Source organism: Curtobacterium sp. NPDC090223, assembly GCF_044746585.1.
Lineage (GTDB): Bacteria > Actinomycetota > Actinomycetes > Actinomycetales > Microbacteriaceae > Curtobacterium.
The window spans coordinates 395,405-451,471 of the sequence record NZ_JBIVCN010000003.1; the positions used below are offsets into that span (position 1 = coordinate 395,405).

At 71.1% G+C, this 56,067-nt stretch carries 58 protein-coding genes (2 of these 58 only partly in view); 39 read left to right on the forward strand and 19 right to left on the reverse strand.

Features of this window, described 5'->3' with window-relative positions:
- Window positions 1-879, reverse strand: partial view of an FHA domain-containing protein gene (locus ACIPJY_RS09350; RefSeq protein ID WP_400467376.1) — the 5' portion only. 171 nt of this gene lie to the left of the window's left edge; only the first 879 of its 1,050 coding nucleotides appear in the window; its start codon is at window positions 877-879; its stop codon lies beyond the left edge, outside the window.
- A gap of 169 nt (window positions 880-1,048) precedes the next feature.
- Here ACIPJY_RS09350 and ACIPJY_RS09355 point away from each other — a divergent pair, with 169 nt between their 5' ends.
- The 6 genes from ACIPJY_RS09355 (at window position 1,049) to ACIPJY_RS09380 (ending at window position 5,536) form a co-directional block, all read left to right on the forward strand.
- Window positions 1,049-1,372: a WXG100 family type VII secretion target gene (locus ACIPJY_RS09355; protein WP_400467375.1), complete on the forward strand. Its 324-nt coding sequence runs from the start codon at window positions 1,049-1,051 to the stop codon at window positions 1,370-1,372.
- A gap of 20 nt (window positions 1,373-1,392) precedes the next feature.
- Entirely contained in the window at window positions 1,393-1,713 is a 321-nt protein-coding gene (locus tag ACIPJY_RS09360; RefSeq protein WP_400467374.1) for a pore-forming ESAT-6 family protein, read from the forward strand.
- Window positions 1,714-1,715: 2 nt separating this feature from the next.
- Window positions 1,716-2,099 (forward strand): DUF6507 family protein, encoded by a 384-nt coding sequence (locus ACIPJY_RS09365; RefSeq protein WP_400467373.1) that lies wholly within the window; start codon window positions 1,716-1,718, stop codon window positions 2,097-2,099.
- A 19-nt stretch (window positions 2,100-2,118) separates the two neighbouring features.
- Entirely contained in the window at window positions 2,119-4,335 is a 2,217-nt protein-coding gene (locus ACIPJY_RS09370) for a Tox-REase-5 domain-containing protein (RefSeq protein WP_400467372.1), read from the forward strand.
- Window positions 4,336-4,375: 40 nt separating this feature from the next.
- Window positions 4,376-5,068 (forward strand): hypothetical protein, encoded by a 693-nt coding sequence (locus ACIPJY_RS09375; RefSeq protein WP_400467371.1) that lies wholly within the window; start codon window positions 4,376-4,378, stop codon window positions 5,066-5,068.
- A 108-nt stretch (window positions 5,069-5,176) separates the two neighbouring features.
- Window positions 5,177-5,536: a glycohydrolase toxin TNT-related protein gene (locus ACIPJY_RS09380; protein WP_400467370.1), complete on the forward strand. Its 360-nt coding sequence runs from the start codon at window positions 5,177-5,179 to the stop codon at window positions 5,534-5,536.
- A gap of 600 nt (window positions 5,537-6,136) precedes the next feature.
- Here ACIPJY_RS09380 and ACIPJY_RS09385 read toward each other — a convergent pair.
- Entirely contained in the window at window positions 6,137-6,658 is a 522-nt protein-coding gene (locus ACIPJY_RS09385) for a TNT domain-containing protein (protein WP_400467368.1), read from the reverse strand.
- A gap of 540 nt (window positions 6,659-7,198) precedes the next feature.
- On the opposite strand from ACIPJY_RS09385, the gene ACIPJY_RS09390 reads away from it, so the two are divergent.
- The 9 genes from ACIPJY_RS09390 to ACIPJY_RS09430 all read left to right on the forward strand — a co-directional run bounded on the left by ACIPJY_RS09390 (window position 7,199) and on the right by ACIPJY_RS09430 (window position 12,046).
- Window positions 7,199-7,471 (forward strand): hypothetical protein, encoded by a 273-nt coding sequence (locus ACIPJY_RS09390; protein ID WP_400467365.1) that lies wholly within the window; start codon window positions 7,199-7,201, stop codon window positions 7,469-7,471.
- Between the two features lie 105 nt (window positions 7,472-7,576).
- Entirely contained in the window at window positions 7,577-7,843 is a 267-nt protein-coding gene (locus tag ACIPJY_RS09395) for a hypothetical protein (protein WP_400467362.1), read from the forward strand.
- A 40-nt stretch (window positions 7,844-7,883) separates the two neighbouring features.
- Window positions 7,884-8,456 carry a hypothetical protein gene (locus ACIPJY_RS09400; protein ID WP_400467359.1) on the forward strand — a complete coding sequence of 191 codons (573 nt, stop codon included), beginning with the start codon at window positions 7,884-7,886 and terminating at the stop codon, window positions 8,454-8,456.
- Window positions 8,453-8,704: a hypothetical protein gene (locus ACIPJY_RS09405; protein ID WP_400467357.1), complete on the forward strand. Its 252-nt coding sequence runs from the start codon at window positions 8,453-8,455 to the stop codon at window positions 8,702-8,704. Before ACIPJY_RS09400 ends, ACIPJY_RS09405 begins: the two co-directional genes overlap by 4 nt.
- Window positions 8,705-8,791: 87 nt before the next feature.
- The gene (locus ACIPJY_RS09410) at window positions 8,792-9,031 is read left to right on the forward strand and encodes a hypothetical protein (RefSeq protein WP_400467354.1); all 240 of its coding nucleotides are present in this window, start codon (window positions 8,792-8,794) and stop codon (window positions 9,029-9,031) included.
- 87 nt (window positions 9,032-9,118) lie between these two features.
- Window positions 9,119-10,051, forward strand: a complete 933-nt coding sequence (locus tag ACIPJY_RS09415) for an NADP-dependent oxidoreductase (protein WP_400467351.1) — start codon at window positions 9,119-9,121, stop codon at window positions 10,049-10,051.
- A gap of 45 nt (window positions 10,052-10,096) precedes the next feature.
- A complete protein-coding gene (locus ACIPJY_RS09420; protein WP_400467348.1) occupies window positions 10,097-10,777 on the forward strand; it encodes a DUF805 domain-containing protein in 681 nt (226 codons plus the stop codon).
- A 67-nt stretch (window positions 10,778-10,844) separates the two neighbouring features.
- A complete protein-coding gene (locus ACIPJY_RS09425) occupies window positions 10,845-11,405 on the forward strand; it encodes a DUF805 domain-containing protein (protein WP_400467345.1) in 561 nt (186 codons plus the stop codon).
- An 80-nt stretch (window positions 11,406-11,485) separates the two neighbouring features.
- Complete coding sequence (locus tag ACIPJY_RS09430) at window positions 11,486-12,046, forward strand: DUF805 domain-containing protein (RefSeq protein WP_400467342.1); 561 nt, start codon at window positions 11,486-11,488, stop codon at window positions 12,044-12,046.
- Window positions 12,047-12,162: 116 nt separating this feature from the next.
- Here the strand turns inward: ACIPJY_RS09430 and ACIPJY_RS09435 are convergent, their stop codons facing one another.
- From ACIPJY_RS09435 to ACIPJY_RS09460, 6 genes are all read right to left on the reverse strand, one after another.
- Window positions 12,163-12,807 carry a TNT domain-containing protein gene (locus ACIPJY_RS09435; RefSeq protein ID WP_400467340.1) on the reverse strand — a complete coding sequence of 215 codons (645 nt, stop codon included), beginning with the start codon at window positions 12,805-12,807 and terminating at the stop codon, window positions 12,163-12,165.
- A 51-nt stretch (window positions 12,808-12,858) separates the two neighbouring features.
- Window positions 12,859-13,629, reverse strand: a complete 771-nt coding sequence (locus ACIPJY_RS09440; RefSeq protein ID WP_400467338.1) for a succinate dehydrogenase iron-sulfur subunit — start codon at window positions 13,627-13,629, stop codon at window positions 12,859-12,861.
- Window positions 13,629-15,422, reverse strand: coding sequence for a succinate dehydrogenase flavoprotein subunit (gene sdhA / locus ACIPJY_RS09445; protein WP_400467335.1), 1,794 nt, complete (start codon window positions 15,420-15,422; stop codon window positions 13,629-13,631). The genes ACIPJY_RS09440 and sdhA overlap by 1 nt, the downstream gene beginning before the upstream one ends.
- A gap of 49 nt (window positions 15,423-15,471) precedes the next feature.
- The gene (gene sdhD, locus ACIPJY_RS09450) at window positions 15,472-15,918 is read right to left on the reverse strand and encodes a succinate dehydrogenase, hydrophobic membrane anchor protein (protein WP_123656106.1); all 447 of its coding nucleotides are present in this window, start codon (window positions 15,916-15,918) and stop codon (window positions 15,472-15,474) included.
- A 14-nt stretch (window positions 15,919-15,932) separates the two neighbouring features.
- A complete protein-coding gene (sdhC, locus tag ACIPJY_RS09455; protein WP_400467332.1) occupies window positions 15,933-16,382 on the reverse strand; it encodes a succinate dehydrogenase, cytochrome b556 subunit in 450 nt (149 codons plus the stop codon).
- A 75-nt stretch (window positions 16,383-16,457) separates the two neighbouring features.
- On the reverse strand, window positions 16,458-17,693 hold the full coding sequence (locus ACIPJY_RS09460) for a glycosyltransferase family 4 protein (protein WP_400467330.1): 1,236 nt from the start codon (window positions 17,691-17,693) through the stop codon (window positions 16,458-16,460).
- A gap of 158 nt (window positions 17,694-17,851) precedes the next feature.
- Between ACIPJY_RS09460 and ACIPJY_RS09465 the strand changes: the two genes are divergently transcribed.
- From ACIPJY_RS09465 to ACIPJY_RS09525, 13 genes are all read left to right on the forward strand, one after another.
- Window positions 17,852-18,967 carry a mannose-1-phosphate guanylyltransferase gene (locus ACIPJY_RS09465; protein ID WP_123656109.1) on the forward strand — a complete coding sequence of 372 codons (1,116 nt, stop codon included), beginning with the start codon at window positions 17,852-17,854 and terminating at the stop codon, window positions 18,965-18,967.
- 197 nt (window positions 18,968-19,164) lie between these two features.
- On the forward strand, window positions 19,165-20,238 hold the full coding sequence (locus ACIPJY_RS09470) for a BMP family protein (protein ID WP_400467327.1): 1,074 nt from the start codon (window positions 19,165-19,167) through the stop codon (window positions 20,236-20,238).
- Window positions 20,239-20,321: 83 nt separating this feature from the next.
- Window positions 20,322-21,842: an ABC transporter ATP-binding protein gene (locus tag ACIPJY_RS09475; protein ID WP_400467324.1), complete on the forward strand. Its 1,521-nt coding sequence runs from the start codon at window positions 20,322-20,324 to the stop codon at window positions 21,840-21,842.
- Entirely contained in the window at window positions 21,839-23,170 is a 1,332-nt protein-coding gene (locus ACIPJY_RS09480; protein ID WP_400467321.1) for an ABC transporter permease, read from the forward strand. Before ACIPJY_RS09475 ends, ACIPJY_RS09480 begins: the two co-directional genes overlap by 4 nt.
- The gene (locus tag ACIPJY_RS09485) at window positions 23,167-24,453 is read left to right on the forward strand and encodes an ABC transporter permease (protein ID WP_400467318.1); all 1,287 of its coding nucleotides are present in this window, start codon (window positions 23,167-23,169) and stop codon (window positions 24,451-24,453) included. Before ACIPJY_RS09480 ends, ACIPJY_RS09485 begins: the two co-directional genes overlap by 4 nt.
- 16 nt (window positions 24,454-24,469) lie before the next feature.
- Complete coding sequence (locus tag ACIPJY_RS09490) at window positions 24,470-24,949, forward strand: cytidine deaminase (RefSeq protein ID WP_400467315.1); 480 nt, start codon at window positions 24,470-24,472, stop codon at window positions 24,947-24,949.
- 5 nt (window positions 24,950-24,954) lie between these two features.
- On the forward strand, window positions 24,955-26,241 hold the full coding sequence (locus ACIPJY_RS09495) for a thymidine phosphorylase (protein ID WP_400467312.1): 1,287 nt from the start codon (window positions 24,955-24,957) through the stop codon (window positions 26,239-26,241).
- Window positions 26,242-26,339: 98 nt separating this feature from the next.
- Window positions 26,340-27,455: an adenosine deaminase gene (locus ACIPJY_RS09500; protein WP_400467309.1), complete on the forward strand. Its 1,116-nt coding sequence runs from the start codon at window positions 26,340-26,342 to the stop codon at window positions 27,453-27,455.
- A 4-nt stretch (window positions 27,456-27,459) separates the two neighbouring features.
- Window positions 27,460-27,906, forward strand: a complete 447-nt coding sequence (locus ACIPJY_RS09505) for a PTS sugar transporter subunit IIA (protein ID WP_400467306.1) — start codon at window positions 27,460-27,462, stop codon at window positions 27,904-27,906.
- On the forward strand, window positions 27,903-28,190 hold the full coding sequence (locus tag ACIPJY_RS09510; protein ID WP_400467303.1) for a PTS sugar transporter subunit IIB: 288 nt from the start codon (window positions 27,903-27,905) through the stop codon (window positions 28,188-28,190). The genes ACIPJY_RS09505 and ACIPJY_RS09510 overlap by 4 nt, the downstream gene beginning before the upstream one ends.
- A 111-nt stretch (window positions 28,191-28,301) precedes the next feature.
- Window positions 28,302-29,141, forward strand: a complete 840-nt coding sequence (locus ACIPJY_RS09515; RefSeq protein WP_400467300.1) for a purine-nucleoside phosphorylase — start codon at window positions 28,302-28,304, stop codon at window positions 29,139-29,141.
- A complete protein-coding gene (locus tag ACIPJY_RS09520) occupies window positions 29,138-30,784 on the forward strand; it encodes a phospho-sugar mutase (RefSeq protein ID WP_400467297.1) in 1,647 nt (548 codons plus the stop codon). Before ACIPJY_RS09515 ends, ACIPJY_RS09520 begins: the two co-directional genes overlap by 4 nt.
- Window positions 30,785-30,986: 202 nt before the next feature.
- The gene (locus ACIPJY_RS09525; protein ID WP_400467295.1) at window positions 30,987-31,940 is read left to right on the forward strand and encodes a hypothetical protein; all 954 of its coding nucleotides are present in this window, start codon (window positions 30,987-30,989) and stop codon (window positions 31,938-31,940) included.
- Window positions 31,941-32,057: 117 nt separating this feature from the next.
- On the opposite strand, the gene ACIPJY_RS09530 is transcribed toward ACIPJY_RS09525, so the two are convergent.
- Together ACIPJY_RS09530 and ACIPJY_RS09535 are read right to left on the reverse strand one after the other, a co-directional pair.
- Window positions 32,058-33,839 carry an acetyl/propionyl/methylcrotonyl-CoA carboxylase subunit alpha gene (locus ACIPJY_RS09530; RefSeq protein ID WP_400467292.1) on the reverse strand — a complete coding sequence of 594 codons (1,782 nt, stop codon included), beginning with the start codon at window positions 33,837-33,839 and terminating at the stop codon, window positions 32,058-32,060.
- A 79-nt stretch (window positions 33,840-33,918) separates the two neighbouring features.
- Entirely contained in the window at window positions 33,919-34,698 is a 780-nt protein-coding gene (locus tag ACIPJY_RS09535) for a Maf family protein (protein ID WP_400467289.1), read from the reverse strand.
- Between the two features lie 14 nt (window positions 34,699-34,712).
- Between ACIPJY_RS09535 and ACIPJY_RS09540 the strand changes: the two genes are divergently transcribed.
- The 4 genes from ACIPJY_RS09540 (at window position 34,713) to ACIPJY_RS09555 (ending at window position 39,104) form a co-directional block, all read left to right on the forward strand.
- Entirely contained in the window at window positions 34,713-35,972 is a 1,260-nt protein-coding gene (locus ACIPJY_RS09540; protein WP_400467286.1) for a class I SAM-dependent RNA methyltransferase, read from the forward strand.
- Window positions 35,973-36,077: 105 nt separating this feature from the next.
- Window positions 36,078-36,794 carry a response regulator gene (locus ACIPJY_RS09545; RefSeq protein ID WP_400467283.1) on the forward strand — a complete coding sequence of 239 codons (717 nt, stop codon included), beginning with the start codon at window positions 36,078-36,080 and terminating at the stop codon, window positions 36,792-36,794.
- 7 nt (window positions 36,795-36,801) lie between these two features.
- The gene (locus ACIPJY_RS09550) at window positions 36,802-38,043 is read left to right on the forward strand and encodes a sensor histidine kinase (protein ID WP_400467279.1); all 1,242 of its coding nucleotides are present in this window, start codon (window positions 36,802-36,804) and stop codon (window positions 38,041-38,043) included.
- Complete coding sequence (locus ACIPJY_RS09555; protein WP_400467276.1) at window positions 38,040-39,104, forward strand: hypothetical protein; 1,065 nt, start codon at window positions 38,040-38,042, stop codon at window positions 39,102-39,104. Before ACIPJY_RS09550 ends, ACIPJY_RS09555 begins: the two co-directional genes overlap by 4 nt.
- A gap of 730 nt (window positions 39,105-39,834) precedes the next feature.
- Here the strand turns inward: ACIPJY_RS09555 and ACIPJY_RS09560 are convergent.
- Together ACIPJY_RS09560 and ACIPJY_RS09565 are read right to left on the reverse strand one after the other, a co-directional pair.
- Window positions 39,835-40,092: an acyl-CoA carboxylase subunit epsilon gene (locus ACIPJY_RS09560; protein ID WP_400467273.1), complete on the reverse strand. Its 258-nt coding sequence runs from the start codon at window positions 40,090-40,092 to the stop codon at window positions 39,835-39,837.
- The gene (locus ACIPJY_RS09565; protein WP_400467270.1) at window positions 40,089-41,684 is read right to left on the reverse strand and encodes an acyl-CoA carboxylase subunit beta; all 1,596 of its coding nucleotides are present in this window, start codon (window positions 41,682-41,684) and stop codon (window positions 40,089-40,091) included. Before ACIPJY_RS09565 ends, ACIPJY_RS09560 begins: the two co-directional genes overlap by 4 nt.
- A gap of 74 nt (window positions 41,685-41,758) precedes the next feature.
- Here ACIPJY_RS09565 and ACIPJY_RS09570 point away from each other — a divergent pair, with 74 nt between their 5' ends.
- From ACIPJY_RS09570 to ACIPJY_RS09580, 3 genes are read left to right on the forward strand one after another with little or no spacing between them, the layout of a single operon-like run.
- Window positions 41,759-42,589 carry a biotin--[acetyl-CoA-carboxylase] ligase gene (locus ACIPJY_RS09570; RefSeq protein WP_400467267.1) on the forward strand — a complete coding sequence of 277 codons (831 nt, stop codon included), beginning with the start codon at window positions 41,759-41,761 and terminating at the stop codon, window positions 42,587-42,589.
- Window positions 42,590-42,593: 4 nt separating this feature from the next.
- Window positions 42,594-43,142, forward strand: coding sequence for a PH domain-containing protein (locus ACIPJY_RS09575; RefSeq protein WP_400467264.1), 549 nt, complete (start codon window positions 42,594-42,596; stop codon window positions 43,140-43,142).
- 20 nt (window positions 43,143-43,162) lie between these two features.
- Window positions 43,163-44,488 (forward strand): UDP-glucose dehydrogenase family protein, encoded by a 1,326-nt coding sequence (locus ACIPJY_RS09580; protein WP_400467261.1) that lies wholly within the window; start codon window positions 43,163-43,165, stop codon window positions 44,486-44,488.
- On the opposite strand, the gene ACIPJY_RS09585 is transcribed toward ACIPJY_RS09580, so the two are convergent.
- Window positions 44,485-44,976 (reverse strand): GtrA family protein, encoded by a 492-nt coding sequence (locus ACIPJY_RS09585; RefSeq protein WP_400467258.1) that lies wholly within the window; start codon window positions 44,974-44,976, stop codon window positions 44,485-44,487. The genes ACIPJY_RS09580 and ACIPJY_RS09585 overlap by 4 nt on opposite strands.
- A gap of 132 nt (window positions 44,977-45,108) precedes the next feature.
- On the opposite strand from ACIPJY_RS09585, the gene ACIPJY_RS09590 reads away from it, so the two are divergent.
- The 3 genes from ACIPJY_RS09590 to purE all read left to right on the forward strand — a co-directional run bounded on the left by ACIPJY_RS09590 (window position 45,109) and on the right by purE (window position 48,589).
- Complete coding sequence (locus tag ACIPJY_RS09590) at window positions 45,109-46,245, forward strand: 5-(carboxyamino)imidazole ribonucleotide synthase (protein WP_400467255.1); 1,137 nt, start codon at window positions 45,109-45,111, stop codon at window positions 46,243-46,245.
- A 141-nt stretch (window positions 46,246-46,386) separates the two neighbouring features.
- Complete coding sequence (locus tag ACIPJY_RS09595) at window positions 46,387-48,048, forward strand: glycoside hydrolase family 6 protein (RefSeq protein WP_400467252.1); 1,662 nt, start codon at window positions 46,387-46,389, stop codon at window positions 48,046-48,048.
- A 73-nt stretch (window positions 48,049-48,121) separates the two neighbouring features.
- On the forward strand, window positions 48,122-48,589 hold the full coding sequence (gene purE, locus ACIPJY_RS09600; protein ID WP_400467409.1) for a 5-(carboxyamino)imidazole ribonucleotide mutase: 468 nt from the start codon (window positions 48,122-48,124) through the stop codon (window positions 48,587-48,589).
- A 60-nt stretch (window positions 48,590-48,649) separates the two neighbouring features.
- Here purE and ACIPJY_RS09605 read toward each other — a convergent pair whose 3' ends face one another.
- The 3 genes from ACIPJY_RS09605 to ACIPJY_RS09615 all read right to left on the reverse strand — a co-directional run bounded on the left by ACIPJY_RS09605 (window position 48,650) and on the right by ACIPJY_RS09615 (window position 51,597).
- On the reverse strand, window positions 48,650-49,330 hold the full coding sequence (locus tag ACIPJY_RS09605) for a hypothetical protein (protein ID WP_400467249.1): 681 nt from the start codon (window positions 49,328-49,330) through the stop codon (window positions 48,650-48,652).
- 97 nt (window positions 49,331-49,427) lie between these two features.
- Window positions 49,428-50,570: a glycosyltransferase family 4 protein gene (locus ACIPJY_RS09610; protein WP_400467246.1), complete on the reverse strand. Its 1,143-nt coding sequence runs from the start codon at window positions 50,568-50,570 to the stop codon at window positions 49,428-49,430.
- 67 nt (window positions 50,571-50,637) lie between these two features.
- A complete protein-coding gene (locus ACIPJY_RS09615; RefSeq protein WP_400467243.1) occupies window positions 50,638-51,597 on the reverse strand; it encodes a lysylphosphatidylglycerol synthase domain-containing protein in 960 nt (319 codons plus the stop codon).
- A 119-nt stretch (window positions 51,598-51,716) separates the two neighbouring features.
- On the opposite strand from ACIPJY_RS09615, the gene ACIPJY_RS09620 reads away from it, so the two are divergent.
- On the forward strand, window positions 51,717-52,781 hold the full coding sequence (locus tag ACIPJY_RS09620; RefSeq protein ID WP_400467240.1) for a glycosyltransferase: 1,065 nt from the start codon (window positions 51,717-51,719) through the stop codon (window positions 52,779-52,781).
- Window positions 52,782-53,003: 222 nt separating this feature from the next.
- Here ACIPJY_RS09620 and rfbD read toward each other — a convergent pair whose 3' ends face one another.
- The 3 genes in view from rfbD to ACIPJY_RS09635 are tightly spaced (at most 11 nt apart) and all read right to left on the reverse strand, a layout consistent with a single transcriptional unit that may run on beyond the window.
- Entirely contained in the window at window positions 53,004-53,855 is an 852-nt protein-coding gene (rfbD, locus tag ACIPJY_RS09625; RefSeq protein WP_400467237.1) for a dTDP-4-dehydrorhamnose reductase, read from the reverse strand.
- The gene (gene rfbB, locus ACIPJY_RS09630) at window positions 53,852-54,838 is read right to left on the reverse strand and encodes a dTDP-glucose 4,6-dehydratase (RefSeq protein ID WP_400467234.1); all 987 of its coding nucleotides are present in this window, start codon (window positions 54,836-54,838) and stop codon (window positions 53,852-53,854) included. The genes rfbD and rfbB overlap by 4 nt, the downstream gene beginning before the upstream one ends.
- 11 nt (window positions 54,839-54,849) lie before the next feature.
- Window positions 54,850-56,067: the 3' portion of a hypothetical protein gene (locus ACIPJY_RS09635; protein ID WP_400467231.1), read on the reverse strand. The gene runs 387 nt beyond the window's last position; only the last 1,218 of its 1,605 coding nucleotides appear in the window; its start codon lies off the right edge, out of view; the stop codon is at window positions 54,850-54,852.

Here is a 56,067-nt window from a genome sequence, read left to right on the forward strand (position 1 = left end):
TGCCTCCTGCACGAGGGCGGTGTGCGTCTTCGAGAGGGTGCGGGACAGGTCGGGTACCGCGATCGTCGTCACGCCCGCCTCAGCCTCGGGGTTGCGGCCGACGACGCACGTGGTGCGGAACCAGTGCACGGCACCGGTGTCGAAGGTGAGCACGGTCGCGTCCGACGGGACGGGGTCGGTGTCCGCGCCGGAGGCGGGGACGGTCGGCACCGGACCACCTGCGACACGGGTGGCGTCGAGACCGACCGGCACCGGGCCTCCCGGCGGGGTGGGCGTGTGCGGACGGACCCCGGCAGCCGCTGCTGCCCCGTACGTCATGCCGAGCTGGTCGAGGGCCGGCGACAGCGGGTCCCGACCGGAGCGGAGCGACGCGGTCACCGTGCCGGTGGCGCGGGCCCACGTGCCGCCGCCCGTTCGGTGTCGTCCCCGCAACCGCCGGAGCGCGGTGGCGGGTCCGCATGCGAGCGCGTCGTCGCCGTCGACGACGCGGGTCGCCATCACGAGTCCGCCGGGTCCACGACCCGTCCTGGAGGCTCGGATCACCACCGCGACGACCGTCACGACGAAGCCGACCACGGCCCCGGCGACCGTGGTGCCGACCGCGTCGGAGCGGGGGACCGCCGTGTGGGCCAGGAGGAAGAGGGCGGCGCCGAGCGCCGCCCCGAGCAGGCAGACGAGCACGTCGAGCGCGCGGGCCGCGGCGACCACACCGCCGGATGCCGGCACCACGCCGCGGAAGGGGTCGAACTCGACGGGCCCGACGGTCCGGCCGATCAGCACGCCGCAGTCGGTGCAGAACCGCTGCCCGTGCGTGGTCGCCGCACCGCACCGTCCGCACGTGAGGACCGGTACCACGGTCTCCACCACGATCGTCGACATCGCCCCCACCTCCCATCGGCTCGTTCGATCATGACAGACACCGACGGCCTGCGGTTCCTGGCACGGTGTCGGGTGCAACACGCCGTGACGTGGTCTAGGCTGCCATGCATCCGGCGTCCCCCGAACCGGGGGTGGGGAACGACAGAAAGAGGCAGCGATGAAGTTCGCTATGGGGGCTCAGGTACTCACCAACCTGACCAAGCAGACGTCCAACGCATCCGGGGACCTGGGCACGCTCGTGCACCGGCTCGCGGATTCCGCCGAGCCGCTCCAGGGCCGCTTCAACGGTGCCGGTCGTGCCGCCTTCGACCGCTTCAAGGGGCAGACCGACTCGATCGCGAACGAGCTGAACGGCGCGCTCGCGAGCGTCCTGCAGGGCGTGTCCGGCATGGACCGTTCCTTCCAGGAAGGCGACCAGGACATGGCCCAGTCGACGACGTCGGCCGAGGGCAGTGCCAACTTCGACGCGGCCCGCTTCAGCGGCCGCGCCTGATCTCACGAGGGGAACAGATCATGAGCAACGGTGGCAACCAGGCAGACCGTCGTGACTACGACGTCGCCGCATCGCAGAACGCCCAGGACAACTTCAACGCGGTCGCGTCGCAGCTCGAGTCGCTGATCGCCCAGCGCGACAGCGACGTCAAGGCCGCGATGGCGGACTACCAGGCCGACGGCGTCTCGGACGAGTACCACGCGAAGGAACAGCGCTGGAACTCCATCGCGAACGAGGTCAAGTCGATCATCGCGACGCTCCGCAGCTCGCTGCAGTCGAACGACGAGTCGGCCCAGTCCGCGATCAGCAAGGCCAAGTCCGCCGTCGGCAACATCGGCTGACGATGGCGAACGGATGGCGGGTCGACCCCGCGGGGGTCGAGCGCGTCCTCACCGCGGTCGCCGACCGGACGACGACGATGTCGACCGCGCTCGGCGGCTCCGAGGACGGATCGGTCAAGGGCGTCGACACCGTCGTGCAGGCGGCGGCGACGGCCGCGCAGTCGCAGGTGATCGGCGAGGCCATCGCGCGGTTCTTCGAGCACCGCAAGGCGACGCTCACCGGCATCCAGAACCGGGTGCGCGCGTCACTGCTCGGGGCGTCGGGGGCGACCGCCGCCATCAACGAGGGCGACGAGGCCATGGCGGCCACGACGCAGTCGAACGCCGTGTCCGCGGCCTCGAACGGGAACTTCTCCGCGTTCGACGGCGCTCCGGGCGCGAACTAGCAGGGGGAACCACAGCGCGATGAGCGGACTCGTCAAGGTCGGGGAGATCCCGTACACCGACGTCGACCTCTCCGGGATCACGGCGGGAGCCGGGAACCTCCGGACGGTCGCGTCCGCGGTGCGCGACGGCTCGGCCGACATCCACAGCGCGTGGACGCCCATCTCGCAGTCGTACGAGGGGCCGGCGGACCAGCAGCTCTTCGACGCGATGAACCCGATCGTGCCGCAGGGCACCGCGTTCGGCGATGACCTGGACACCGTCGCGAAGGCGCTCGACGACTTCGTGACCGAGGTCACCCCGATCGTCGCGAAGCTCAAGACGTACGTCACGCGGGGCAACCAGCTGCACGCGGACGTCAAGCAGCACGACGGCGCCTGGGACGAGGACGAGACCCTCAACGGCGAGAACAACGACATCATCAACGGCGTCGCGAACCAGGTCGTCGCGTACCAGGCCGCCGAGCGCACCTGCGCGAACACGATCCGCGGCCTCTCGGGCCTGGCGGCGCTGCACGCGATGACGGGCGACGACCCGGACGACGAGCTCGGCTACGGGTACAAGGAACTCCCGATGGGCACGGAGCTGCCGTGGGGGACCGCCGAGGCCCGCAAGGAGAGCTGCGGCGAGAAGACGCTGTACTTCGTCCCGCACCTGCTGCAGGGTGTCGTCGTCGACGGCATCTGGGGCACGGTGCAGGGCCTCGGGCAGCTGGTCGGCATCGACGGCACCGGGTGGCACCTCGACACCCTCACCAGCGCCTGGAAGGGCATGGGCTCGCTCATCGGCTACAGCGCTGCGGACGACTCATGGAGCTGGGGCAACGCCGGGGAGGCGTGGAAGGGTCTCGGCAAGGCCACCGTCGGGTGGGACGCCTGGGCGGACGACCCGGGCCGCGCTGCGGGACAGGCCGTGTGGGGCATCGGCTCGCTGCTCATCCCCGTCGCGGGCGAGGTCGGCAAGGTCGGTGCGCTCGGCAAGGTGGGCGAGGTCGCCGGCACGGTCGGCAAGGCGGGCAAGTTCCTGGACCTCGTCGATGCCGGCGCGTGGGCCTCGAAGGGGCTCACCTCGGTGCTGCCGAAGCTCGGGGACCTCAAGGGCCTGGTGTCGTCCGGGCTCGGCGACATGAGCGGGTTCACGGGCAAGATCGCGGACTTCAAGACCGGGCTCGGGGACTTCCTGCACGGGCACCACGGCAGCGACGCCGAGGTGCCGCCCGTGCGGTCGGAGCCGAGCGTCGAAGCGCCGGCGAACGCCCACAACGGCGGGTCCACGGTCGAGGCCCCGCCGGTGCGGGAGCCGGAGCTCGTGGGGGCCGGTGGGCACGGGGAGTCGGGGACGGCGACGGAGCACGGCGGCGGGTCGGACTCCGGGTCCGGTTCCGGTTCGGGCTCGTCCGGTGGGCACGGGCACGGGGGTGACTCGGGCAGCAGTGGTGGTTCGGGGCACGGGACGGATGCGGAGCACGATGGGGGCACCGGGCACGGGTCCGACGCTGACGGTAGTGCTACGGGACACGGTTCCGACGGGGACGGCGCTGGCACCGGCCACGGTTCCGATGCCGACGGCGGCATCGGCGGGCATGACGCTGGCACGTCGGATGGTCCCGGTCACGCGCCGTCGGCTGGTGACGACACCGCGCCAACACCTGCTGGGGGCGAGCACAACCCGGCGCCCGAGCCCCGACCGGTGCCCAAGGCCGACGAGTTCGACGCGTCCCGAGGCGACCAGTACGACTCCGGGGATCCGCTCCGCCCGGGCGATCCGCATCCGCATGTCCCAGCCGAGACGTACAACCAGGCGTCGCACGAGTCGGGCTGGAAGTACTTCGGTCGGCAAGACCATGAGTGGGCCGACTACCAGGCGCAGATCGCTGGGGTCGAGCGCACGGCCGATGGCAAGCTCCCCGAGTACCGCCAGTTCACTGAGGACGGCGCGACCGTCGACTTCGACGGCATGACCGAACGAGGGCACCCGCCGCAGGAGGTCTTCCTGGATGCGAAGGCCTTCAACCGAGGTATCGCGTTCGCCGACCCATCCAGTCCGTACTGGAGCAAGCGCATTCCGAAGATGATCGAGCAAGCGGAGGCCCAGATCGCAGCGCTGCCCGACGGTGCGCGGCTAGAATGGCATGTAAAAGATCCGTATGCTGCCGACGCCGTTCGACGTCTGCTGCGGTCTGCGGGAATCGACGGCGACGATCTCGCCGTGATCTTCACCCCACTGAGAACGGAGTAAGCCCTCGATGCCCTTCCCGACATGGTTGAGGACGACAGAGGTGAGCGCGCGCGCCAATTGGGATGCTCGCGCTGAGGACGCCACACAGGTCGCGGAACGCGTCGACCGGCTGCTCTCCTCCTTCGACCAGCTCCTCGGTGCCGGCTCGTCGTGGACGATCGTCGAGGACGACTCTGCCGTCCCGACAGACGCGGACCAGCTCAGGTCGGTCGTCGACGAACACGTGTACCGCGACGCAGAGGGCATCGCGTTCCCTGCCCGCGGATATCTCCTCAGCGTTGCTCGCGAGGGGGTCGCCGGGTTCCTGGCCATTCGGATCCGAGTCGGCTCGACCACAACGAGCAAGCGGATGCCCGCCAACGCGGTGCACGTGACCATCGCCGGACCGAAGAAGGACGGCGCGCGGCTGTCCATCGATTCGGACCTCGCTGAGGGTGTACTGCGCGGACTCGTGCGGGCTTGGGAGCCGGACTCAGCAGCGGTGTACGACCACGACGGCGCCGTCGCGGCCGAAGGGCGGGGCAAGTTCGCGCCCGTCATCGGGCAGCGTACTTGGGTGTCGAATCGCCTCGGAGAGGTTGAGACGGCGACGTCGGGTGTGCGCCTCCAAGCTGGGGATGGCGGACAGTACATCGTCGCGGATGACGCCCTTGACTCGAAGTCCGCGGTGCTCGAGGTCTGGTCGACTCTCCAGGCGAACGGCATCAGCGAGATCGCTCGTAGCGCTGTGTGATCGCTCCAAGGGCCCAGCGAGAGACGACATCTCGGTCGATGACGCCCTCAGGACGGGTTCGAACTCGATTCGAAGCATCAAGCAATCAAGCAGGCGTTCACCCCTCCTGTGGGCAGTGTCTTCGATCGGTTTGGCCCCGAGAACGGTCGATTCACATCGCCGGTTCCAGAGTCCGGCCCATACCCCTACGACGAGCGGTCCTTGCCCTACCTCGAAGACGCCTCGCAGTACCACCAGTATCGCGTGGTCGGCGACTTCAATCGCATCGAGGACTACGTGATGCGCGCACCCGAAGCTGTCCGTCAAGACGTGCTCGACCTCATGGAGACGAAGGATCTGACCTGGGAAGACCTGTCGCACGGATACAGGGGGAATATTGCAGACGGGTTCCACTCGACCGGCGATAGACCCAGCCTTCGGCCAGCCCGGAGGTGGACTGCAAGTGCAGGTCGTCTCCGCATCCGGTAAGCCGCTGAGCGTCGGTGACATGCTCACTGGTGATCCCGATGCGGGCATCCTGCCGTCGATGATCAGGAAGGCGTTCGTTCTCGAATGAGTGACGCGCAGATGGACCGGATCGACCTGGACCGGCTTGGTCGATTCGTCGGAAATCAGCCGGACCACCCCACGTCGATTCCGGGGATACGTCGAGACAGCATGACGATCTTCGAGTTCGGCGATCTTGAGACGTCGTTCTCCATTCGGCGGCACGACGACGGGTTCGCCCTGATGAGGACCGATCGCGGTGTCGACTGGACCTTGGTGGAGTTCACCCATCTCGACGATGCTGCGCGCTACGTCGTGGTCCGCGAGGGACGCTCGAGGAATCCTGTGCGCTGGTTCGCTGCAGGGCCAGGCGCGCCCGAAGGGGTCGAGGTGGTCGGTGGAGGTACTGAACTCCATTGGCGGAACGGGAACCAACGGCACGAGCTCCGGGTGCTGAGTGACCAGGAGGGCTCTGTTGTTCTGCGCTTCGCATGGGTGCGAAGTCTTCCGTTGACCGATGTCATCAACGTCGTTCTGTCTGCGTCGCCGATCGAGTCCTGCGATCACGGTGAACCATCGCGCTCACCCGTACGGCGTCGCGGCGATTGGCGTTCGGATGGAGCGGAGCGATCCGTCTGCGAGCAGATCGCGGATCGTCAAGGATTGGTCGGCGATCGAGAACCTGACCGCGCCACCGGGTTGACCGAACCACGCCGGCACGATCGAGGCCTCGACGAGGACGCTGCCCTCGGTCACGAACTGGTGAACCGATGCCGGCAAGCGGAGCGAGGAAGGCGGGAGCGAGCGCGACTCGAACGAGGAGTTGAGTGGATTGAGCAACCAGCCGTCTGGGCCCCCGATGCGGTCGACGAGGACACCTGCGGGCAGCTGGATCAGGCTCACGCCGTTCGGGGCGAATCGGATCTGCTCCACGAGCGGAGAGTAGAACGGCACGAGCCTCGAACTGATCAGGTCGAACTCGTCTCGCGGAATCTCCAGCGTCGGAGGTTGCGGCCGCGCGATGAATGGGCGGACAGCGTCTTCGATCCCCTCGCGGTCCGGCGTTGTTTCGATCAGACGTCGGTGCCCATAGTCGACGCACACAAATTCGAACCCGAGCAGCGGCCGCAGAACAGCTCCCGTCGATCATCGAGGAGCACGTGCACCGCGACGCAGAGAAGGTCGCGTTCCCGGCTCGCGGTTTCCTCCTCAGCTTCGCTCGCGAGGGAATCGCCGGGTTCCTGGCGTCTCGGATCCGCGTCGGATCGTCAACTACAAGCACGCGAATGCCCGCCAACGCGGTGCATGTGACCATCGCCGGACCGAAGAGGGACGGAGCGCGACTGTCGATCGATTCTGATCTTGCTGAGGGTGTGCTGCGCGGGCTCGTGAGGGCCTGGGAGCCGGATTCAGCAACCATCCACACGTGATTGAGGAAAGCAAGGTGCTGAGGATCGCTGCCACAGTGGAAAAGTGAGCTGTCTCTTGGACAAAATGGCTACCGTGGTCACGACCGAGATGACTCGGACCGAGTCCGAGAGTCGAGGTGGACATCCTGCCGTTGGCGCGAGCGAAGCGGTGGAACGCTAGGCCGCTCGAGGTGGCTCGGTGTTCTCCGCGAGCACAAGGAGGACAGGAGAACAGATGGACGACATCGATGCGACTCGTGATCTGGCCCTTGCCGAGGCGTCGGGGATTCGGTTCAACTGGATGAGATCACCGGACAATGACACCCGCATGACATCGATCTACGAGGACGCCGGGCGATGGATCGTGTCAACGACGAATGAACGCGCCACCGAAGAGAGCGTCAAGGAGTACGACGACCGCGGGGAAGCTGTGACGTACTTCGTCTCCAGGGTCAGCGCCTCGGTCCGGGTGGTCGGCTGGCGGAAGTCCACTAACAATTGGTCCTGAGCATGCGCGATGAGGTCGGGGAGTGGTCGTGGGCCGTGCTGGACCGATTGGGGCCACACGGCGAATGGCGGGCCACTGACGAATTGGGCGAGTTCAAGGAACGGGGTGGAGCAGACCGTGCAGCGAGCTGACGCGAAGCGTCTCATTGCCGACGAAGGGCTGGAGGGTGCCGTGTGGTTCGAACGTGGGACGAACAAGACGAATGCCGTGGCGATCTACGAGGTCGATGCGGGCTTCCGCGTCGTGTCCACTGACGAGCGCGCCGCGGAGATCGGGCCCCGCGAGTACTCGGACGAGTCCGAGGCGCTCACGATGTACGTCACGTTGCTGCGCGACCGGAAGGAGCTTGTCGCTTCGGGAGTCATCACTTGATCCTCCCGAGAAGATTCGCGCGACCGGAGCAGGAGCGCCCGTGAGCATCGGCGGAGAACTCGTCGAGTTCGGACATCTCGACCTCATCCGCTCCGCTCTGGAACGAGCCGGCCACGATCTCGTCCGGGTGGACCGCCACAAGATCGAGTACGGCAACCTCGAGACCCTCACGCGGTACGCGTCGGTCGGCGGCACCGTCTCGGAATGGAAGGACGATCACGGGTGGGGATCGTGGACCGGTACCGAGTTCGCGCAGCCCATCGACGCCGAGCGCTGGATCATGCTCGACGCTGGGTTCACGATGCGTTCGTCCGCAGGGTTCTCGCTGGCGCACTGGTTGTTCGGTCCGGCCGATTCGATCCCCGAGTCGTTCACGGTGGATGACGATGGTGGGCGGCGGACATCCCTGTCCTGGACGGTCGGAGGCGAAGCCCATCGAGCATGGTTCCAGGGCCCGGTGTCCCTGTTCCGGGCGGGCACGTTCACGGCGGTGGCTCGCGTTCCGTTGGACCGGATCGAGGAGTGCGCACTCGAGCTGGACGCACGGTCGGCATTCCGCGCCGCGTCCGACCCGGCCATCGCCGACGAACGACGAACGACGGAGGAGCCGTGAACCGTACCGACGCGGAGCGCGTGATCTCGGCCGAATCCCTCACAGCCGGGGTGTGGTTCGCACGCCCGGACCACCTCGCGAACCGGGTGGCCATCTACGGGTCGTCCGGACGCTGGGTCGTGAGTGTCACGGGCGAGCGCGGCACGGAAGAAGGAGTGCGGACGTTCGGGTCCGAGTTGGACGCACTCGAGGACTTCGTCGCTCGACTCCGCATCCAGCAGCGCCTCCTGGACCGCGGGGTCCTGTGAACGGCAGGATCGGGCTCATGGACGCGTTCGCGGCGTTGGGTCAGCTCGCGGGCGCGCGTCACGGCGCCGGGACGACGGAGCGGGTCGATGAGCGATCCTGACGGCGGCGTGGTCCCGTTCCGGGAACAGGGTTGCGCCTGGTGCCGCGAGCGCTGGATCTCCCGGTCTGACCAGCCTGAGCTCGTCGGCATCAGCCTCGAGTACCAGTGCCACCTCTACCGCTGCGGGGTGTGCTCCGCGTGGTGGGAGTACGGACTGAACCACCCGCACGAGATCGACGACGCGCTGGCGCTCCGGATCGCAGCGACGGTCGAGCCACAGCCGTGACCGCGGACACGGCGCGGAGCAGGGCCGTCGTCGAGCTGGCTGGAAGTTCTCGTGGGACTGGCGGTGAGCGGGACTACCGTCCGGTCCATGACGAAGCAGTGGGTTGCGCCGCGTCCCGGCGGCAGCGAAGTCCTCGAGTACATCGACACAGACGTCCGTCCACCCGGCCAGGGCGAGGTCACGATCGCGGTCCGCGCCGCCGGCATGAACCCCGCTGACACGAAGCACACCCGGGCAGCGCAGGCGGACGCGTACCCGATGCCGATCGGCTACGAGATCGCCGGGGTCATCTCGGCGATCGGCCCGGACACGCAGATCGCGTCCGGCGGCGGAGCCGTCGGCGACGAGGTCCTGGCGTTCCGCGTCGCCGGCGGCTGGACTGAGGAACTCACGGTGCCGGCCGCCGACGTGTTCGCCAAGCCCGCCTCCCTGGGGTTCCCGGAGGCCGCGAACCTGCTGTTGGCAGGCGCGACCGCAGCCGACGTGATCCGGGTGACCCGAGCCTCCGGACGGGACACGGTGCTCCTGCACGGCGCATCCGGCGCGGTCGGCGTGAGCGTCCTGCAGCAGCTGCGCCCGCTGGGCGCGCGCGTGATCGGCACGGCTTCGGAACGTGGTGCGGACACCGTCCGCCGCTACGGGGGCGAATGGATCGCCTACGGCGACGGACTGGAGGCTCGTCTCCGTGATCTCGCACCCCACGGCATCGACGTGGCCATCGACGCGGTCGGCACCGACGAGGCGGTCGACGTCTCGTTGGCACTCGTGGCGGACCGCGACCGGATCGTCACGATCGCCGCGCAGGGGCGCGCTGCGGCCGACGGCTTCGCCGCCGTCGGGGGAGCGCAACCCGAGAGCAAGGCGTTCCGCGACTCGGTGCGGCAGCGGCTGATCGACCTGGCGGCGGCGGGGCAGCTCGAGGTCCCGGTCGCCCGGACGTTCCCCCTCGCCGACGCCCGCGCGGCCGCAGAGCTCCTGGAGTCCGGACACCCCGGCGGCAAGCTCGCGCTCATCCCCTGACGCCCGACCTGCCAGACTGGAGGCCGACGATCGGGGGAGGCGCAGATGAGCGACGACGGGACGAACCAGGGCTGGGGCGACGGCCGGCCGAACGGGCAGCCGCAGCCGCAGTGGTCCGGGCAGCCGGGCTGGCAGCAGGCACCGGGCGGGCAGCAGGCACCAGGGTGGCCGCAGCAGCCGGCGCCGGCGTGGCAGCAGGGGCCAGGGTGGCAGCAGCAGCCCGGATGGCAGCCGCCGCGGCCGATCCCGCTCGACGAGGCCGGTGTGCCGCCGCTCTGGGCACCCTGGTACGGCGCGGGCATCGGTGACGCGATCGGCCGGTTCTTCCGGAAGTACGCACGGTTCGACGGGCGTGCCAGCCGCAGCGAGTTCTGGTGGTGGTTCCTGACGAACGCGATCATCGCCGCGCTCCTCGGCGCCGTGGTCGCGATCATCGTCACGACGACGGGCACCCGCGAGTGGAGCACCGATGTCTACGGCCGGACGACGAGCCAGCTGCACACCGAGTCGATCTGGTGGCTCGTCCCGATCTGGATCTGGGCCGCGTGGTTCCTCGGGACGGCGGTGGGCAACATCGCGCTGATGGTCCGACGGCTGCACGACGTGAACCTCAGCGGGTTCTTCGCGTTCTTCTTCGTGAACACCCTCGGGTGGATCGTGCTCTGGGTGATGGCGATGCTGTCGCCGAACCCGAACGGGCAGCGGTTCGATCGTCCGCAGGGATGACGATCCCGGCGGTGCCGGTGTGGTTGACTCTGTGCGTCTCATCAGGCGATCGACGAAGGGCATCCCCGTGAGCGACCAGTACGGCGGACCGAACCAGTACGGCGGACAGAACCCGTACGCGCAGAACCCCTCCGGGCAGAGCCCGTACGCGCAGAACCCGTACGCGCAGAACCCGTACGGGCAGCAGCCGCGACCGCCGCAGGGCGAGCCTCCGCTCTGGGCACCCTGGTACGGCATCGGGTTCCCGAAGGCGTTCGTCCGGTTCTGGAAGAAGTACGCCCGCTTCGACGGCCGCGCGAGCCGCAGCGAGTTCTGGTTCTGGACGCTCTGGTGGATCATCGGCAACGCGGCGCTCGGGATCGTCGGGGGCGTGTTCGACGGCATCGCCGGCACGAGCAACGTCGGCGACGACGGCCTGTTCGACGGGCTGCTCACCGGCGCGTGGGCACTCGCGACCCTGGTCGGCTGGATCGCGCTGCTGGTCCGCCGGCTCCACGACGCGAACTACAGCGGCCTGCTCGCGCTGCTGCTCATCATCCCGTTCCTCGGCTGGATCGCCTGCGTGATCCTGGCGCTGATGCCCTCCAACCAGCAGGGTCAGCGCTACGACCGGCCGCAACTCGGGTAACCGCGAGACCCGAGCGGACCGAACCGACCCCGTTCTGATTGACTCTGCTAGGAATATCCGCACAGCAGCAGGGGGTCACCGTGAGCGATCAGTATCCGTCCCAGAACCCGTCCGGGCAGCAGCCCGAGCCGGGGCACACGCCGCAGTACGGCGCGTCGGCGCCGACCGGACCCGGTGGTGAGCCGCCGCTCTGGGCACCGTGGTACGGGATCTCGTTCGGCAACGCCGTTCGTCGCTTCTTCAAGAAGTACGCCCGGTTCGACGGGCGCGCCAGCCGGAGTGAGTTCTGGTGGTGGGCGCTCGCGAACGGCATCGTCGTCATCGTGCTCGGGATCCTCTACGGGATCGGCATCGCGACGTCCGAGCGGACGACGGTCACCACGTCGACGAGCGTGTCGACCGCGGTCACGAGTCCGTCCGCGCTCTTCGTCATCGCGGGCATCCTGATCGGGCTCTGGGGCCTGGCGATCCTGGTGCCGGGCATCGCCCTGTACTGGCGACGGCTGCACGACGCGAACCTGGCGGGGCCGTTCTGGTTCCTCGGCTTCGTGCCCGGTGTCGGCGGGATCATCCTGCTCGTCTTCTCGCTCCTGCCGCCGAAGCCCGAGGGGCAGCGCTTCGACCAGCCCGGCCGCGGCTGAGCGAAAGCACCCACAGCGCCCGCGATGGGAAGCTGGAACGCGCGTCGGCAGTCAGGAGTTCTGACTGCCGACGCGCGTTTCGACTTCCTTCGGGGAGGGCACGGGGCCCGCGCGGGTCAGACTGCGCGGACGCGGACCAGGGCGCCGTCGACGACCAGGTCGCGCACGGTGAGCGACGGATCGGCGATCTGGAAGCGCAGCGCACCGCCGGGCTGGTCGAACCAGGGCTGCACGAAGCGAACGGTCACCAGGAACGGGCGGTCGACGACGTAGCGGTGCACCTCGGGCGCAGCGGCGACGTGCGGCGGGAGCGAGCGCGACGGCATCGGGGTGTCGAGCGGGTGCAGCAGGTAGCCGTCCGGCCCGCCGATGCGGTCAACCGGGACACCCGCCGGGATCTGGATGCGCAGGCCGTCCGGACCGGCCTGCGCGACCTGCTGCGCGAGCTGCGGGTACGTCGAGGCCGCGCGGTCCCGGAGCCCGTCGAGCTCGTACCGCTGGATGTCGCGCGGTGCGGGGAACGGGCGGTTCAGGAAGCGTCGGAGCATCTCGACGGCGTCGGACTCGCCGCGCGCCGTGGCGAGACGACGGGCGGTGCCGTAGTCCACGACCTCGAGCGCGAAGGTGTCCGGGGCGTCGGCGGCGACGATGCGGAGCGCGCCCTCCACCGGCGGCTCGTGCAGGGTCTCTCCGGGGAGCTGCACGTACCGGATCGTGTAGCCGAGCTGGTCGAGGATGGGGCGCGTGTCCGCGAACGTCATGTGCGGGAGCCTAGCGGTCGGACCTATGCCGTTCCTGGTTTCGCCGGCCGTCTATGCCCGACCGCGCATGACGGCCTGCTTGACCTCGGAGATGGCCTTCGTGACCTGGATCCCGCGCGGGCAGGCGTCGGTGCAGTTGAAGGTCGTGCGGCAGCGCCAGACGCCCTCCTTGTCGTTGAGGATGTCGAGGCGCACGTTCGCGGCGTCGTCGCGCGAGTCGAAGATGAAGCGGTGCGCGTTCACGATCGCGGCGGGGCCGAAGTACTGGCCGTCCGTCCAGAACACCGGGCACGAGGACGTGCACGCGGCGCAGAGGATGCACTTCGTGGTGTCGTCGAACCGGGCACGGTCGGCGACGGACTGCACGCGCTCCTTGCCGGGCTCCGGAGCCGTCGCGGGCTGGAGGAACGGCTGGACCTCGCGGAAGGACTTGAAGAACGGCTCCATGTCCACGATGAGGTCCTTCTCGAGCGGCAGCCCCTTGATCGCCTCGACGTAGATCGGCTTCGACACGTCGAGGTCCTTGATCAGCGTCTTGCACGCCAGACGGTTGCGGCCGTTGATGCGCATCGCGTCCGAGCCGCAGACGCCGTGCGCGCAGGAGCGGCGGAAGGTCAGCGACCCGTCCTGCTCCCACTTGATCTTGTGCAGCGCGTCGAGGATGCGGTCGGTCGGCAGCATCATGACGTCGAAGTCCTGCCAGCGCGGCTCGTCGTCGACGTCCGGGTCGAAGCGCCGGATGATCACGGTGACGGGGAAGGAGCCGGGAGGGGCATCCACCGCATCGGTGCGGGGTGCGTCGGAGACCAGGGTGTCGGTCATCAGTACTTCCTCTCCATCGGCTCGTACCGGGTCACGACGACCGGCTTCCAGTCGAGTGTGATGTGGTCGTCGGCGAGTGACGAGTGTGGGTCGCCCGTCAGGTACGCCATGGTGTGCTGCATGTAGTTCTCGTCGTCGCGCTTCGGGTAGTCGTCGCGCATGTGGCCGCCGCGGGACTCCTTGCGGTTCCGGGCGGAGTAGACGACGACCTCGGCCAGGTCGAGCAGGAACCCGAGCTCGACGGCCTCGAGCAGGTCGGTGTTGAACCGCTTGCCCTTGTCCTGCACCGCGACGTTCGTGAACCGGTTGCGGAGCGTGTGGATCGTCTCGGTGACGCGGGCGAGGGACTCGTCGGTGCGGAACACCTGCGCGTTCTTGTCCATCTCCTCTTGCAGTTCCTTGCGGAGGGCGGAGACGCGCTCGGTGCCGGTGGAGGCGCGGAGCTGCTCGAGCATCGCGCGCACGTTGGCGGCGGGGTCCTCGGGGAGGGGGAGGAACTCGGCCGTCTGCACCCACTCGGCGGCGTTGTTGCCCGAGCGCTTCCCGAAGACGTTGATGTCGAGCAGCGAGTTCGTCCCGAGGCGGTTCGAGCCGTGCACGGAGACGCACGCGCACTCGCCGGCGGCGTACATGCCGGGGACGACGGTGTCGTTGTCGGAGAGCACCTCGGCGTTGGTGTTCGTCGGGATGCCGCCCATCGCGTAGTGGGCGGTCGGCATGACCGGCACCGGCTCGGTGACGGGGTCGACGCCGAGGTAGGTGCGCGCGAACTCGGTGATGTCCGGGAGCTTGGTCTCGAGGACCTCGGCGCCCAGGTGCGTGCAGTCGAGCAGCACGTAGTCCTTGTTCGGACCGGCACCCCGGCCCTCTGCGACCTCTTGCACCATGCACCTGGCCACGATGTCGCGCGGTGCGAGGTCCTTGATGGTCGGGGCGTACCGCTCCATGAAGCGCTCACCCGAGGCGTTGCGGAGGATCGCGCCCTCACCGCGGGCGCCCTCGGTGAGGAGGATGCCGAGGCCGGCGAGCCCGGTCGGGTGGAACTGGAAGAACTCCATGTCCTCGAGCGGCAGGCCGGTGCGCCAGACGATGCCGACGCCGTCGCCCGTCAGGGTGTGCGCGTTCGACGTGGTCTTGTACATCTTGCCGAAGCCGCCGGTCGCGAAGATCATCGCCTTCGCGTGGAACACGTGCAGCTCACCGGTCGCGAGCTCGAACGCCACGACGCCCGCCGGCTGCTTGCGGGTGACGCCGTCGTCGCCGACGACGTCCACCATGATGAGGTCGAGGGCGTAGAACTCGTTGAAGAAGTTCACGCCGAGCTTGACGCAGTTCTGGAACAGCGTCTGCAGGATCATGTGGCCGGTGCGGTCCGCGGCGTAGCAGGCCCGACGGACCGGGGCCTTGCCGTGGTCACGCGTGTGGCCGCCGAAGCGCCGCTGGTCGATCTTGCCCTCAGGCGTGCGGTTGAACGGCAGGCCCATGTTCTCGAGGTCGATGACCGCGTCGATCGCTTCCTTCGCGAGGATCTCGGCGGCGTCCTGGTCGACCAGGTAGTCGCCGCCCTTGATCGTGTCGAAGGTGTGCCACTCCCACGAGTCCTCTTCGACGTTCGCGAGCGCCGCCGCCATGCCGCCCTGCGCCGCACCGGTGTGGGAGCGCGTCGGGTACAGCTTCGAGATGACGGCGGTGTTCGCCTTCGGCCCGGCTTCGATCGCGGCCCGCATGCCGGCGCCTCCTGCGCCGATGATGACGATGTCGAACTGGTGGTGATGGACGGTGATGTCGGTCACGGTGTCTTTCCGTTGAGGAGCGGGTGCGGGCTGCGGTGCTGGACCGGTGCTACTGCGCGGGGCAGAACGACGGCAGGTCCGCTGCGGCGGCGCCGGCGGGGCACGGGTCGAACGTCCAGCACACCAGGGTGCCGAGGACGATGAGCAGCACGCACGCGACGAGGATCGCGATGAGCAGGGTCTTCCGGACGGCCGGCTTCGACACGTAGTCGTTGACGATGGTGCGCATGCCGTTCGAGCCGTGGATCAGCGCGAGCCACAGCATCAGGGTGTCCCACACCTGCCAGAAGGGGCTCGCCCACTTGCCGGCGACGAACGCGAAGTCGATCTGCTTGACGCCCTCGCCCGCGACCATGTTGACGAAGAGGTGGCCGAAGATCAGCACGACGAGCAGGACGCCCGAGCCGCGCATGTAGATCCAGCCCCACTTCTCCCAGTTGGTGGTGCGGCGAGCGGCCTCGGCACTGCGAGGGGGCGCGATGGTCTGCGTGGTCATGATGTGGCCCCTGATCAGTGGAAGTCGGCGACGAGGTTCATCAGCTGGCGCGGCAGGAAGCCCGCGATCGCCACGGCCCAGAGCACGATGACGATCCAGAACATCGCGCGCTGGTACTTCGGCCCCTTGGACCAGAAGTCGACCAGGATGATGCGCAGCCCGTTGAACGCGTGGAAGACGATCGCCATCACGAGGGCGATCTCACCGAGGTTCATGATCGGCGTCTTGTACGTCCCGATGACGGCGTTGTAGGCCTCCGGGGAGAGCCGCACGAGCGCCGTGTCGAGGATGTGCACGAGCAGGAAGAAGTAGATCGCGACACCGGTCACGCGGTGCAGCACCCAGGACCACATCCCGGTGCTGCCGCGGTACAGGGTGCCCTGTGGCGTCCGTGATGCGCGCGGCGCATCGATCGTCACCTGGGGTGCGGCTGTCGCCGTACCCCCTGCGGTCTGCTCGGCCATGAGCTCGCCTTCCCGTAGGACAGGCCCGCCGATCGGCGAGCCGTTGCCGTCATGTTCGTGTGGAACACGTCCATCCTACGACCGTGTACTGACCTTCTCGTTCCACCCCGTGAGAATGCCCCGGCCGACGGGCGGCGCGCCGATGGTCCTCGCGGTTTCGTGGTGCGCGAGCAGTTCGTCGCCGATCGCCTCCCACGTCGTGCCCACGACGCGCAGCCGGCCGGCCGAGCCCATCCGCTCGGCACGGCCGCGGTCCAGGTGGAGTGCGAGCACGGCGGACCGGAGCGCCTGCGGCACGTCCGGGTCGTAGAGCTCGCCGTCGAGCCCGGGCGCGACCAGGTCGAGCGGCCCGCCCGCAGCCGGCGCCACCACGGGGAGCCCGGACGCGTGCGCCTCCTGCAGCGTCTGCCCGAAGGTCTCGGCCGGACCCGTGTGCACGAACACGTCGAGCGCCGCGTACACGTCGGCCAGCGCGTCGCCGCGCAGCGGGCCGGTGAAGGTCGCGTCCAGGTGGCGGAGCCGTCGCTCCAGGGCCGGCCGGGAGGGCCCGCCTCCCGCGACCACGACCCGGATGCCCGGGATGCCACCGAGCTCAGCGAGCCGCTCGACCTCCTTCTCCGGAGCGAGCCGACCCACGTACCCGACGATGGTCTCCCCGCGTGGGGCGAGTCGCCGCCGCAGCGCGCGGACCGGAGCCGACCGTCGCCGGCCCGGGTGGAACAGCGCGGTGTCAACACCGCGACCCCATCGCGTGACGCGGGGCACGCCGTCCGCCTCGAGCATCGCGGCGGTCGCGGACGACGGCGCGAGCGTCAGCGAGGCGCCGGCGTGGATGCGCCCGAGCACCCGGCGGACGAGGGGAGTCGTCGCTGCCAGGCCGTTGCGGCGGGCGAACCCGGCCACGTCGGTCTGGAAGACGGCGACGGAGGGGATGCCGAGCCTCCCGGCTGCCGTGATCGCACGCCCACCCAACAGGAACGGACTCGCGGCGTGGAGCACGTCGGCGCCGGAGGCGGCGAGGATCGTGTCGAGCACGGGGTGGGGGAGCGCGACCGGGAACTGGCGGTACGCGACGGCCGGGATCCGGTGGACGTCGAACCCGCGGTACCGCTCCAGGTCCGTCCGGGACCGCCGACCGGCGAGCCACGGGGTGTCCGGCGCGATCACGACCGCGCGGTGGCCGCGGTGCTCCAGGTGGTCCAGGACCGCCAGGACACTCGTGGTCACGCCGTTGAGGGTGGGCAGGAAGCTCTCGGTCACGACGGCGACGGTCCTCTGGGCCGAGCCGCGCTCCACGCTGCGTGCGTTCATGGCACCGCCCATGCTCCGCGCGCCACGTGTCGTCGCGGGGGACCCGACGGTGAACGGCACGGTCGACGCGGGTGAAATCGACGTGCGGTTTGCCGCAGCCGGCGCGCACCGCTCGGGCGCACCCAGGAACGACGACCCGTGACCGGTACGGTGAGCGGGTGGCAGCCCCCCTCGAAGACTTCTACGCGATCATCCCCGCCGGCGGCATCGGATCGCGCCTCTGGCCGCTCTCGCGCGCCGACGCCCCGAAGTTCCTGCACGACCTGACCGGGTCGGGCACGTCGCTGCTCCGGCAGACGTGGGACCGGCTCGCGCCGCTCGCCGGCGAGTCCCGGATCATGGTCGTCACCGGCCGCGCGCACCGCGTGGCCGTCGAGTCGCAGCTGCCGGGCATCGACGACCACAACGTCGTCCTGGAGAGCGAGCCGAAGGACTCCACCGCGGCGATCGGGCTCGCGGCCGCGATCCTGCGCCGCCGGGAACCCGACGTGGTGATCGGTTCCTTCGCGGCCGACCACGTCATCGGCGACGCCCGAGGGTTCCGGCGCTCGGTGCGCGAGGCGGTGGCGGTCGCCCGGGCCGGGTACGTCACGACGATCGGGATCACCCCGACCGAGCCCGCGATCGGCTTCGGCTACATCCACGCCGACGGCGAGGGCCTCGGCGTCGACGGCGCCCCGAACGCCCACTCGGTGCGGTCCTTCGTGGAGAAGCCGGACCTCGACACGGCACGCGGGTACCTGGAGGACGGCTCCTACCTCTGGAACGCGGGCATGTTCATCGCCAGGGCCGACGTGATCCTGGCCGAGATCGGGCGCGCCGAGCCGGAGCTGCTCGCCGGGCTCGAGGAGCTCGCCGCCGCGTGGGACACCTCCGCGCGCGGCGTGGTCGTCGACCGGATCTGGCCCGCGCTCAAGAAGATCGCCATCGACTACACCGTGGCCGAGCCCGCGGCGGCAGCCGGTCGGATGGCCGTGGTGCCCGGCGACTTCGACTGGGACGACGTCGGCGACTTCGCGTCCCTCGCGAAGCTGCAGTCCGGCGGCCGGACGAACAACCTCGCGGTGCTCGGCGACGGCGCCCGCATCCTGGCGGACTCCTCGAGCGGCATCGTGGTGTCGCACAGCCAGCGGCTGATCTCGCTCATCGGGGTCGAGGACATCGTGGTCGTGGACACCCCCGACGCGCTCCTCGTGACGACCAGCGCGAACGCCCAGCGGGTCAAGGGTGTGGTGGATGCACTGAAGATCAGCGGCCGGGACGACGTCCTGTAGCGCTCCATCACCAAACCCCCACAACCGGGGTCGGAAGTGCGACCTCGCGTTACGGCCGCGTTACGGCGCGGTCGCGATCTCGTAACTGATCCACAGGCGGCTCCGAGGGCGTTCTGTACCGACCAGGCGGTCGTGTACTGTCGCCACGATCGCCCGGTGCGCAGTGACCGGGCCCTGCTCCCCGGAGGAACCAACCCGTGTCATCTCGTACCCGTCAGATCGCACTCAGCGGCCTCGCGCTCCTCGGCACCGTCGCCGTCCTGGCCGGCTGCTCCGCCGCTCCGTCCGACACCTCGTCGGCGAAGACCACCAGCTTCCGACCCTGCATGGTGTCGGACTCCGGCGGCTTCGACGACAAGTCGTTCAACCAGCTCGGCTACGAGGGTCTGAAGGACGCCGCCAAGGAACTCGGCGCGACCTACAAGTCGGCCGAGTCGAAGGACTCCACGGTCTACGACTCCAACATCGAGCAGCTCATCAACCAGAACTGCAAGCTCATCGTGACGGTCGGCTTCAACCTCGCCGACGCCACCAAGAAGCAGGCCGCTGCGAACCCCGACACCGACTTCGCGATCATCGACGACAACTCGATCGACGCCAAGAACGTCAAGCCGATCACGTTCGACACCTCGCAGGCGGCGTTCCTCGCCGGCTACGCGGCGGCGTCCTACTCGAAGTCCGGCGTCGTCGGCACCTTCGGCGGCATGCAGATCCCGACCGTCACCATCTTCATGGACGGCTTCGCGGACGGCGTGAAGTACTACAACGACCAGAAGGACAAGAACGTCAAGGTCGTCGGCTGGGACGTCGACAGCCAGAAGGGCTCCTTCACCGGTGGCTTCGAGGCCGGCACGCAGGCCAAGTCGGTCGCGCAGACGCTGATCGACCAGAACGCCGACGTCATCCTGCCCGTCGGTGGCCCGATCTACCAGAGCGCCGCAGAGGCCATCAAGGACGCCGACAACGGCTCCGTCCTGATCGGTGCGGACAGCGACCTCTACGAGGCCGACCCGCGCTACAAGGACATCGCGCTGACCTCCGTCGAGAAGGGCATGCGCCCCGCGACCAAGGACGTCGTCGAGCAGGCCGCCAAGGGCGACTTCTCGAAGACCCCGTACGTCGGCACGCTGAAGAACGACGGCGTCGGCATCGCTCCGTTCCACGACTACGCGTCGAAGGTCGACTCGGGCCTGACCAAGGAGCTCGACACGATCAAGGCCGGCATCATCGACGGCTCGATCAAGGTCGAGACCAAGGCGACCGTCAAGTAGCACCACCGATGCGGGCGGGGGAGTTCTCCTCCGCCCGCATTCCCATGCGCTCCGCAGCACCACGACAGAAATAGACTCCCGACATGAAGCTGGAACTCCGCGGCATCACCAAGCGGTTCGGCCCCCTGGTCGCGAACGACCACATCTCCCTCACCGTCGAACCGGGCGAGGTGCACTGTCTCCTCGGCGAGAACGGTGCGGGCAAGTCCACCCTGATGAACGTGCTCTACGGCATGTACCAGGCCGAAGAGGGCGAGATCCTGCTGGACGACGTGGTCCAGGACTTCGACGGCCCCGGTGACGCGATGCGCGCCGGCATCGGCATGGTGCACCAGCACTTCATGCTCGTGCCCGTGTTCACCGTCGCCGAGAACGTGATGCTCGGGCAGGAGGAGACGACCTTCGGCGGCCGTCTCGACCTCGCCGGCGCCCGCAAGCGCGTCCGCGAGATCTCCGAGCGATTCGGGTTCGACGTCGACCCCGACGCACGAGTGGAAGAGCTGCCCGTCGGCGTGCAGCAGCGCGTCGAGATCATCAAGGCCCTCTCCCGCGACGCCTCCGTGCTGGTGTTCGACGAGCCCACCGCCGTCCTCACCCCGCAGGAGACCGACGAGCTGATGGGCATCATGCGCCAGCTCCGCGAAGCCGGCACCGCCATCGTCTTCATCACCCACAAGCTCCGCGAGGTCCGCGAGGTCGCCGACCGCATCACGGTGATCCGGCTCGGCAAGGTCGTCGGCGAGGCATCCCCGACCGCGACGAACAACGAGCTCGCGGCGCTCATGGTCGGCCGCGCGGTCTCCCTGGTCGTCGACAAGGAGCCCTCCGCCGGCGGCGAGGACGCGCTCGTCGTGCAGAACGTCACCGTCACCGACCCGTCCGGCATCGTGCTCGTCGACGACGTCTCCTTCACGGTCCGTCGCGGCGAGGTCCTCGCCATCGCGGGCGTGCAGGGCAACGGGCAGACCGAGCTCACCGAGGCGATCATCGGACTCGAGCCGATCCGCACCGGGCACGTCACGCTGGACGGCAAGGAGCTCACCGGCCGGAGCGTCAAGCAGGTGCTCGACGCCGGCGTCGGGTTCGTCCCCGAGGACCGCAAGGAAGACGGGCTCGTCGGCGAGTTCACCATCGCCGAGAACCTGATGCTCGACCGCGCCGACCACCGCGAGTTCGTCCGTGCCGGCACGATCCGGTCCGCGGAGCGCGACGCGTTCGCGGACGAGAAGATCGCCGAGTTCGACATCCGCACCCCCGGCCGCACCACCGCGGCCGGTCGGCTGTCCGGCGGCAACCAGCAGAAGATCGTCCTGGCCCGCGAGCTCAGCCGCGAGCTGCGCCTGTTCGTCGCGGCGCAGCCCACCCGCGGCATCGACGTCGGCTCGATCGAGTTCGTGCACAAGCGCATCGTCGCCACCCGCGACACCGGCGTCCCCGTCATCGTCGTCTCCACGGAGCTCGACGAGGTCGTGGCGCTCGCCGACCGGATCGCGGTCATGTACCGCGGCGCGATCATCGGCATCGTCCCGGCGGACACCCCCCGCGACGTCCTCGGCCTGATGATGGCCGGGGAGCTTCCAGAAGGAACGGAGCTGGCAGCGTGAGCACCCCCACGCCCAACGAGGAACTGCCCACCGACGACCGCATCCAGGACGTCGAGGGCGGCCCCCGTCTGATGACCGACTCCGCGGACGACACCGAGCGCCGTGCGGGCGACCGCACCGGCACCGAGCGCATGCAGGCAGCACTGCAGGGCATCATGAACGGCTCCGTGCTCGTCACGGTCCTGGCCGTCGTGCTCGCGCTCGTCGCGTGCGGCATCCTGATCGCGATCACCGACCCCGCCGTTCAGCAGGCCGCCGGGTACTTCTTCGCCCGTCCCGGCGACACGTTCCGTGCCGTCTGGACCGCGGTCGGCGGCTCGTACGCCTCGCTGTTCCAGGGCTCGGTCGTCAACTTCGGTGCGAGCTCCTTCGCGCAGGCGATCGCCCCGATCACCCGCTCGATCGACTACGCCGTGCCGCTCATCGCAGCGGGCCTCGGCATCGCGCTGTCCTTCCGTGCCGGCCTGTTCAACATCGGCGGCCAGGGACAGATCCTGATGGGAGCGGCCGCGGCCGGCTGGGTCGGCTTCGCGGTCGACCTGCCCGCGGCGATCCACATCCCGCTCACGATCGTCGCCGGCATCGTCGGCGGTGCGGTCTGGGGTGGCATCGTCGGCGTGCTCAAGGCGCGGACCGGTGCGAACGAGGTCGTCCTGACGATCATGCTCAACTACGTCGCGCTGTACCTGGTCAGCTACTTCCTGCGGACGCCCGGCCTGCTGCAGGCCCCCGGCAGCCCGAACCCGATCTCGCCCGCCATGAAGGACACGGCGGTGCTCCCGGCCCTGTTCGGCCCGCGGTTCGGCATCGACCTCGGCTTCGTCGTCGCGCTCATCGCCGTGGTCGTCGTGTGGTGGCTCGTGAACAAGTCCTCGCTCGGCTTCCGGTTCCGCACGATCGGTGAGAACCCGCGGGCGGCGCGCGTCGCCGGCATGAGCGTGCCGTCCCTGACCATCTGGGTGCTCGTCATCTCGGGTGCGCTCGTCGGCATCGCCGGCGCGTACCAGGTGCAGGGCGCCGTCACGAGCGGCTTCACCTCGAACATCGACGCCGGGATCGGCTTCGACGCGATCACGGTGGCGCTCCTCGGACGCTCGAAGCCGTGGGGCACGTTCTGGGCGGCGATCCTGTTCGGCGTCCTCAAGAACGGCGGCTACGCCATGCAGGCGGCGAACGGCATCCCGATCGACATCGTCGGCGTGATCCAGGCGCTCATCGTCCTGTTCATCGCGGCACCGCCGCTCGTCCGCGCGATCTTCCGGATCCCGCAGCCGGGCGCCCGTCGCAAGAGCTCCAAGAAGTCCGAGCGGAAGGCAGTCGCCGCGTGAGCACCATCAGCCCCACAGCGGCCATGCCCGCCCCGACGGACCGTGCCGTCGAGTCCACCCGCAGCTGGAAGCTCCCGATCGCGTTCGCCGTCTTCACGGTCGTCGCACTCGTGTTCTTCGGCCTCCTGCACCGCGCGGGCGACACGACGTTCCGGCTCGCGAACGCCGGGGACTTCGTGCAGCTGCCGGACGTGCCGCTGCCCGCCACCGGGACCGGCGTCGTCGTCATCGTCGTGCTCGCCCTGGCCACCGTCTTCGCCTTCGTCCAGGCCGGCCGCTACGAGAAGACCCCGCTCTGGGTGACCTCGCTGTTCGCGCTGTTCTTCGTCGTCGGGTTCCTGGCGTGGGCCGCGGCCGGCGCGACGATCCCGGTGCCCGGGCTCCTGGTCGGTGCCCTCGGCCTGAGCGTGCCGCTCGTGTTCGGTGCCCTCGGCGGCGTGATCTCCGAGCGCGTCGGCGTGGTGAACATCGCGATCGAGGGCCAGTTCCTCGCCGGTGCGTTCGTCTCCGCGATGATCGGCTCGCTCACCGGCTCGGCGTGGGTCGGCCTGATCGGCGCCCTCGTCGCGGGTGTGCTCGTGTCGTTCGTCCTCGCGGCGTTCAGCATCAAGTACCTCGTCGACCAGGTCATCGTCGGTGTCGTCATCAACGCGTTCGTGTCCGGGCTGACGGGCTTCCTGTACTCGCAGGTGCTCTCGCCCGCCGAGCAGACGCTCAACGTCGGCATCCGCTTCCCGGTGCTGCCGATCCCGGTCCTGCACCAGATCCCGGTCATCGGTCCGGTGTTCTTCGAGCAGAACGTCATCGTCTACATCGCGTACGTCGCCGTCGCGGTGGTCACCTTCGCGCTCTTCAAGACGCGCTGGGGTCTCCGCCTCCGTGCCGTCGGCGAGCACCCGCAGGCAGCGGACACGGTCGGCATCAACGTGCTCAGCACGCGGTTCTGGAACGTGTCCCTCGCGGGCGCGATCGCGGGTCTCGGCGGTGCGTACTTCACGCTCGGATCGGTCGGTCCGTTCGCCAAGGACATGACCGCCGGCGCGGGCTACATCGCCCTGGCCGCCGTCATCTTCGGCCGCTGGGACCCGATCAAGGCGACGCTCGCGGCGCTGCTGTTCGGCTTCGCGTCGAACCTGCAGAACGTCCTCGGGTCGATCAACTCGCCCGTCCCGAGCGAGTTCCTGCTCATGCTGCCCTACGTGGTGACGATCTTCGCGGTGGCCGGCCTGGTCGGGCAGTCGCGTGGTCCGGCCGCGTCCGGCAAGCCGTACATCAAGAGCTAGCCAGGAGGCCCGGCGCATGACCGACACGAACGCTGCGGGTGACCAGGCGGTCACCGACACCGCCGCTGCGGACGCGGCCACGAGCCTCCCGTCCGACCTGGACTGGGCGTCGCTCCGCGACGCGGCCACGGCTGCCATGCGGCACGCCTACGCGCCGTACTCGTCGTTCCCGGTGGGCGCCGCGGCGCTCACCGACGACGGCCGGATCGTGTCCGGCTGCAACGTCGAGAACGCGTCGTACGGCGTGACGCTCTGCGCGGAGTGCTCGCTCGTCTCGCAGCTGCACATGACCGGCGGCGGCAAGCTCGTCGCCTTCACGTGCGTGGACGGCGACGGCGCGACGCTGATGCCGTGCGGGCGCTGCCGCCAGCTGCTCTTCGAGCACTCGGCCGAGGGCATGCTGCTCGAGACCGTCTCCGGCATCCGCACCATCGACGAGGTCCTGCCGGACGCCTTCGGGCCGCGGACCCTCGTGACCTACCAGCAGGAGCACTGATCAGCATGGCCGTCGAACCGTTCGACACCGTCGACCTCATCCGCACGAAGCGCTCCGGCTCCGCGTTGAGCACGCCGGAGATCGACTGGCTCGTCGACGCGTACACGCGCGGCTACGTCGAGGACCCGCAGATGGCGGCCATGGCGATGGCGGTCTTCCTGAACGGGATGGAGCGCCGGGAGATCAAGGACCTGACGCTCGCGATGATCGCGTCGGGGGAGCGGATGTCGTTCTCCTCGCTCGGCAAGACGACGGTGGACAAGCACTCCACCGGCGGGGTCGGCGACAAGATCACGCTGCCGCTGGCGCCGCTGGTGGCGTCGTTCGGGGTGGCCGTGCCGCAGTTGTCCGGGCGGGGGCTCGGGCACACCGGTGGGACGCTCGACAAGCTCGAGTCGATCCCCGGGTGGCAGGCATCGATCTCGAACGACCGCATGCTGGCGATCCTGGACGACGTCGGCGCGGTCATCTGCGCGGCGGGTTCCGGGCTCGCCCCCGCGGACAAGAAGCTCTACGCGCTGCGGGACATCACCGGCACCGTCGAGTGCATCCCGCTCATCGCGTCGAGCATCATGTCGAAGAAGATCGCCGAGGGCACGGGCGCGCTCGTGCTCGACGTGAAGTTCGGATCCGGGGCGTTCATGCCGACGTACGAGGCATCGCGGGAACTCGCGCAGACGATGGTCGACCTCGGGAAGGACGCCGGGGTCGCGACCTCGGCGCTGCTGACCGACATGGAGGTCCCGCTCGGGCTGACGATCGGCAACGCGCTCGAGGTGCGGGAGTCCGTCGAGGTCCTGCAGGGCGGGGGACCCGCCGACGTCGTGGAGCTGACGCTGTCGCTCGCGTCGGAGATGCTGCGCCTGGCGGGGCTGCCGGACGCGGACCCGGCTGCGGCGCTCGCGGACGGACGGGCGATGGACACGTGGCGACGGATGATCTCGGCGCAGGGCGGCGACCCGTCCGCCGCGCTCCCCGTGGCCCGCGAACAGCACGTCGTCACGGCACCGTCGTCCGGTGTGCTCGCCACCCAGGCGGCGCTGCCGTTCGGCGTCTCCGCGTGGCGCCTCGGCGCGGGTCGAGCGCGGGCGCAGGACCCGGTGCAGGCCGGTGCCGGCATCGAGCTGCACGTCAAGCCGGGCGACACCGTGACCGAGGGGCAGCCGCTCTGGACACTGCACACCGACGATGCGTCGCGGATCCCGCGTGCGCTCGAGGTGCTCGAGGGGGCGTGGTCCATCGGATCGTCCGCTCCGGCCCGCGGGCCGATCGTCCGCGAACGCCTGCCGTGACGTCGCTCCTCCACCTGTAGCGAGCCTCCAGGCCGTTCTCCACAAACCTGTGGGACGTCGCCTGCGGGGCGGGCGTGACCACCGATAGCCTGGTGGACATGAGCGCCGACGCCGCACCCACGTACCGACTGCCCGACGCGGGCGCCGTGATCAACGACCTGCCCAAGGTCTCCCTGCACGACCACCTCGACGGCGGACTCCGCCCGTCGACCATCATCGAGCTCGCCGAGTCGGCGGGTGTGTCGCTCCCGACGACCGACCCCGCCGAGCTCGGCCAGTGGTTCGCCGACCAGTCGAACTCCGGTTCGCTCGTCGAGTACCTCAAGACCTTCGACGTCACCACGAGCGTGATGCAGACGGCGCACGGCCTGACCCGTGTCGCGCGGGAGTTCGTCGAGGACCTCGTCGCCGACGGTGTCGTGTACGGCGAGATCCGGTGGGCGCCCGAGCAGCACCTGCAGGGCGGTCTGACGCTCGACGAGACGGTCGAGGCCGTCCAGGCCGGCATCGAGGAAGCGGTCGACGCCGCCGGCGGAGCGATCCGCGTCGGGCAGCTCGTGACGGCCATGCGCCACGCCGACCGTGCGCTCGAGATCGCCGAGCTCGCCGTCCGCCACCGTGACCGCGGGGTCGTCGGGTTCGACATCGCCGGGGCCGAAGCCGGGTTCCCCGCGTCGAACCACCGCGCCGCGTTCGACTACCTGGCGTCCGAGCTCTTCCCGGTCACCGTCCACGCCGGAGAAGCCGACGGGCTCGCCTCGATCCGCTCGGCGTTGGTCGACGGCCGGGCGCTCCGGCTCGGTCACGGTGTGCGCCTGTTCGAGGACGTCACCCTCTCCGACGCCGGTGACGGCTCCACGCTGGCGTCCCTCGGCGAGATCGCATCGTGGGTGCGCGACCGGGAGATCCCGCTCGAGGTCTCGCCGCAGTCGAACCTGCAGACCGGCGCGATCGCGGCGTGGGGCGACGACCTCGCCGACCACCCCTTCGACGTGCTCTACCAGCTCGGCTTCCGGGTCACCGTCAACACCGACAACCGCCTGATGAGCAACACCACGCTCACCAAGGAGCTCGCGCTGCTCGCGGGGACGTTCGGGTACGACCTCGACGACCTGGCCGCGTTCCAGATCAACGCCGCCCTCGGCTCGTTCCTGCCGCTCGAGGACCGCGAGGAGATCATCGCGCTGATCACGTCCGGCTACGCGGAGGCCTGATCGCATGGGTCTGCCGCCGCTCTCCGACGACGCCGTCGTGCTCGGTGCGTCCGCGCCCACGTGGCGTGACGCGATCCGGCTCGCCGGTGGCGCCCTCGTCGCGTCCGGAGCGGCGACGGATGCCTACACCGACGCCATGATCGCCATGGTGGAAGAGCACGGGCCGTACATCGTGATCTCGCCGGGTCTGGCGTTCGCGCACGCCCGGCCGGGGTCCACTGTGCTGCGCGACGGGCTGTCCGTCGTCACCCTCGCCGAACCGGTGGCGTTCGGGCACCCGCACAACGACCCCGTGTCGGTGGTGCTCGGGCTCGCGGTCGCCGGGGTCGGCACGCACCTGGAGTCCATCGGGGAGATCGCGAACCTGTTCAACGACGCCTCGGTGACGTCCAGGCTCGCGGCGGCCGGGTCCGCTTCGGAGGTCCGTTCGATCATGGGGGTTTCGGCGTGAAGATCGTGACGATCTGCGGCGCGGGCATCGGCTCGAGCGCCATCTTGAAGGTCAACGCCGAGAAGGCCCTGACGGCGCTCGGGCTCAGCGCGGAGGTCGTGGCGGCCGACGTCGCGTCGGTGCGGCAGGTGTCGGACGACGCCAACGTGATCCTCACCTCGCAGGAGTTCGTCGAGGCGATCGGGGACACCTACGCCGAGGTCATCGTGATCCGCAACCACTTCGACCAGGGCGAGATCACGGCCGCTGTGGAGAAGTCCCTGGGGGAGTCACCGGCCCCGTAGCGGGGCGCACGGCGCTGCGCTCGGCAACCCGGAGTGCGGCGCACGGCGCTGCCCTCGGCAACCCGGAGTGCGGCGCACGGCGCTGCCCTCGGTGACCCGTAGCATTGGCCCATGGCCAGCACGACCACCGAATCCAACCCGCTCAACGACCCCGCCGTCGACCCGTTCGACGTCGCCCGCGATGCCGCAGCCGTCATCGCCGCCGAGTCCGGGATCGAGCGGCACGACATCGCCCTGACGCTCGGATCCGGGTGGGGGAAGGCCGCAGACCTCGTCGGTGAGACCGTCTCCGAGATCCCCGCCGCCGAGGTCCCCGGCTTCAGCGCCTCCGCCGTGCCCGGCCACTCCGGCACGGTCCGCTCGATCCGGCTGCCCGACGGCCGTCACGCGCTGGTCATCGGCGCCCGGACGCACTACTACGAGGGCCACGGCGTCCGTCGGGTCGTGCACAGCGTCCGCACGGCGGCGGCGACCGGGGCCACCACGATGGTGCTGACGAACGGTGCCGGCGGCATCAAGGAGCACTGGAAGCCGGGCACGCCCGTGCTCATCAGCGACCACATCAACCTCACCGCGGACAGCCCGCTCGAGGGCGCGACGTTCATCGACCTGACCGACCTGTACTCGGCACGGCTCCGCGAGGTCGCCCGCACGATCGACCCGTCCCTCGACGAGGGCGTCTACACGCAGTTCCGCGGCCCGCACTACGAGACCCCGGCCGAGGTGCAGATGGCGAAGACCATCGGCGGGCACATCGTCGGCATGTCCACCGCACTCGAAGCGATCGCCGCCCGACAGGCCGGCATGGAGATCCTCGGGTTCTCGCTGATCACGAACCTCGCCGCCGGCATCCAGAAGACCCCGCTCTCGCACGCCGAGGTGCTCGAGGCCGGGCGCGAGGCCGAGCCGGTGATCGCGGACCTGCTCGCACGGGTGGTGGCGGCGCTGTGAGCACGGACGTGCTCGACGTCGCACGGGCGTGGCTCGCGCAGGACCCGGACGAGTCGACACAGCAGGCACTGTCCCAGGCCGTGACCGCGGCGTCCTCCGGCGACGAGGCCGCGCTGGCACTGCTCGCCGACCGTTTCGCCGGACGGCTGCAGTTCGGCACCGCCGGGCTCCGTGCCGAACTCGGCTGGGGACCGCTCCGGATGAACCGGGTCGTCGTGACCCAGGCGGCTGCGGGTCTCGCGCGGTTCCTCATCGACACCGGCCGGCAGCGCAGCGTCGTCATCGGCTACGACGGCCGGGTGAACTCGGACGTCTTCGCCCGTGACTCAGCCGAGGTGATGCGGGGCCTCGGACTCGACGTCACGCTGCTGCCGTCCGCGCTCCCGACGCCCGTGCTGGCGTTCGCGGTCCGGCACCTCGACGTAGGAGCCGGGGTGATGGTGACGGCGAGCCACAACCCGCCGCGGGACAACGGCTACAAGGTCTACCTCGGTGGGGACGACGAGGGCTCGCAGATCGTGCCGCCGGTCGACGGAACGATCGCCGATGCCATCGACGCCGTCGCCGCGGGCTCGATCGACGCGCTCGTCCGAGCGACGGACTACACGGTCGCCTCGGCAGCCGTCCTCGACGCCTACGTGGCCGCCACGGCTGCGATCGTGCCGGAACCGGCGCTCCCGGTCGCCGCACAGCCGAAGGTCGTCTACACGGCGATGCACGGCGTGGGGTGGGAGACCGCGCGCGCGGTGTTCGCCGCGGCCGGGTTCGCCGAGCCGGCGGTCGTCCCGGAGCAGATCGAGCCGGACGGGGCGTTCCCGACGGTGGCGTTCCCGAACCCGGAGGAGCCGGGCGCGATGGACCTCGCGATCGCCCGCGGTGTCGCGGTCGGCGCGGACCTGGTGATCGCGAACGACCCGGACGCCGACCGGCTGGCCCTGGCGATCCCGGCCGAGGACGGCTCCTACCGGCGGCTCTCCGGCAACGAGGTGGGCTGGCTGCTCGGCTGGCGGGCGGCGTCCCGCGCCGGTGCCGGTGGCGTCCTCGCCGCCTCGATCGTGTCGTCCCCGGCGCTGTCCCGCGTCGCGGCACGGTACGGCCTCGGGTACCGCGACACCCTGACCGGCTTCAAGTGGGTCTCCCGCGTGCCCGACCTGCGCTTCGGGTACGAGGAAGCGCTCGGCTACCTGGTCGACCCTGAGGTCGTCCGCGACAAGGACGGCATCTCGGCGGCGCTGGTGCTGCTCGACCTCGCGACGTCACTGCACGCGTCCGGTTCGTCCATCGCCGGGCAGCTGGAGGCCTTCGCGGCGGAGTTCGGTGCGTTCGCCTCCGGCCAGGTCGCGACGCGGGTGGACGACCTCGCTCGCATCGGCACGATCATGGAGTCGCTCAGGGCCACGCCGCCGACGACGCTCGGGCCGCTGTCCGTGCTGTCGGCGACCGACTACGCGTCCGGGGTCGACGGCTTCCCGCCCTCGGACATCCTGCGCTACGACCTCGAGGGCGACGCCCGCGTGATCGTCCGTCCGAGCGGCACCGAGCCCAAGGTGAAGGTCTACATCGACACGGTCGCGCCGACCGCCGCCGAGGCCCAGGCGCTCGTCGACGCCCTCGCCGACGCGATCCGCCCCCGCGTCTCGTAGCGCGCGGGCCGCGCGGCCGCGCGGCCGTGCCCCGCTTCGCGCCCGCTTGCGAACATCGCGCCCCGTTACTCCGGGGCGCGATGTTCGCTCGCGGGCGCAAAGCAGACGCCGGCGCTCCTCCCCAGCGCCGGGATCGCTCTTCTGTTTCCGCAACCCCATGCGGGACGACCTGCTCGAGTCCTGTCGGGGTGATCGTCGGACGATGGGAATCGAGATCACGTCGACCGTCGGTCAGACCGACACGGCAGCCGGTGGAGCGATCCGACGTGCGGCCCGCCGAGGAGAACTGGTGCGCATCCACCGTGGCGCCTACGTCGACGCGGCTGCGTGGGCTGGTTCGGCCACACACGAACGGCACCTCGCGCTCGTCCAGGCCTCGATCGGGCGGGGAGACCACATCGTGTCCCATGCGTCCGCCGTCGCCCTGCACCGGTTGCCCTGGATCGGCGGCTTCGGCGCACGCGTGATGCTGACGGATCCCGGTCGTGACCGAGGTCAGGTCAAGTCGTCGCTCCAACGCGTCGGCACCGATGGCCGAGTCCCGGAGACGGTGGCGATCGACGGGTACGTGGTGACCTCGCTCGCCGTGACCGGAGTCGATGTCGCACTCCGCGAACACCCGTGGCGCGCGATCGTCGTGCTCGATGCGATCCTGCGTCGTGGCATCGACCGCGACCAACTGCGCCGTGAACTTTCGATGCGCGGAGCGCCGCGTGCCCGGCGGCGTGCTCGGGAACTGATCGGGATGGCGGACGCGTCCGCGGACTCACCCGGCGAGAGCATCACGCGATGGGGAGCGCACGTGCTCGGTGCTCCGAGCCCACAGCCCCAGCGGGAGTTCCCGAACGAATGGGGTGGCGCTGACCGGGTCGACTTCTGGTTTCCCGGATCCGGCACGATCGTCGAGTTCGACGGAGCTGCGAAGTACCGGGACCCGCGGTACCGGAACGGCCGCAGCGCCGAGGAAGTCGTCGTCCAGGAGAAGCGTCGCGAAGATCGACTCCGTGGGCATCACGAAGTCCACGGATTCGCCCGCGTGACGTGGAGCGACGCGATGCCGGCGGGCCAGCTCCCGCGACGCTTGCTCGACGCCGGGGTACCGCTCGGGCCCAACTGGGCCGCAGCGTGGCGAGCTGCTGCGAATCGCGCCCTCTGACGGACATCGCGCCCCGAGGTGACGGGGCGCAATGTCCACGAAGGGGCGCGATACACGCCGCGGCAGCGCCGCGCGGCGCGCGGCCGCAGCGGCGCGCCGCGCGCGCCGGCGGCGCCGCTACGCGAGCTCGAGCAGGACGTGGCCGGACGAGATCGTCTGGCCGACGGGGGCGTTCAGCCCGGTGACGACGCCGTCCTTGTGGGCCTGCACGGGCTGCTCCATCTTCATGGCCTCGAGCACGACGAGCAGGTCGCCCTTCACCACGGTGTCGCCCTCGGCCACGGCGAGCTTCACGACGGTGGCCTGCATCGGCGACGCGACGGACGAGCCCGACACGGTGCGACCACCACGGACCGCCGAGGAACGCCGACGCGGGGGAGCGGACGGGCCCGCCGGACGCCGACCGGCCGCGGAACCGGCACCGCCGCCGACGATCGACGGCATGGTGACCTCGATGCGCTTGCCCTGCACCTCGACCACGACGGTGTCGCGCGACGCCGGTGCCGGCAGCTCCTCGGGGGAGCCGCTCCACGCCGGGATGTCGTTGTCGAAGTCGGTCTCGATCCACTGCGTGTACACGCTGAACGGGGTCGAGTCGTCGGTGGCGAACGCCGGGTCCGACACGACGGCGCGGTGGAACGGGATGACCGTCGGGAGGCCGGCGACCTCGAACTCGGCGAGTGCGCGACGCGAGCGCTCGAGGGCCTCTGCACGCGTGGCGCCGGTGACGACGAGCTTCGCGAGCATCGAGTCGAACGACCCGGACACCACGTCGCCGGACACGACGCCGGAGTCGACGCGGACGCCGGGGCCCGACGGTGCGTGGAACACGTGCACGGGGCCGGGCGCCGGGAAGAAGTTGCGACCCGGGTCCTCGCCGTTGATCCGGAACTCGAACGAGTGACCGCGGGGGGTGGGGTCGGTGTAGTCGAGCACGCCGCCCTCGGCGATGCGGAACTGCTCGCGCACCAGGTCGATGCCGGTGACCTCCTCGGACACGCAGTGCTCGACCTGCAGGCGCGTGTTCACCTCGAGGAACGACACCGTGCCGTCCGCCCCGATGAGGAACTCGCACGTCCCGGCGCCGACGTAGCCGACCTCGCGCAGGATCGCCTTCGACGACTCGTACAGCGCGGACTCCTGGGCGGGGGTCAGGTACGGAGCGGGCGCCTCTTCGACGAGCTTCTGGTGGCGGCGCTGCAGCGAGCAGTCGCGCGTCGACACGACGACGACGTTGCCGTGCTCGTCCGCCAGGCACTGGGTCTCGACGTGCCGCGGCTTGTCGAGGTACTTCTCGACGAAGCACTCGCCACGACCGAAGGCGGCGATGGCCTCACGCGTGGCGGACTCGAACTGCGCCTCGACCTCGTCACGCGAGCGCACGACCTTGAGGCCCCGACCGCCACCGCCGAACGCGGCCTTGATCGCGACCGGCAGCCCGACCTGGTCGACGAAGTCGATGACCTCGGAGACGTCCTGCACGGGCTCGATGGTGCCGGGAGCGAGCGGCGCGCCGACCTTCTCGGCGACGTGCCGAGCGGACACCTTGTCGCCGAGGCGCTCGATGGACTCGGGCGACGGGCCGATCCAGGTGAGCCCGGCGTCGATGACGGCGCGGGCGAAGTCGGCGTTCTCGGCGAGGAACCCGTACCCGGGGTGCACGGCGTCGGCGCCGGAGCGACGAGCGACCGAGATGATCTTGTCGATCACCAGGTACGTGTCGGCGCTGGTGGTGCCGTTGAGCGCGTACGCCTCGTCAGCGAGGCGGGCGTGCAGGGCGTCACGGTCCTGGTCGGCGTAGACCGCGACCGAGGCCTTTCCAGCATCGCGGGCCGCGCGGATGATGCGGACGGCGATCTCGCCGCGGTTCGCGATGAGGACCTTGCTGATACGGGGCATGACACATCAGCGTATTCGCGCCGGGGCAGGTCGAATTGACCGGCATCGACAAGAAAGCGAAGGAATTGCAGGTGGATGTCTACAGCGACCAGAGGTCGTGCCAGGAGACCCCGAAGCCGCGCAGCAGCATCGACCGGAGCACCGGCAGCGAGAGCCCGACGACGGCGGACGGGGCGCCGTCGATGCGGGTGATGTACGCAGCGGCGCGCCCGTCGATCGTGAAGGCACCCGCGACCTCGAGCGGTTCACCGGTCGCCACGTACGCGTCGATCTCGTCCGCCGACACGTCGTCGGCGAACGTGAGCACCGCGCTGTCCACGGCGACCACGCGGTCGCCGTCGACGGCCATGGCGGAACCGCCGGGCGCGACGTCCCCCAGGGACGGAACCGTGGTCGCCGAGCCGGCACGACGCCGGACAGGAGGCTCGGTGCGGGCTGGAACCGGGCCTCCCGTCCGTGTCGTGGCGGGGTCCGTGTCCCGTCGACGGTCGATGACGCAGTGACCGCTCCAGAGCGTGCCGCCTCCGGCGGCCAGCATCTGCCGCCACCGGTCCCGCGCGACGGCCGGGTCGTGCGGCTTGCCGTACAGCTGCCCGTCGACCTCGAACGCGGAGTCGCCGCCGAACACGATGCCGTCGACCGGCGACCCGGCGACGGCGGCGTCCGCGACCGCGGACGCCTTCGCGACGGCGAGGAGCGACACGAGCTCCGGGCCGGTCAGGGCGCGACCGAGTCCGGCCGCCGCCTCGGCCCCCACGGCGTCCTCGTCGACCCCGGGGGAGACCAGCACCGGTTCGATCCCGGACTGGGCCAGCAGGGCTCGGCGGGCGGGGGAGGTACTCGCGAGGTACAGACGCATGGGAACATCGAACCATGGGTGAATCGGTCGGAACGCTGCTCGAGCTCGACGTCACCGGGATCGCCCACGGCGGTATCTCGGTGGCACGACACGACGGACGGGTGGTGTTCGTCTCGGACGCGATCCCCGGAGAGCGTGTCGTCGCACGGGTGACGGAGGACCGGAAGAAGTCGTTCTGGCGCGCGGACACGGTCAGTGTCATCACGCCGAGCGAGCACCGGGTGGACCACGTCTGGCCCGAAGCCGGCCTCGACCGCGACCCCGCCGTGCGCCCCGGTGGCGCCGAGTTCGGGCACATCGCGCTCGCCCACCAGCGGACCCTGAAGCACGACGTGCTCGTCGACTCGTTCTCGCGCTTCGCGCACACGGACCTGGCGGAGGTGCTCGGCCACGACGTCGTCGTCGAGGCGGCGCCCGGTGACGACGCCGCGAACGGCCTCGGCTGGCGCACCCGCGTGCGGCTGCACGTCGGCGAGGACGGCACACCCGGCCCGTTCGCCGCGCGCTCGCACGACGTCGTGCCGGTGTCCTCCCTGCCGCTGGCGACCGCCGCCGTGCAGGAGAGCGCCCCGCTCGGTCGCGGCTCGATGCCCGGCGCGTCCGTGGTCGACGTGATCGCGCCGTCGGACGCCGACGGTGCCCGGCTCGTCATCGACGCGCAGACGCCGACCATCGTGACCGAGACCGTCGGGGAGCGGACGTTCCAGGTCGACGACAACGGCTTCTGGCAGGTGCACCACCGCGCCGCCGAGGTGCTCACCGCCGCGGTGCAGGACCTGGTCGACCGGGAGCGCCTCGACGCCGACGGCACGCACCTGGACCTCTACGGCGGTGTCGGGCTGCTCGCCGCGGCGCTCGGCGACCTCGTCGGCCCGAAGGCCAGGATCACCAGCGTGGAGAGCTCCGGGCGTGCCACCGAGCACGCGCAGGAGAACCTCGCCGAGTGGATCGGGGCCCGCGCCGAGACCGGACGGGTCGACCGGTGGCTCGCGCGCACGGTGGCGACCGCGACGCCGGCGGAGCGGCAGCGGTACCGCGCTGGCACGATCGTGCTCGACCCGCCGCGCGCCGGCGCCGGGCGCGAGGTGGTCGTGCAGATCGCCGCACTCCAGCCGGCCCAGGTCGTCTACGTCGCCTGCGACCCCGTCGCGCTCGCCCGCGACGTCGCCACGTTCGCCGATCTCGGGTACCGGCTCGAGGCGCTGCGGGCCTTCGACCTGTTCCCGCACACCCACCACATGGAGGCCGTCGCGCGCCTGGTGCCGATCGCGTAGCGCCGAGTTGTGTGGCGGGGCCGGAACCTGGGTCCGACCTGGGTATCCTGGCATCTGACGGCAGTCCGGTTTCAGGGGCCGGGCGCGTCGGAACGAGAGGTCACCGTGCCAGCAGACACGACCACAACCACAGGGACGACCGGACTCACCACGAGGCCGGTCCGCGTCGCGATCGTCGACGACCACGAGTCCGTCCGGCTCGGCATCCAGGCCGCGTGCCAGAACGAGGGCTTCGAGGTCGTGCTGACCGCGGCGAGCGTGCCCGAGTACATCGCGAACCTCGACGGGCGAGAGGTCGACGTCGTCGTGCTCGACCTGTCCCTCGGTGACGGCTCGACCGTGACCGAGAACGTCAAGGGCGTGCAGGGGACCGGCTCGGCCGTCCTCGTGCACAGCATCGCCGACCGCGTCGCGAACGTGCGAGAGGCACTGGCGGCGGGGGCCGCCGGCGTCATCCCGAAGTCCTCGGCGACGAAGACCGTGATGGCAGCCGTCGCGACGGTCGCCCGCGGGGACGTCCTCAACAACCTCGAGTGGGCCAGCGCGATCGACGCCGACCGGGACTTCGCGAAGGCGCAGCTCGGACGCCGTGAGCGCGAGATCCTGCACCTCTACGCATCGGGCCTCCCGCTCAAGCTCGCCGCGCAGCAGCTCGGCATCGGCTACTCCACGGCTCGTGAGTACCTCGACCGGATCCGCGTCAAGTACGTCGAGGTCGGGCGTCCCGCGCCGACCAAGGTCGACCTGCTCCGTCGCGCCGTCGAGGACGGCATCCTGCCGGGGCTCGACTCCGGGATCGACCCGGACGGCGACGGACGCTGAACCGACGATGACGACGGAGGTCGCGCCGTTCGGCGTGGACCCGGCGCGCAGCGTCCGGGCGACGATCACGCAGGGCTCCATCGAGCGCGCCTTCGCGATCCTCCTGGCCGTGGCCGCGATCGGCTTCGGCGCGGCGTTCGCTCCGGCGGTCGTCGCGCAGCTGCCGTACCTCGACCCGGTGTGGGGCCCCGTCTCCGCGCTCGCGGTCGGGGCGTCGTTCGTGCTCGTCGGCGTCTCCGCGTTCGTGCAGCGGCTCGCCCAGCCGGCCCAGATCGTCTGCGCCGTCCTGTTCCTGGTCGTGCTGGTCACGTGGCCGTCGACGGTCCGTGACACGCTGCCCGCGACGCAGCTGCCGTGGCCGTGGTGGCTGTGCAACGTCGGCACGATCGCCGCGGCCATGGGGTTCGCCACGTGGCGGGCGTCCGTGTACAACGCGATCGTGCCGGCGGTCTACATCGTCATCCGCCTGACGCCGGCCGGCGGGGAGGTCGGGATCACCCGAGCGCACCTCGACGGCGTCTACACGGCGATCCTCGGCGGCGCGGCCCTCGTGCTCATCGTCGTGCTCCGCCGTGCGGCCGCCGCGGTCGACACCGCGCAGGCCACGGCCGTGCGGCGGTACTCCCGGGCGATCCGGGAGCACGCGACCGAGGTCGAGCGGGTGCAGGTCGACGCCATCGTGCACGACAGCGTCCTCACCACGCTGCTCTCCGCGGCGCGTGCCGACACGGTCGAGGCCAAGACCCTCGCCGCCCGGATGGCCCGCAACGCGATCGACCACCTCGCCGCCGCGGCGTCGGACGGTCCGGGCGAGGTCCCGCCGGTGCCGCTCGTCGAGCTCCGGCAGCGCATCGCGTCGGCGGTGTCCGCGCTCGCCGAACCCGTGACGGTGCAGAGCGGCGCCCTCGGCTCCCGCAGGCTGCCCGCGGCGGTGGCGGACGCGATGGCATCGGCCACGCTCCAGGCCGCCGTGAACAGCGTGCAGCACGCCGGGACGGACGTCGCACGCTGGGTCACCGTCGAGCAGGACCCGCGGGGCGTCGTCCGCGTCGAGATCGGGGACGACGGCACCGGGTTCGACGTCGCGGCGATCCCCGCAGAACGGCTCGGCGTCCGCCGCTCCATCATCGAGCGGGTCACCACGGCTGGCGGGGCGGCGCGGATCGTGACCGCTCCCGGCGCGGGGACCCGGATCGAGCTGACCTGGCCCGCGCCCACGACGTCCGACTCGCCGGAGGTGTCGGCGTGAAGGTCTCCATCCGCGCGTCGATCGCCACCGGCCTGGCAGCGCTGTTCTCCGTCTACCACCTGGTGCTCGCCGCCACGACGCTGTCGCGGGTCGGTGACGTCGGCCCGGTCGTCGCGTGCATGGCGCTCTACGCGGCCGCGACGGGCGTGGTGCTGTTCGTGAAGGGGCGGGCGCTGCCGGTGTGGGCGGCGTGCTTCTCGCTGGCGACCGCCGTGGTGATGCCCGTCGTCGCCGCGCCGGTGGTCGAGCTCGGGGACGGCCCGGGGTACGCCACGTGGTGGATCGCCGCCGTCGGCACGCTCATGGTCATCCTGGTCGTCCGGGGTCGGGCACCGTTCGCGTGGGCCGGCGTGCTGTTCCTCGCCCTGCACACCGTCGCGTGGGCGGGCTTCGGTGCGCTCGGGGCGCTCGGCGTCCTGGGCAGCGTCGCCTGGGTCGTGATCGCGACGGCGTTCTCCGCGGCGATGAACCGCGCGACCCGGATCACCCGCGACTTCGTCCGTGCCGAGCAGGAGACCGCTGACTGGCAGGCCGCGCAGGACGCCCACGTGTTCGAGCGGCAGTTCCGCCTCAGCCAGACCACGCGGATGGCGCTGCCGATGCTGCAGCGGATCATCGACTCCTGCGGGGACCTCAGCGAGTCCGAGCGGACCGAGTGCCTGCACCTCGAGCAGGCCATCCGCGACGAGATCCGCGGCCGGTCCCTGCTCTCCGACGACGTCCGCGACGAGGTGATGCGCCTGCGCCGTCGCGGCGCCGTTGTGCAGCTCCACGACGACGGCGGGCTGGACGAGCTCGAGGGCGACGACCTCCGGCGCATCCACGGTCGCCTGGCGGATGCGCTGCGGCAGGCCCAGGACGCCGACAACGTCATCGTGCGGACCGTCCCCGAGGGCTCTGGCGCGGCGGTCACGGTCGTGGGGCTGCGGCTCGACGGCGAGGCGAGCGAGTCGGCAGCGCTCGGCGCCGGGCTCGATGACGACGACGACGACGACGGCGACGAGGACGAGGACGACTCCGTCGCGCTCTGGCTCGAGATCCCGCGCCACGAGTCCGTGTAGCGCCGCGCCCGGGCCGCCCGCCCGCGCGCGCCAGCCCCCACGCGCCCGCGCCCCGTCCGCAGCACTCTTCCGACGCCGCACACGTCGATCGTCTGGCGCGCTGACGACCCGTGCGGACGCACCCGATCGGTCCGCATCGTTCGACACGGCAGAAGTCGATCGACCGGCGCGGTGTCGATCAATGCGGAAGCAGCGGCAGCAGCAGCGGCAGCAGCAGCGGCAGCAGCAGCGGGAGCAGCCGGAGCCGCGGGAGTCGCGGGCGCAACGAGAGCAGCGGGAGCGCGGGCGCAGCGAGAGCAGCGGCAGCAGCGGGCGCCGCTGGCGCAGCAGGCAGGCACGCCGGCGCGCCCCGGAAACGGGGAACGGGCCGGTCAGGAAACCCGACCGGCCCGTTCACGACCCGAGGCAGAGCGACAACCCGAATATCGCCCTGGCTCGCAGCGGACAGTGACGTCGTACCCTAGTCGGTCACCGTCCGGCGATGTTCTTCAATGAAGGACACCGAACACCAGTAACTATGCCCACTACCAAGCCTCGTGTCAGTCGTCATTATGGGGGACAAAACCGACCTTTTCGGTCCCCATCCAGAAAGTGTGGCCCCCGAGTGAGGGGAGACCGACCAGGAAGTGCACCCTGCAACGGTGATGCGGTCCACCAGTTCAGGGGTACACCGGGGGACGGATCCCGCCGCGCGGACCTCGCGTGACGGACAGCGGCGCGTGACCCGGGGTCAGCGGAGCGAGCGTACCCAGGCCCCCGGCCCGTGCGGCAACGGCTGCCGGAGCCCCCGCGCGGAGGTCTCCCACCCGACCCGCGGCGACACCTCGACCTGGGCACGGCCGGCGGCTGCGGCCTCGTCGGCCTGCCGCTGCAGCACGGCGACGACCGCGGCGAGTTCCTCGGGCGTGGGGTCGCCGGCGACGACCTGCACGTCCGCGACCGGGCTCGGTGCGTCGGTGGGGACAGCGGCGGCGTGGCGTGCCGTCACAGCGGGATGTTCCCGTGCTTCTTCGGCGGCAGCGTCGCCCGCTTGCCACGCAGCGCCCGCAGCGCCTTGATCACCGAGACGCGCGTGGCGTGCGGCTGGATGATCCCGTCGAGCTCACCGCGCTCGGCGGCCAAGTAGGGCGACGCCACGTTGTACGTGTACTCGTTCGCGAGCCGGGAGCGCACGGCGGCGACGTCCTCGCCGGCCTCCTCGGCGCGCTTGATCTCCGAGCGGTAGAGGATGTTCACCGCGCCCTGGCCGCCCATCACGGCGATCTCCGCGGTCGGCCACGCCAGGTTGATGTCCGCGCCGAGCTGCTTCGAGCCCATCACGATGTACGCGCCGCCGTAGGCCTTGCGCGTGATGACGGTGACCAGGGGGACGGTGGCCTCGGCGTAGGCGTACAGCAGCTTCGCGCCGCGCCGGATGACGCCGGTCCACTCCTGGTCGGTGCCGGGCAGGTAGCCGGGGACGTCGACGAGCGTGAGGATCGGGATCCCGAAGGCGTCGCAGAACCGCACGAAGCGCGCGGCCTTCTCGCCCGCGTCGATGTTCAGCGTGCCGGCCATCGCCTGCGGCTGGTTCGCGATGATGCCGACCGTGCGGCCCTCGACCCGCCCGAACCCGATGAGGATGTTCGGCGCGAAGAGCGGCTGGACCTCGAGGAAGTCGCCGTCGTCGACGATGTGCTCGATGATCTGGGTGACGTCGTACGGCTGGTTCGTCGAGTCCGGGATGACGACGTCGAGCTCGCGGTCGGCGTCGGTGGTCTCGAGCTCGGGGGCGACGTCGTACGCCGGCGCGTCGGACAGGTTGTTGTCCGGCAGGAACCCGATCAGCGAGCGGGCGTAGTCGAGCGCGTCGTTCTCGTCGTCGGCGAGGTAGTGCGCGACGCCGGAGACCGCGTTGTGGGTCTGCGCGCCGCCGAGTTCCTCGAAGCCGACGTCCTCACCGGTGACGGTCTTGATGACGTCCGGGCCGGTGACGAACATGTGGCTGGTCTTGTCGACCATGATCACGAAGTCCGTCAGGGCGGGGGAGTACACCGCGCCGCCGGCCGCCGGGCCCATCACGATGGAGATCTGCGGGATGACCCCGGACGCCTGCGTGTTGAGGCGGAAGATCTCGCCGTACTTGCCGAGCGCGACCACGCCCTCTTGGATGCGGGCCCCACCGGAGTCGAGGATGCCGATGATCGGCACGCCGGTCTTCAGCGCGTGCTCCATCACCTTGACGATCTTCTCGCCGGCGACCTCGCCGAGGGAGCCGCCGAAGACGGTGAAGTCCTGCGCGTAGACCGCGACCTGCCGGCCGTGGATCGTGCCGAGCCCGGTGACGACCGCGTCACCGTAGGGCCGCTTCGACTCCATGCCGAACGCATGGGTGCGGTGCCGGACGAACTCGTCGAGCTCGACGAAGGAGTTCTCGTCGAGGAGCAGCTCGATGCGCTCACGCGCCGTCATCTTGCCCTTGGCATGCTGCTTCGCGATCGCGGTTTCGCCCGCGGCGGTCACGGCTTCGTGGTACCGGACGCGGAGGTCGGCGAGCCGGCCGGCCGTCGTGGAGAGATCGTGGGTGTCGCCTGAAGTCACCCGCTCACCCTACCGGGGCGGCTGTGCCCGCCGGTTGGAGGACCCCCACGGTTCCTGCCCGTACATTTGCGTGCATGTCCACACCCGAGTTCCCGCGATCCCGCGCTGCCGTCGAGTCCACCGGAGCCGTCCTCGACGTCCGGCCGACCACCGGGTCGACGAACGCGGACCTGCTGGACGCGGCACCGACCCTGCCCGACGGCAGCATCGTCGTGACGCTCGACCAGACCGCCGGGCGCGGACGCCTCGACCGCACGTGGTCGGCCCCGGCCGGGCAGACCCTGGCGGCGAGCCTGCTGGTCCGTGCGCCGCTCGACGACCGGGACCGCGGCTGGCTGCCCCTCGTGGCGGGCGCGGCGATGCGGGACGCGGTGACCGCGACCCTGGAGTCGGCACAGGACGACGTGCCCGGCGCTGCGGACGCGACCCGGGCCTCCAGGACGACCGTGAAGTGGCCCAACGACGTCCTGGTCGACGGCCGGAAGATCTGCGGCATCCTCTGCCAGGTCGCCGTCGACGGCTCCGTCGTCGTCGGCGCCGGCGTCAACCTGACCATCCCCGCAGCCGAGCTGCCGACCCCGACGTCGACCTCGCTGCTCGCGTCGGGCGCGACCGGTGACGCGGCCGACCTGGCCGACGCGGTGCTGTCCGCCTTCGCCACGGCCGTCCGGGAGGCCGTGGTCGCCCTGGCAGCGGGCGGCGCGGACGCCGAGGCGGTCCGGTCCCACGTCCGGGCCGGGTGCGGCACGATCGGCGCGCGGGTGCGCCTCGAGCTGCCGGACGGCTCCGTCGTGGAGGCAGACGCCACCGGCATCGACGACGAGGGCCGCATCACGATCCGGGATCGGGACGGCTCGAGCAGGGGCGTCGCCGTGGGGGACGTCACCCACCTGCGGTATGCATGACGCCATGACCGCCGAGCCCCCGCCCGAACGCGTCGTCGCACGCCTGCGGCCGCACGCGCGGAGCCTGGTGCGCCCGGCGGTGTTCGTCGTGCTCGTCGCGGTCGCCGGCGGCTTCGGCTTCGGGGTGTTCCGGGCGCAGCTCGCGTGGATCAACGTGGCGATCGCACTGCTGGTCCTCGTGCTGGTGCTCCTCGGCGGACTCGTGCCGCTGGTCCGCTGGCTCACGCAGCGCTACGTCGTGACCACCCGGCGGCTCGTCGTCGTGCGTGGCCTCGGCACCCGCACGCGGCAGGAGCTGCTGCACTCCCGCGGCTACGACGTCACCGTGCGTCGGCGCGGCCTGCAGGGCCTGTTCCGGTCCGGCGACGTCCTGGTGTTCCCCGGCGACGACCCGGCCGTGGTGCTCGCGGACGTGCCGCACGCCGACCTGGTGGTGGCGGTGCTGCACGACATGGTCGAGGCGTACGAGGCCAGGCGCCGGCACCGCGAGCCGGACTGGGACGAGATCGTCGGCGGACCGGACCGGCCGTCGTGGGGCGACGTGCGGCCCTGAAACTCCGGTACCGTCGTCGCGTGCGTATCTCTGTCATCGGCTGCGGGTACCTCGGTGCCGTGCACGCCGCATCCATGGCCAAACTCGGACACGAGGTCGTCGCGGTCGACGTCGACCCGGTGAAGATCGAACGACTCGCGGCCGGGGACGCCCCGTTCTTCGAGCCCGGTCTCCCCGAGATCCTCGCCGAGGCGATCGGCTCCGGTCGCATCCGCTTCACGACCGACATGGCCGAGGTGGCCGGGTCCCGGGTGCACTTCCTCGCCGTCGGCACCCCGCAGGGCCCCACCGGTGCCGCGGACCTGAAGTACGTCGACGCCGCCGTCGCGTCGCTCACCCAGTACGTCTCGGCGGGCGAATTCGTCGTCGGCAAGTCGACCGTCCCCGTCGGGACCGCCGCACGCCTGGCGGGGGAGCTCGCGGAGCAGGTGCCCGGCGCGACCCTGGTCTGGAACCCGGAGTTCCTCCGCGAGGGCTTCGCCGTCCGGGACACGATCTCCCCGGACCGCCTGGTGTACGGCGTGCCCGCTGGTGCGGCCGGTGCAGCGGCGGTGGAGGTCCTCGACGAGGTCTACGCCACCACGCTCGCCGAAGGCACCCCGCGGCTCGTCGTCGACCTCGCGACGGCCGAGCTCGTCAAGGTGAGTGCGAACGCGTTCCTCGCGACCAAGATCTCGTTCATCAACGCGATGGCGGAGATCGCCGAGGTCGTCGGTGCCGACGTCACGGCGCTCGCCGACGCGATCGGGCACGACGCCCGCATCGGCCGGAAGTTCCTGAACGCCGGCCTCGGCTTCGGCGGCGGCTGCCTGCCGAAGGACATCCGCGCGTTCCAGGCGCGCGCGTCCGAGCTCGGCGTCGGGGAGTCGCTGGAGTTCCTCGCCGACGTCGACGCGATCAACCTGCGCCGTCGCGCGCACGTCGTCACCCTCGCCCAGGAGCTGCTCGGCGCGTCCGGTTCCGGTGCCGCGGACCTCGCCGGCAAGCGCGTCGCCGTGCTGGGTCTGGCCTTCAAGCCGAACTCGGACGACGTCCGCGACTCCCCGGCGCTCGACATCGCCGCACGGCTGCTCGAGCTCGGCGCGACCGTCGCCGCGTACGACCCGGAGGCGAACGGCACCGCCGCGCGCGTCCACCCGGAGATCCACTACGTCGACTCCGCGACCACGGCGCTGCAGGACGCGGACCTGGTCCTCGTGCTCACCGAGTGGACCGAGTTCCGCGAGCTCGACCCGGCGGCCGTCGCGGCACTCGTGGCGACGCCCGTCGTGATCGACGGTCGGAACTGCCTGGACCGTGCCGCGTGGACCGCGGCCGGCTTCGCGTACCGCGGGATGGGGCGCTAGCCCGCCACCCGCTCGTCCGTGACGGCGTCGGTGCCCATGGTGCCGGCGCCGTCGCGCTGCACGGCGCGGTCGGGGTGGTACACCCACACCCGGTACAGCCAGAACCGGAACGCCGTGCCGAGGACCAGCCCGATCACGTTGCCGGAGACGTTGTCGGCGAGCGCGGAGGTGAAGCCCAGCACGTAGTGGGAGATGCCGAGGCAGCCGAGCGAGATCACCATGCCGCCCAGGGACACCACGACGAACTCCAGGCCCTCGCGGGCGGCCACGGCACGGCGCTGGTCCCGGAAGGTCCAGTAGCGGTTCCCCATCCAGTTCACGAAGATCGCGACGATCGTCGAGATCACCTTCGCGATGAACGGTCCCGCGTGCACCTCGTCTGGGCTGAGCACCGTGGCACGCAGCACGTTGAAGACCACCGTGTCGACGACGAAACCGACGGCCCCGACGACACCGAAACGGGCCAGCTGGGCAATGAGACGCCGCACGTGGCCTCCATGAATCCGTAGAGTTGACGCTGGCCGACCGCGATGGTCGGCAGGGGCCGCTTCGGCAGCCTCGGAGAATTGTAGACGTGCGCTCGCCACCCCGGGTGGAGGAGTGCGGAAGGAACGTTCAGCATGACCTTGCGCGTCGGCGTGATCGGTGGCGGACAGCTGGCCAGGATGATGGTGCCCCCCGCCGTCGAACTGGGCATCGACATCCGGGTGCTCGCCGAGGGGCCGGGCATGTCCGCGGCGATCGCGTCCACGGCAGAGGGCGACTACCACGACGCCGCGACCGTCCTGGCCTTCGCGCGGGACGTCGACGTCATCACGTTCGACCACGAGCACGTGCCGCAGGACGTGCTGCACGCGCTCGTCGACGCCGGTGTCGCGGTCCGTCCCGGTCCCGACCCCCTGGCGGTGGCACAGGACAAGATCACGATGCGGACGCGGCTCACCGAGCTCGGCCTGCCGGTGCCGGACTGGGCCGTGGTGCACGACCCCGACGAGCTGCGCGCGTTCCTCGACGACCACGGCGGCCGTGCCGTGGTGAAGACGCCGCGCGGCGGATACGACGGCAAGGGCGTGCGGGTGGTCTCGGACCCCGCCGAGGTCGAGGACTGGTTCATCGCCGTCGCCGAGGCCGGTGGCGGCCAGGCGCTCCTCGCCGAGGAGCTCGTCGCGTTCACCCGGGAACTCGCACAGTCCGTCGCGCGCCGCCCGTCGGGCGAGATCGTCGCGTGGCCTCTCGTCGAGACCGTGCAGCGCGACGGCGTCTGCGCCGAGGTGGTGGCCCCGGCGCCCGACAGTGCGGGCCGGATCGCGGACCTCGCCGAGTCGATCGCGGTCCGCGTCGCCGAGGAACTCGGCGTCACCGGGGTCCTCGCGGTCGAGCTGTTCCAGACGGACGACGAGCGCATCCTGATCAACGAGCTCGCCATGCGCCCGCACAACACCGGACACTGGTCGATCGACGGCGCCACGACGAGCCAGTTCGAGCAGCACCTCCGTGCCGTGCTCGACCTGCCGCTCGGAGCGACCGGCATGCACGCCCCCGCCGCGGTGATGGTGAACGTGCTCGGCGGTCCGGGGGACGGCGACCTCGCGGCGCGGTACCCGGACGCGCTGGCCGCCTTCCCGGAGGCGAAGTACCACTTCTACGGCAAGGCGCCGCGACCAGGCCGGAAGATCGGGCACGTGACGGTGCTGGGCGACGACGTCGACGACGTCGTCTACCGCGCCCGGGCGGCGGCCGCGCACTTCGACGACTGACGCCCACCCGGGCGGTGCCGACGGGGGCGGAGCCCGGGTGACACCCCTTGGGGGAGCCCCCGTTCTGGCGGCTGGTCGCCCGGCGCGGCCCGTGGTGCCATGGACTGGTCAGGGGACACCGACCATCCAGGGGACGTCAGCATGCGCACCAGCACATCCGTCGCGGCCGGGATCGCACTCGTGGCGGTGGTCTGCGGCATCCTCGCCCCGGTCAGCGCCGAGGCGGCGACGACCGCGGCCGACCTCCGCTCGCGGTCCGCGGCGCAGCTCTACGGCGCAGGCCAGTACGTCTCGCCGACGAGCGAGGCCGCGAAGAACGCGACCGCACTCGCGTCGACCGACCCGGCCGGCGCTGCCGCGGCGGCGACGATCGCGCGGTACCCCGTCGCGACCTGGCTCGGGGAGTGGTCCACCGGGACGACCCTGACGAAGACCATCTCGGCCGCCACTGCGGGGGCAGCCGCCGCCGGCACCACCGCGGTGTTCGTCACCTACGCTGTCCCCGAGCGGGACTGCGGCGGCTACTCGTCCGGCGGGTTCGACGAGACCTCGTACAACGCCTGGGTCGACCAGGTCGTCGCAGCGGTCGCCGGCAAGCGCGCGGCGGTCATCGTGGAGCCCGACTCCCTCGCGATGCTCAGCGACACCAGGTGCACGCCAGCCCTCGACCAGCAGCGGTACCGGATCCTGGCCCGCGAGGTCGCGGCGTTCGCGGCGGCGGGCGTACCGGCCTACCTGGACGCCGGCAACTCGAACTGGGTGCAGCCGGCCGTGATGGCGGAACGGCTGAACGCCGCCGGCGTGCAGCGTGCGCGGGGCTTCTTCACGAACGTCGCGAACTACTACCCGACCGCCCAGGAACAGACCTACGCGCAGAAGGTGTCGGCGCTGACCGGCGGTTCCCACTACGTCATCGACACGTCCAGGAACGGCACCGGCTGGCGCGGGACGTGGTGCAACGGCCCCGGCGCCGGACTCGGTGCCAGCCCGCGGGTCGCCACCGACGGCACGGCGCTCGACGCGCTCCTCTGGGTCAAGACGCCCGGCGCGAGCGACGGCACCTGCAACGGCGGACCGGCGGCGGGCAAGTGGTACTCGGCGTACGCCCAGTCCCTGGTGGCGAACGCCGCGACGGCGGGCCCGACCGGCAGCGGTGTCGCCGCGGGGGCCGCGGAGCCACGGGTCGCGCTCGAGTCAGCGACGGTCGCGGCCGCCGGCATCGCGGTCCGCGGCTGGGCGTACGACCCGGACGACACCGGGACGGCACTCGCGGCGGACGTCCGGGTGGACGGCGCCGTCGTCCGCACCCTGACCGCCGGCCTGACCCGGAAGGACGTCGACACCGTGACCGGGGCCGGCCCGGCGCACGGGTACGCCGGCGTGGTCCCGGCAGCAGCGGGCAGGCACACGGTCTGCGTGGTGGCCCGCAGCAGCGGCTCGGGCACGGAACGGACGTCGCCGTGCAGCACCGTGCAGGTGGCGGCGAGCGCACCGGTCGGACGGGTCGACCAGGTGTCCTCGTCGGCGCACCGCCGGGTCGAGGTGCGCGGGTGGGCCTTCGACCGCGACGGGGTCGCACGCGCCGTCGCGGTCTCGGTGACGATCGGCGGCAAGCGGGTTGCCGGTGTCCAGGCGTCGGGGCGACGCGCCGACGTGGACCGGGCGTACGGCTCCGGTGCGGCGCACGGGTACGTGACGACGCTCGCGGTGGCGTCCGGCAAGCGGACCGTCTGCGTCACCGCGACGGGCATCGGGCCCGGCGGCGACGCGGCGCTCGGCTGCCGGACGATCACCGTCCGCTGACGTCGGTGTGGCTCCCGGTAGGCTCGGAGCCGTGACCGACAGCACCGGAACCGCCCCCCTCGTCTCCATCATCATGGGGTCCGACTCGGACTGGCCCACGATGCGCGCCGCCGCGGACATCCTGACGGAGCTCGGCATCCCGTTCGAGGCCGACGTCGTCTCGGCGCACCGGACCCCGGACAAGATGATGCGGTTCGGCCGCAGCGCCGCCGAGCGGGGGATCCGCGTGGTGATCGCCGGTGCCGGCGGTGCCGCGCACCTGCCCGGCATGGTCGCGTCGGTGACCACGCTCCCGGTGATCGGGGTCCCGGTGCAGCTCGCTCGCCTGGACGGACTCGACTCGCTGCTCTCGATCGTCCAGATGCCGGCCGGCATCCCCGTCGCCACGATGGCGATCAACGGGGCGGCGAACGCCGGGCTGCTCGCCGCACGGATCATCGGTTCGTCGGAACCCGCTGTCGCGTCCCGGCTCGCCGAGTACGCGGCCGGTCTCGAGCAGGTCGTCGAGCGCAAGGCACAGGCGCTGCGCGACGCGCTCTGAGCTGGCTCGCGTCGGTCGCGTCGGAGCCAGGAAGGCCCGGTCAGGTCCGTGCAGGTCCGGTCAGGAGGCCGTGGCCGCGCCCGTCAGGCCGTTGACCGTCACCGAGCGGGTCGCCCCGTCCACCGTGACCTTCGCCGTCCACGTGGGCGCCGAGCCGCTGCCGCCGAGCTGCAGGGACGCGAGGGTCCCGGAGACCGCGTTCTTGGCGGCCTTCGCGGCGGCGGCGGCATCGACCTTCAGCGCCGCGGCACGAGCCGTGTTCGCCGCCTTGGTCGCGGCGTCCGAGTCCTTCGGGAACGGTCCGGACGTGACGCGGTCCAGGGTCGCGGAGACGACGGACTGGGTCAGGGAGCCGTCCGGGCCGGCCACGACGACCGTCCAGTTGTCTCCGGAGCCGGCGAGGGACACCACCGTGCCACCGCCCGCCGCGGCGAGGCCCTGCTTGGTGACGGCGGCGTAGTCGACCGTGTCGGGGTTCTCCACACCACTGCCGTTGCCGGTGCCCTGGCCGGTGCCGTCGTCCGCGGAGCCGGTCGGGTCCGCCGACGGTGCGGTCGTGGCGGGGGTCGTGGGCGTCGCGCTCGGTGTCGGGGTGGCGGTCGGCGTTGCGGACCGAGTCGTCGTGGCGCTGCGCGTGGGCTCCGGGGTGTCCGATCCGGAGCACGCGGAGAGGAGCGCGGCCGTGCCGATGCCGATGGCGATCGAGGCGGTCAGGACCGTGAGCGGGTGACGACGGGTCATGAGCCGATCCTGGCAGCCCGGGGCCGCCCGGTCGGTGAGGACACGGCACGTGCGGGCGATCGATGCCGACCCGTGATCGACCTCGGCGTGCGGCGGCTCAGAGGTCGGCGTGCAGCTGCCAGGTCTCGATCGCGGAGTCGTTCCAGTCGAACATGCGCGCACGGTCCGGACCCGCGATGGCGAGCTGCCCGGCCAGGTGCGGGTCGTTGACGACCTGGTAGATCGCCTGTGCGAGACGCTCCGGGTAGCCGTCGCGGGGGTCCCTGGCGACGGTCACGCCGGCGTCGGAGGCGACTTCCCGCACGGCGGGGTCGTCGGAGTGCACCACCGGCGTGCCGAGGCTCATCGCCTCGATCACCGGCAGGCCGAAGCCCTCGGCGAGGCTCGGGAAGACGAACACGCTCGCCCGGTCGTAGACCACGGCCAGGTCCGGGTCGTCCACGCGTCCGAGGACCTTCACGCGGTCCGGCGCGAGTCCGGCACGTTCGGCGGTGCCGAGGACGTCGACGTCCCCCCAGCCGTCCGGGCCGGAGATCACCAGTGGGATGTCCACGGGGGCGTCCGGGTGCGCCATCGCCTCGATCAGGTAGGACAGGCCCTTCCGGGGCTCGAGCGTGCCGACGGCGAGCACGTAGCGCTCGGGGAGGCCGAGTCGCTCGGCACGGAGGTCGGCGTCCACCGGGATCCGGAGCCGGCCGCTCGGCGCACCGCCGATGACGCGGAGCCGGTCGTCGAACCGGTGGATCTCGTTGAGGTGCGCGGCGACCGCGTGGGTCGGCACGACGACGGCGTCGGCGTACTTGTAGGCCCGCTTCACCATCGCCTTGTGGAAGTGCACCCCGCGCGGCGTCAGGGTCTCCGGGTGGGTCCACGGCACGGTGTCGTGCACGGTGACGACGGTCTGCCGCCCGGGCTCCTGGAAGCGGTTGTGCTTCACCAGCGGCGCGAGGACGCTCGGGGCGTGGACCATGCCCTGCGAGGCGCCGCGCGCGACGCCGCCCTGCCAGGCGAGCGCGAGCTCACGGCGGGGCAGGGCGAGGCGGTCCAGGCCGGACAGCCCGGGGAGCAGGGTGCGCAGGTGCTCGACCTCGGCGGGGGAGACGGCCGAGACGACCGCCTCGACGTCACAGCCGGCGGGTGCCGTCGCGATGAGCTGCCGGGTGAGTTCCTCCGCGTAGCGGCCGATGCCGCCGGGGACCGGGGCGACCACCTGGTCGACGATCACGCGGAGAGTGGTCATCTGGTGTGGCTCCTCGAAGTGGTACGGGACACGGCTGTCCGGGCGTCGCCAGAGCGTAGCAGCGGGGTCAGGGAGTTCTCGGTGTGCGGGTCGCGGCGCGGCGACGACGCTCACCGAGCACCGCGGCCCCGGCGAAGACCAGGTCGACGACGGTGAGCAGCACGCGGGACATCACGGCGACGCTGACGGCGGCCGACGCTCCGACCGGCACGCCGGCCGTCAGGAGCGCGGTGAGGACGGCTTCGCGCCCGCCGAGGCCGGCCGGCAGGAAGAACACCAGGAAGCCGACGAGCCACGCCAGGGCGTACGCACCGATCGTCAGCGTGGTGACGCGGAGGTCGACGTGGCCGAGCGGCACGAGCACGAGCACGATGTGCACGCCGAACACGACCCACGCGAGCGCCGCCCACCCGAACGCCCGGGCGATCGCACCGATGCCGAGGTCGATGGTGCCGAGGTCCCGGCGGGTGACCTTCGAGGCGAGCCGGAGCCCGAGGCGCAGGACCGCCGGGTGCAGCGCGGCGAGGACGATCGGGACGAGGAGCACGACGAACCAGTACCGCGCGAACGCGTCCGGCTGCACGAACGGGATCGTCACGGCGGCGACCGAGACACCGGCTCCGCAGCTGATGAGCAGCGTGAGCATACCCACAGCGACACTCCGCGCCGCCGGCACCCGGTGCTCGCGGCCGAGGTCCGCCTGCGCCACGATCGGCCACACCGAGCCCGGGATGTACTTGCCGATCTGCGACAGGAAGAAGACCCGCTGCGCGGCGCCGATCGGGATGTGGTGTCCGGCGCCGGACATCAGCGCGCGCCACGACAGGAACGTCACGTAGGTCGCTGCGGCACCGGCGACGAGCGCGGCGACCAGCGTCAACGGCTGCTGCCTGGTGAAGGCATCGGCGATGTCGCCGGCACGGGGCACGAGGAAGGCGATGCAGAGCGCGAGGGCGACGACGAGGCCGACCACCCGGACGACGGTCTTGGTCCGGGAGCGCTTCGCGGGCTGGGGGAGGTCGGTCATTCTCACCTAGGGTTGATCGGGTGCGCCAGGACCGGGACGGCGCGCGCGACCACGATGAAAGGGCGGCCCACGTGCGGATCTTGGCCTTCGGAACATACCAGGCGGCGGATCACCCTCGGGTGCGAGTGCTCGCAGACGGCCTCCGTGCACGGGGACACGTGGTGGCCGAGGCGAACGTCCCGCTCGGCCTGTCCACGAAGGACCGCGTCGCGATGCTCGGTTCCCGCTCCGGCGCGCTGTCGATGGCCGGACGCCTGGCCCGCAGCTGGTCGTCGCTCGTCGGCAAGGCCCTCCGCGTCCGCCGCTCCGGTCGTCCGGACGCGGTACTGGTCGGCTACATGGGGCACTTCGACGTCTGGCTCGCGCGGCTGCTGTTCCCGCGCACCCCGATCGTCCTGGACCACCTGATCTTCGCCGCGACGACCGCCCAGGACCGAGGCGTCGGCGACGGCGGCCTCAAGCAGCGGCTCCTGCGCTTCCTCGACCGCGCCGCCCTCACCATCGCCGACGTGGTCGTCCTGGACACCGACGAGCACCGCGACCTGGTGCCGGCGGCGCTCCGGGACAAGGCCGTCGTCGTGCCCGTCGGCGCCACCGAGAACTGGTACGACGCGGGTGCCGACGCCGTCGAGCGTCCGGCCGGCGATCCGCTCCGCGTCGTCTTCTACGGCCTCTTCACTCCGCTGCAGGGTGCCGGCACCATCGGCGGTGCGATCGGCGCGCTGCCGGCCGACGGCAGCGTGCTCGTGACCATGATCGGGAGCGGCCAGGACCTCGACGAGGCCAGGACCCGGGCTGCCGGCGGGGCTCCGACCGAGTGGCTGCCGTGGGTCGACGCCGCGGACCTGCCCGCACTCGTCGCCGGCCACGACGTCGGCATCGGCATCACGGGCACCACGCCGAAGGCGCTCAAGGTCGTGCCGAACAAGGTCTACCAGTGCGCCGCGGCCGGCCTCGCCGTCGTCACGAGCGACACCGCGCCGCAGCGCCGGGCGTTCGGCGACGCGGTCGTCGCGGTCCCGGCGGGGGACGCCGAGGCACTCGCCGCCGCGATCCGGTCACTCGCCGACGACCGCGCGCTGCTCGCCGAGCGCCGGGCCGCGGCCTCCGCGGCCGCCGACCGCTTCCGTCCGGCCGCGGCGGTCGCGCCGCTCGACGAGCGCCTCCACACCGTCAGCCGCTGACGACGCGGCCGGGCCGCGCCCGGCCCGGCCGCATGTGGCGCCGCGGGGCCCTGGTGGCGCCCCTGCGTTGCCGAGGCGCCGCCGGTTTCGGCGGTGTCTCGGCAGGTCGGCGGCGTTCCGGTCGGGGAGCGGCGCCGGGCGTGCGACGGACAGGAGGCCCTGCGCACGTTCCGCGCGTGGCGGACGTGCGCAGGGCCTCCTGTCCGGGACCCGGTGTGGGTCTCAGGAACTGAGCACGCCCGCCTCGGCTGCGGCGTGCAGTGCCTCGCGCCAGTCGCGCATCGGCGCGATCCCCGCGCGGGCCCAGCCGTCGTGGCCGAGCACGCTGTACGCGGGGCGCGGCGCCGGACGCACGAAGGCCGAGCTGTCGGTCGGCAGCACCCGCTCCGGGTCGAGGCCGACCTCGGTGTAGATCGCCTTCGTGAAGTCCAGCCAGGACCCCTGGCCGCCGTTCGTGCCGTGGTAGATGCCGGCCGGTGCGTCCGCGTCGAGCATCGCGACGATCTGGCGGGCGAGGTCGCCGGTCCAGGTCGGCTGCCCGACCTGGTCGGTGACCACGCTGACGGTGTCGTGCGACCCGGCGAGACGGATCATCGTCTTCGCGAAGTTCGGACCGCCCGCGCCGTACAGCCACGCCGCCCGCACGATGTACGAGGAGTCCGGCGCGACGGCACGGACCGCGGCCTCGCCTGCGGCCTTGGTCCGGCCGTAGGCGCCGATCGGGTCGGTCGGCTCGTCCTCGGCGTACGGCGACGTGCCGTTGCCGTCGAAGACGTAGTCCGTCGACACGTGGACGAGCTTCGCTCCGGCCGCCACGGCCGCGGTGGCCAGGACCTCCGGGCCGCGGGCGTTCACGGCGTACGCGTCGTCCTCGTGCGACTCGGCGTCGTCCACCTTCGTGTAGGCCGCCGCGTTGATGACGACGTCGTGACCCGCGACGGCGGCGGTGACCGCGTCCTGGTCGGTGATGTCGAGGTCGGCGCGGGAGAGCGCCGTGACGTCACGCCCGGCGAGGGCCTGCTGGAGGTCCTGGCCGAGCATGCCGGCGGCGCCGGTGATCAGGTAGCGGGTCATGCGAGCGCCGCGCGCTCCTTGAGGGGCTCCCACCAGGCGCGGTTGTCGCGGTACCACTGCACGACGTCCGCCAGGCCCTGCTCGAAGGGGACCTGGGGCTCGTAGCCGAGCTCGGCCTGGATCTTGCTGATGTCCACCGAGTACCGCAGGTCGTGGCCCAGGCGGTCGGCGACGCGGTCGACGTAGGACCAGTCCTTGCCGGTGGCCTCGAGCAGCATCTCGGTGAGCTCCTTGTTCGTGAGCTCGGTGCCGCCGCCGATGTTGTAGATCTCGCCGGCGCGACCGCGGGTCAGCACCATCGCGATGCCACGGGTGTGGTCGTCGACATGCAGCCAGTCGCGGATGTTGTTGCCCTCGCCGTAGAGCGGGACGTGCTTGTCGTCGATGAGGTTCGTGACGAAGAGCGGGATGACCTTCTCGGGGAAGTGGTACGGCCCGTAGTTGTTCGAGCAGCGCGTGATCGAGAGGTTCAGCCCGTGCGTGCGGTGGTAGCTGCGGGCGAGCAGGTCGCTGCCGGCCTTCGACGCCGAGTACGGCGAGTTCGGCTCGAGCGGGCGGTCCTCGGCCCAGGAGCCCTCGCTGATGGAGCCGTAGACCTCGTCGGTGGAGACGTGCACGAAGCGCTGGGTGCCGTGGCGGAGCGCGGCGTCGAGGAGACGCTGGGTGCCGACGACGTTCGTCTCGACGAAGATGCCGGAGTCGCGGACCGAGCGGTCCACGTGGGACTCGGCGGCGAAGTGCACGATGGCGTCGATGCCGGGGATGACCTCGTCGAGCTTCGCGGCGTCGGTGATGTCGCCCTGCACGAAGGAGTAGCGCGGCGAGTCCGCCACGGAGCTGAGGTTCTCGAGGTTGCCCGAGTACGTCAGCGCGTCGTAGACGACGACGTCGGCCCCTTCGAGGCCGGGGTAGGCGTCCTGCAGCGTACGGCGGACGAAGTTCGAGCCGATGAAGCCGGCTCCTCCGGTGACGAGGATCTTCACGCGTTGTTCCTTCAGTGATCGGTTCGACGGTCGGCGGAGAGTCTAGCGGCCCCGAACCACCGCCAGAGGAGGACGAGGCCGACGAGGCCGATGACGCCCGTGAGGACGACGAGCGCCGCGAACGGCACCACTCCGTAGGGGAGGGACCCGATGAGGGTGCGGACACCGGCACCCGAGACGCGGAACACCAGTTCCTCGAAGGACCCGGAGTAGAGCACACCGAGTGCCGCGAGGACGACCAGGGGCGCGACGACCAGCAGCGCCCGGGCCAGCCGGACGCGCACCCGTGCATCGGTCACCAGGGCCGTCCACGCCACGGCCTGCGTCACGAGCAGGGCCGCGATCGCGGGGAAGAGGAACCGACCCTGGTTGACGGTGACGCCGAGGTGGCCGGCGTAGGTCGCATAGTCGCGCACCAGGACCACGACGAGGGCGGTCAACGGGAACACACCGGCGACGAGCATCGTGCGGCGGTCGGCGGTGCGGCGGGCTGCCCCCCACACGACGACGGTCAGGGCGAGCACGGTGAACGTGTCGACGAGGATCGAGGACAGCGGCCACTCGTAGCGGCCGAACCGTCCCCAGAACGAGTCCGAGAGACCGTTCCAGAACGCGCCGGCGAACTGGGTCGGCGCCGGCGACTCGAACTTCGGCCACGGCATCGTCACCGCCGGGTACGCGTCCGGCTGCGGGGTGCCGGTGCGCACGAACTGCCGGGCGTACCACCACCCGGTCGTGACGAGCGGGACCGCGAGGACGACGAGGACGCGGAGCAGGCGGCCGAGCGCACCGAGGGATCGGACGCCGACGGTGCTGGCGTCGCTCCTGCTGAGGAGGACGGCGAGCACGGCGAACGGCACCGCGATGAACCCGCCGGCCATCACGGCTGTCCCGACGGCGAGGGCACCACCCAGCGCGAGCGCGGTCCACCACGACCGGTCGCCGGTGAGGATCCGGATGCCCAGCCAGGTGGCGAGCGCGCCGGCGGTGATCACGGGCACCCACACGGAGACCGAGGAGCCGAGCTGCGCCAGCTGCGGCACCGCGAACAGCGCGACCGCTGCGGCGACGGCCAGGCGCGGCGACCGGGTCGCGCGACGGACGGACGCCCAGACGAGCAGCGGCACCGGGGCCATCACGACGACGTCGACCAGCCGCATGCCGAGCACGACGATGTCCCAGCGGCGGGCGGCGAAGTCGAGGACGTGCGCCACGACCGCCTGCACGAG

Bases quoted from the DNA above. Each gene is read 5' to 3' on its own strand.
- ACIPJY_RS09440 (WP_400467338.1), bottom strand. From the start codon at position 13,629: ATGACCGACACCCTGGTCTCCGACGCACCCCGCACCGATGCGGTGGAT.
- ACIPJY_RS09615 (WP_400467243.1), bottom strand. From the start codon at position 51,597: ATGACCGACCTCCCCCAGCCCGCGAAGCGCTCCCGGACCAAGACCGTC.
- ACIPJY_RS09460 (WP_400467330.1), bottom strand. From the start codon at position 17,693: ATGAACGCACGCAGCGTGGAGCGCGGCTCGGCCCAGAGGACCGTCGCC.
- ACIPJY_RS09570 (WP_400467267.1), top strand. From the start codon at position 41,759: ATGTCCACACCCGAGTTCCCGCGATCCCGCGCTGCCGTCGAGTCCACC.
- sdhC (WP_400467332.1), bottom strand. From the start codon at position 16,382: ATGGCCGAGCAGACCGCAGGGGGTACGGCGACAGCCGCACCCCAGGTG.
- ACIPJY_RS09415 (WP_400467351.1), top strand. From the start codon at position 9,119: ATGACGAAGCAGTGGGTTGCGCCGCGTCCCGGCGGCAGCGAAGTCCTC.
- ACIPJY_RS09410 (WP_400467354.1), top strand. From the start codon at position 8,792: ATGAGCGATCCTGACGGCGGCGTGGTCCCGTTCCGGGAACAGGGTTGC.
- ACIPJY_RS09360 (WP_400467374.1), top strand. From the start codon at position 1,393: ATGAGCAACGGTGGCAACCAGGCAGACCGTCGTGACTACGACGTCGCC.
- ACIPJY_RS09390 (WP_400467365.1), top strand. From the start codon at position 7,199: ATGGACGACATCGATGCGACTCGTGATCTGGCCCTTGCCGAGGCGTCG.
- ACIPJY_RS09370 (WP_400467372.1), top strand. From the start codon at position 2,119: ATGAGCGGACTCGTCAAGGTCGGGGAGATCCCGTACACCGACGTCGAC.
- ACIPJY_RS09595 (WP_400467252.1), top strand. From the start codon at position 46,387: ATGCGCACCAGCACATCCGTCGCGGCCGGGATCGCACTCGTGGCGGTG.
- ACIPJY_RS09500 (WP_400467309.1), top strand. From the start codon at position 26,340: ATGAGCGCCGACGCCGCACCCACGTACCGACTGCCCGACGCGGGCGCC.
- ACIPJY_RS09435 (WP_400467340.1), bottom strand. From the start codon at position 12,807: ATGACGTTCGCGGACACGCGCCCCATCCTCGACCAGCTCGGCTACACG.
- ACIPJY_RS09525 (WP_400467295.1), top strand. From the start codon at position 30,987: ATGGGAATCGAGATCACGTCGACCGTCGGTCAGACCGACACGGCAGCC.
- sdhD (WP_123656106.1), bottom strand. From the start codon at position 15,918: ATGACCACGCAGACCATCGCGCCCCCTCGCAGTGCCGAGGCCGCTCGC.
- ACIPJY_RS09515 (WP_400467300.1), top strand. From the start codon at position 28,302: ATGGCCAGCACGACCACCGAATCCAACCCGCTCAACGACCCCGCCGTC.
- ACIPJY_RS09505 (WP_400467306.1), top strand. From the start codon at position 27,460: ATGGGTCTGCCGCCGCTCTCCGACGACGCCGTCGTGCTCGGTGCGTCC.
- ACIPJY_RS09495 (WP_400467312.1), top strand. From the start codon at position 24,955: ATGGCCGTCGAACCGTTCGACACCGTCGACCTCATCCGCACGAAGCGC.
- ACIPJY_RS09590 (WP_400467255.1), top strand. From the start codon at position 45,109: ATGACCTTGCGCGTCGGCGTGATCGGTGGCGGACAGCTGGCCAGGATG.
- ACIPJY_RS09575 (WP_400467264.1), top strand. From the start codon at position 42,594: ATGACCGCCGAGCCCCCGCCCGAACGCGTCGTCGCACGCCTGCGGCCG.
- ACIPJY_RS09475 (WP_400467324.1), top strand. From the start codon at position 20,322: ATGAAGCTGGAACTCCGCGGCATCACCAAGCGGTTCGGCCCCCTGGTC.
- ACIPJY_RS09550 (WP_400467279.1), top strand. From the start codon at position 36,802: ATGACGACGGAGGTCGCGCCGTTCGGCGTGGACCCGGCGCGCAGCGTC.
- rfbD (WP_400467237.1), bottom strand. From the start codon at position 53,855: ATGACCCGCTACCTGATCACCGGCGCCGCCGGCATGCTCGGCCAGGAC.
- ACIPJY_RS09530 (WP_400467292.1), bottom strand. From the start codon at position 33,839: ATGCCCCGTATCAGCAAGGTCCTCATCGCGAACCGCGGCGAGATCGCC.
- ACIPJY_RS09490 (WP_400467315.1), top strand. From the start codon at position 24,470: ATGACCGACACGAACGCTGCGGGTGACCAGGCGGTCACCGACACCGCC.
- ACIPJY_RS09535 (WP_400467289.1), bottom strand. From the start codon at position 34,698: ATGCGTCTGTACCTCGCGAGTACCTCCCCCGCCCGCCGAGCCCTGCTG.
- purE (WP_400467409.1), top strand. From the start codon at position 48,122: ATGGGGTCCGACTCGGACTGGCCCACGATGCGCGCCGCCGCGGACATC.
- ACIPJY_RS09540 (WP_400467286.1), top strand. From the start codon at position 34,713: ATGGGTGAATCGGTCGGAACGCTGCTCGAGCTCGACGTCACCGGGATC.
- ACIPJY_RS09605 (WP_400467249.1), bottom strand. From the start codon at position 49,330: ATGACCCGTCGTCACCCGCTCACGGTCCTGACCGCCTCGATCGCCATC.
- ACIPJY_RS09610 (WP_400467246.1), bottom strand. From the start codon at position 50,570: ATGACCACTCTCCGCGTGATCGTCGACCAGGTGGTCGCCCCGGTCCCC.
- ACIPJY_RS09365 (WP_400467373.1), top strand. From the start codon at position 1,716: ATGGCGAACGGATGGCGGGTCGACCCCGCGGGGGTCGAGCGCGTCCTC.
- ACIPJY_RS09420 (WP_400467348.1), top strand. From the start codon at position 10,097: ATGAGCGACGACGGGACGAACCAGGGCTGGGGCGACGGCCGGCCGAAC.
- ACIPJY_RS09355 (WP_400467375.1), top strand. From the start codon at position 1,049: ATGGGGGCTCAGGTACTCACCAACCTGACCAAGCAGACGTCCAACGCA.